45 protein-coding genes, 1 tRNA gene and 1 pseudogene (1 of these 47 cut by a window edge) are annotated in these 52,143 nt (G+C 64.9%); 27 read left to right on the top strand and 20 right to left on the bottom strand.

Features of this window, described 5'->3' with window-relative positions; translation table 11 throughout:
• The 15 genes and pseudogenes from Q0877_RS10200 to Q0877_RS10270 all read left to right on the top strand — a co-directional run.
• Positions 1-878: the 3' portion of an ABC transporter permease gene (locus Q0877_RS10200; protein WP_299167410.1), read on the top strand. It extends 436 nt beyond the left edge of the window; the window shows 878 of its 1,314 coding nt (coding positions 437-1,314); the start codon falls outside the window, past its left edge; the stop codon is at positions 876-878.
• On the top strand, positions 875-2,152 hold the full coding sequence (locus Q0877_RS10205; RefSeq protein WP_299167411.1) for an ABC transporter permease: 1,278 nt from the start codon (positions 875-877) through the stop codon (positions 2,150-2,152). The genes Q0877_RS10200 and Q0877_RS10205 overlap by 4 nt, the downstream gene beginning before the upstream one ends.
• A gap of 4 nt (positions 2,153-2,156) precedes the next feature.
• Positions 2,157-2,696 (top strand): cytidine deaminase, encoded by a 540-nt coding sequence (locus tag Q0877_RS10210; RefSeq protein WP_299167412.1) that lies wholly within the window; start codon positions 2,157-2,159, stop codon positions 2,694-2,696.
• Entirely contained in the window at positions 2,693-3,979 is a 1,287-nt protein-coding gene (locus Q0877_RS10215; RefSeq protein WP_299167414.1) for a thymidine phosphorylase, read from the top strand. Before Q0877_RS10210 ends, Q0877_RS10215 begins: the two co-directional genes overlap by 4 nt.
• Positions 3,980-4,222: 243 nt before the next feature.
• A pseudogene (locus Q0877_RS10220) lies at positions 4,223-4,831 on the top strand (DedA family protein); the annotation flags it as partial.
• 177 nt (positions 4,832-5,008) lie between these two features.
• Positions 5,009-6,139, top strand: coding sequence for an adenosine deaminase (locus Q0877_RS10225; protein ID WP_299167415.1), 1,131 nt, complete (start codon positions 5,009-5,011; stop codon positions 6,137-6,139).
• Positions 6,136-6,834 carry a MazG nucleotide pyrophosphohydrolase domain-containing protein gene (locus Q0877_RS10230; RefSeq protein ID WP_299167416.1) on the top strand — a complete coding sequence of 233 codons (699 nt, stop codon included), beginning with the start codon at positions 6,136-6,138 and terminating at the stop codon, positions 6,832-6,834. Before Q0877_RS10225 ends, Q0877_RS10230 begins: the two co-directional genes overlap by 4 nt.
• A gap of 249 nt (positions 6,835-7,083) precedes the next feature.
• Entirely contained in the window at positions 7,084-8,364 is a 1,281-nt protein-coding gene (gene eno, locus Q0877_RS10235; protein ID WP_299167417.1) for a phosphopyruvate hydratase, read from the top strand.
• A gap of 98 nt (positions 8,365-8,462) precedes the next feature.
• Entirely contained in the window at positions 8,463-9,176 is a 714-nt protein-coding gene (locus Q0877_RS10240; RefSeq protein ID WP_299167418.1) for a septum formation initiator family protein, read from the top strand.
• A gap of 71 nt (positions 9,177-9,247) precedes the next feature.
• Entirely contained in the window at positions 9,248-9,898 is a 651-nt protein-coding gene (locus Q0877_RS10245; protein WP_299167420.1) for a DUF501 domain-containing protein, read from the top strand.
• Position 9,899: 1 nt separating this feature from the next.
• Positions 9,900-10,844 carry a Ppx/GppA phosphatase family protein gene (locus Q0877_RS10250; protein ID WP_299167421.1) on the top strand — a complete coding sequence of 315 codons (945 nt, stop codon included), beginning with the start codon at positions 9,900-9,902 and terminating at the stop codon, positions 10,842-10,844.
• A gap of 98 nt (positions 10,845-10,942) precedes the next feature.
• The gene (locus tag Q0877_RS10255; protein ID WP_299167474.1) at positions 10,943-12,337 is read left to right on the top strand and encodes a S8 family serine peptidase; all 1,395 of its coding nucleotides are present in this window, start codon (positions 10,943-10,945) and stop codon (positions 12,335-12,337) included.
• A 34-nt stretch (positions 12,338-12,371) separates the two neighbouring features.
• The gene (locus tag Q0877_RS10260; RefSeq protein WP_299167423.1) at positions 12,372-13,808 is read left to right on the top strand and encodes an NAD(P)/FAD-dependent oxidoreductase; all 1,437 of its coding nucleotides are present in this window, start codon (positions 12,372-12,374) and stop codon (positions 13,806-13,808) included.
• A gap of 117 nt (positions 13,809-13,925) precedes the next feature.
• Positions 13,926-14,441 carry a GNAT family N-acetyltransferase gene (locus tag Q0877_RS10265; RefSeq protein WP_299167424.1) on the top strand — a complete coding sequence of 172 codons (516 nt, stop codon included), beginning with the start codon at positions 13,926-13,928 and terminating at the stop codon, positions 14,439-14,441.
• A 38-nt stretch (positions 14,442-14,479) separates the two neighbouring features.
• Entirely contained in the window at positions 14,480-14,758 is a 279-nt protein-coding gene (locus Q0877_RS10270) for a CHY zinc finger protein (RefSeq protein ID WP_299167425.1), read from the top strand.
• Positions 14,759-14,775: 17 nt separating this feature from the next.
• On the opposite strand, the gene Q0877_RS10275 is transcribed toward Q0877_RS10270, so the two are convergent.
• A tRNA-Leu gene (locus tag Q0877_RS10275) sits at positions 14,776-14,851 on the bottom strand.
• 245 nt (positions 14,852-15,096) lie between these two features.
• On the opposite strand from Q0877_RS10275, the gene Q0877_RS10280 reads away from it, so the two are divergent.
• Complete coding sequence (locus Q0877_RS10280; RefSeq protein WP_299167426.1) at positions 15,097-16,479, top strand: ABC transporter substrate-binding protein; 1,383 nt, start codon at positions 15,097-15,099, stop codon at positions 16,477-16,479.
• 458 nt (positions 16,480-16,937) lie between these two features.
• On the opposite strand, the gene Q0877_RS10285 is transcribed toward Q0877_RS10280, so the two are convergent.
• The 5 genes from Q0877_RS10285 to Q0877_RS10305 all read right to left on the bottom strand — a co-directional run bounded on the left by Q0877_RS10285 (position 16,938) and on the right by Q0877_RS10305 (position 21,670).
• The gene (locus Q0877_RS10285; protein ID WP_299167428.1) at positions 16,938-17,723 is read right to left on the bottom strand and encodes an ABC transporter ATP-binding protein; all 786 of its coding nucleotides are present in this window, start codon (positions 17,721-17,723) and stop codon (positions 16,938-16,940) included.
• A complete protein-coding gene (locus tag Q0877_RS10290) occupies positions 17,720-18,718 on the bottom strand; it encodes an ABC transporter ATP-binding protein (RefSeq protein WP_299167476.1) in 999 nt (332 codons plus the stop codon). The genes Q0877_RS10285 and Q0877_RS10290 overlap by 4 nt, the downstream gene beginning before the upstream one ends.
• Positions 18,719-18,816: 98 nt before the next feature.
• The gene (locus Q0877_RS10295) at positions 18,817-19,800 is read right to left on the bottom strand and encodes a branched-chain amino acid ABC transporter permease (protein WP_299167430.1); all 984 of its coding nucleotides are present in this window, start codon (positions 19,798-19,800) and stop codon (positions 18,817-18,819) included.
• 12 nt (positions 19,801-19,812) lie between these two features.
• A complete protein-coding gene (locus Q0877_RS10300) occupies positions 19,813-21,090 on the bottom strand; it encodes a branched-chain amino acid ABC transporter permease (protein ID WP_299167478.1) in 1,278 nt (425 codons plus the stop codon).
• Between the two features lie 283 nt (positions 21,091-21,373).
• Entirely contained in the window at positions 21,374-21,670 is a 297-nt protein-coding gene (locus Q0877_RS10305; RefSeq protein WP_299167480.1) for a co-chaperone GroES, read from the bottom strand.
• A 189-nt stretch (positions 21,671-21,859) separates the two neighbouring features.
• Here Q0877_RS10305 and Q0877_RS10310 point away from each other — a divergent pair, with 189 nt between their 5' ends.
• Positions 21,860-22,711, top strand: a complete 852-nt coding sequence (locus Q0877_RS10310; RefSeq protein WP_299167481.1) for a Bax inhibitor-1/YccA family protein — start codon at positions 21,860-21,862, stop codon at positions 22,709-22,711.
• A gap of 80 nt (positions 22,712-22,791) precedes the next feature.
• Here Q0877_RS10310 and galK read toward each other — a convergent pair whose 3' ends face one another.
• The 3 genes from galK to Q0877_RS10325 are packed head-to-tail and all read right to left on the bottom strand — an operon-like array spanning position 22,792 to position 25,858.
• On the bottom strand, positions 22,792-23,934 hold the full coding sequence (gene galK / locus Q0877_RS10315; protein ID WP_299167431.1) for a galactokinase: 1,143 nt from the start codon (positions 23,932-23,934) through the stop codon (positions 22,792-22,794).
• Positions 23,931-25,067: a galactose-1-phosphate uridylyltransferase gene (gene galT, locus Q0877_RS10320; protein ID WP_299167433.1), complete on the bottom strand. Its 1,137-nt coding sequence runs from the start codon at positions 25,065-25,067 to the stop codon at positions 23,931-23,933. The genes galK and galT overlap by 4 nt, the downstream gene beginning before the upstream one ends.
• Positions 25,064-25,858 (bottom strand): DeoR/GlpR family DNA-binding transcription regulator, encoded by a 795-nt coding sequence (locus Q0877_RS10325; RefSeq protein ID WP_299167435.1) that lies wholly within the window; start codon positions 25,856-25,858, stop codon positions 25,064-25,066. Before Q0877_RS10325 ends, galT begins: the two co-directional genes overlap by 4 nt.
• A 139-nt stretch (positions 25,859-25,997) precedes the next feature.
• Here Q0877_RS10325 and Q0877_RS10330 point away from each other — a divergent pair, with 139 nt between their 5' ends.
• From Q0877_RS10330 to Q0877_RS10340, 3 genes are read left to right on the top strand one after another with little or no spacing between them, the layout of a single operon-like run.
• Positions 25,998-27,287, top strand: coding sequence for an AI-2E family transporter (locus tag Q0877_RS10330; protein WP_299167437.1), 1,290 nt, complete (start codon positions 25,998-26,000; stop codon positions 27,285-27,287).
• A 56-nt stretch (positions 27,288-27,343) separates the two neighbouring features.
• Entirely contained in the window at positions 27,344-28,540 is a 1,197-nt protein-coding gene (ilvA, locus tag Q0877_RS10335) for a threonine ammonia-lyase (RefSeq protein WP_299167483.1), read from the top strand.
• 1 nt (position 28,541) lies between these two features.
• A complete protein-coding gene (locus Q0877_RS10340; RefSeq protein ID WP_299167439.1) occupies positions 28,542-29,132 on the top strand; it encodes a rhomboid family intramembrane serine protease in 591 nt (196 codons plus the stop codon).
• Between the two features lie 47 nt (positions 29,133-29,179).
• Here the strand turns inward: Q0877_RS10340 and greA are convergent, their stop codons facing one another.
• Positions 29,180-29,674, bottom strand: coding sequence for a transcription elongation factor GreA (greA, locus tag Q0877_RS10345; protein ID WP_299167485.1), 495 nt, complete (start codon positions 29,672-29,674; stop codon positions 29,180-29,182).
• Positions 29,675-29,876: 202 nt separating this feature from the next.
• Positions 29,877-30,326, bottom strand: a complete 450-nt coding sequence (locus Q0877_RS10350; RefSeq protein ID WP_299167440.1) for a DUF4307 domain-containing protein — start codon at positions 30,324-30,326, stop codon at positions 29,877-29,879.
• A 128-nt stretch (positions 30,327-30,454) separates the two neighbouring features.
• Between Q0877_RS10350 and mca the strand changes: the two genes are divergently transcribed.
• The gene (gene mca, locus Q0877_RS10355) at positions 30,455-31,372 is read left to right on the top strand and encodes a mycothiol conjugate amidase Mca (RefSeq protein WP_299167487.1); all 918 of its coding nucleotides are present in this window, start codon (positions 30,455-30,457) and stop codon (positions 31,370-31,372) included.
• Positions 31,373-31,448: 76 nt separating this feature from the next.
• Positions 31,449-31,838: a hypothetical protein gene (locus Q0877_RS10360; RefSeq protein ID WP_299167489.1), complete on the top strand. Its 390-nt coding sequence runs from the start codon at positions 31,449-31,451 to the stop codon at positions 31,836-31,838.
• A 75-nt stretch (positions 31,839-31,913) separates the two neighbouring features.
• Here Q0877_RS10360 and Q0877_RS10365 read toward each other — a convergent pair whose 3' ends face one another.
• The 6 genes from Q0877_RS10365 to Q0877_RS10390 form a co-directional block, all read right to left on the bottom strand.
• Complete coding sequence (locus tag Q0877_RS10365) at positions 31,914-32,729, bottom strand: GSU2403 family nucleotidyltransferase fold protein (RefSeq protein ID WP_299167442.1); 816 nt, start codon at positions 32,727-32,729, stop codon at positions 31,914-31,916.
• Complete coding sequence (locus Q0877_RS10370) at positions 32,701-33,843, bottom strand: hypothetical protein (protein WP_299167444.1); 1,143 nt, start codon at positions 33,841-33,843, stop codon at positions 32,701-32,703. Before Q0877_RS10370 ends, Q0877_RS10365 begins: the two co-directional genes overlap by 29 nt.
• 76 nt (positions 33,844-33,919) lie before the next feature.
• On the bottom strand, positions 33,920-37,078 hold the full coding sequence (locus Q0877_RS10375) for a hypothetical protein (protein ID WP_299167446.1): 3,159 nt from the start codon (positions 37,076-37,078) through the stop codon (positions 33,920-33,922).
• Positions 37,045-37,941 carry a hypothetical protein gene (locus Q0877_RS10380; protein ID WP_299167448.1) on the bottom strand — a complete coding sequence of 299 codons (897 nt, stop codon included), beginning with the start codon at positions 37,939-37,941 and terminating at the stop codon, positions 37,045-37,047. The genes Q0877_RS10375 and Q0877_RS10380 overlap by 34 nt, the downstream gene beginning before the upstream one ends.
• A gap of 6 nt (positions 37,942-37,947) precedes the next feature.
• Positions 37,948-38,475: a sacsin N-terminal ATP-binding-like domain-containing protein gene (locus Q0877_RS10385; RefSeq protein WP_299167450.1), complete on the bottom strand. Its 528-nt coding sequence runs from the start codon at positions 38,473-38,475 to the stop codon at positions 37,948-37,950.
• A 296-nt stretch (positions 38,476-38,771) separates the two neighbouring features.
• Entirely contained in the window at positions 38,772-39,524 is a 753-nt protein-coding gene (locus Q0877_RS10390; RefSeq protein ID WP_299167451.1) for a hemolysin III family protein, read from the bottom strand.
• Between the two features lie 132 nt (positions 39,525-39,656).
• Here Q0877_RS10390 and Q0877_RS10395 point away from each other — a divergent pair, with 132 nt between their 5' ends.
• Both Q0877_RS10395 and Q0877_RS10400 read left to right on the top strand, forming a co-directional pair.
• Entirely contained in the window at positions 39,657-40,418 is a 762-nt protein-coding gene (locus tag Q0877_RS10395) for an isoprenyl transferase (protein ID WP_299167491.1), read from the top strand.
• 297 nt (positions 40,419-40,715) lie between these two features.
• Positions 40,716-42,086, top strand: coding sequence for a PhoH family protein (locus Q0877_RS10400; protein WP_299167493.1), 1,371 nt, complete (start codon positions 40,716-40,718; stop codon positions 42,084-42,086).
• Positions 42,087-42,105: 19 nt separating this feature from the next.
• Here Q0877_RS10400 and Q0877_RS10405 read toward each other — a convergent pair whose 3' ends face one another.
• Positions 42,106-42,849: a hypothetical protein gene (locus tag Q0877_RS10405; RefSeq protein WP_299167453.1), complete on the bottom strand. Its 744-nt coding sequence runs from the start codon at positions 42,847-42,849 to the stop codon at positions 42,106-42,108.
• 59 nt (positions 42,850-42,908) lie between these two features.
• Between Q0877_RS10405 and Q0877_RS10410 the strand changes: the two genes are divergently transcribed.
• Positions 42,909-43,412 (top strand): A24 family peptidase, encoded by a 504-nt coding sequence (locus Q0877_RS10410; protein ID WP_299167454.1) that lies wholly within the window; start codon positions 42,909-42,911, stop codon positions 43,410-43,412.
• A gap of 5 nt (positions 43,413-43,417) precedes the next feature.
• Positions 43,418-43,888: an NUDIX domain-containing protein gene (locus Q0877_RS10415; RefSeq protein ID WP_299167456.1), complete on the top strand. Its 471-nt coding sequence runs from the start codon at positions 43,418-43,420 to the stop codon at positions 43,886-43,888.
• 65 nt (positions 43,889-43,953) lie between these two features.
• Here the strand turns inward: Q0877_RS10415 and Q0877_RS10420 are convergent, their stop codons facing one another.
• Positions 43,954-45,603 (bottom strand): MDR family MFS transporter, encoded by a 1,650-nt coding sequence (locus Q0877_RS10420; protein ID WP_299167458.1) that lies wholly within the window; start codon positions 45,601-45,603, stop codon positions 43,954-43,956.
• An 85-nt stretch (positions 45,604-45,688) separates the two neighbouring features.
• Positions 45,689-46,300: a TetR/AcrR family transcriptional regulator gene (locus tag Q0877_RS10425; protein WP_299167460.1), complete on the bottom strand. Its 612-nt coding sequence runs from the start codon at positions 46,298-46,300 to the stop codon at positions 45,689-45,691.
• Between the two features lie 249 nt (positions 46,301-46,549).
• Here Q0877_RS10425 and Q0877_RS10430 point away from each other — a divergent pair, with 249 nt between their 5' ends.
• Entirely contained in the window at positions 46,550-52,027 is a 5,478-nt protein-coding gene (locus Q0877_RS10430; RefSeq protein ID WP_299167462.1) for a fibronectin type III domain-containing protein, read from the top strand.
• Positions 52,028-52,143 lie beyond the last annotated feature (116 nt).

Below are 52,143 nucleotides of genomic sequence, written 5' to 3' on the forward strand. Positions count from 1 at the left end.
CCTTCCGGGCCGGGCTGTTCAACATCGGCGCGCAGGGGCAGATCATCCTCGGAGCCATGTTCGCCGGCTGGATCGGATTCTCCTGGCACCTGCCCTTCGGCCTGCACCTGATCTTCGTGGTGCTTGCAGGGTTCGTGGGCGGTGCGCTGTGGGGCTTCATCCCCGGCATCCTGAAGGCACGCACCGGCGCCCATGAGGTGATCGTGACCATCATGCTCAACTACATCGCCATCTACCTGGTGGGATACCTGCTGACCACCCCGTCCTTCCAGAACCCGGGATCGGCCAATCCGATCAGCCCGCGGCTGGACGACACAGCGCTGTTCCCGCAGATTCTCGGCCCGCAGTTCCGCCTGCACCTCGGCTTCCTGGTTGCGATCGCCGCAACCTACGGCGTCTGGTGGCTGCTCAACCGGTCAACGGTCGGCTTCGAGCTCCGCGCCGTCGGCGCCAACCCCTTCGCGGCACGCACTGCCGGCATCAGCGTGACCAAGGGCTACGTCGTCGTCATGATGCTGGCGGGCGGTCTCGCCGGTCTCGCCGGTGTTGCCCAGGTGGCAGGAACGGAGCAGGTCCTGACCAGCGGTATCGCCGCGAGCTTCGGGTTCGATGCGATCACCGTTGCTCTGCTGGGCCGCTCGCACCCGTGGGGAGTGTTCTTCGCCGGGGTGCTGTTCGGTGCCTTCCGCGCGGGCGGGGTGCAGATGCAGACCCTCACCGGGACACCGATCGACATTGTCCTCGTGGTGCAGTCCCTCATTGTCCTCTTCATCGCTGCGCCGCCACTGGTGCGGGCGATCTTCCGGATTGACCGGAAAAAGAAGTCAAACGGGCAGAAGGGCAGCAAGAACCAGATGGCTTCCGGAGGGGCAGCATGAGCATCGCAGGATCGGTGACTGAGCCGGCGACAAGCACCGGCAAGAGCTGGAAGGCGCCCATCGGCTTCGGCTTCGGAGCCCTCGTGGCGCTGCTGGTCTTCGCCTTCGGCGGTCCGGCAACCACTGCCGTTTTCCGGGTCTCTGATGATTCCGACCGCTTCCGGCTGGCGGACATTGCGCTGCCCGCAAACGTGGTGGGTTGGATCGTGGCGCTGGCCCTGATCGCTATCACCGTCTATGTGTATCTGCGGGTCCGCCGCGGCGAAAAGATCAACCGCTGGGCAGGGATTGCCTACGCGGTCCTCTTCGTCATCGGCTTCCTCACCTGGGTGGTGGGGATTGCCGATCGGCCGTCCATCTCGCTCGCAGGGCTGGTAGCGGGATCCGTCACGCTGGCCATTCCGCTGATCTTCGGCTCCCTGTCCGGCGTCCTGTGCGAGCGTGTCGGTGTCGTGAACATCGCGATCGAGGGCCAGCTTCTCTCCGGGGCGTTCGCGGCCGCGGTCGCCGCGTCGGTATCGGGCAACGTGTACGTCGGCCTCTTCGCGGCCGCCTTCGCGGGCGTGCTGGTCTCGCTGATTCTCGCAATCTTCAGCATCAAGTATCTGGTGAACCAGATCATTGTCGGTGTGGTGTTGAACGTGCTGGTCTCCGGGCTGACCGGGTTCCTCGCCTCAACGCTCCTGAGCCGCGACTCGGCGACGTTCAACTCGCCCCCGAGCCTGCCGGACATCCGCATCCCCCTGCTTGCGGATATCCCGGTCATCGGGCCCATCCTGTTCCAGCAGACCATCGTCGGCTACCTCATGTACGTCGCAGTCATCGTCATCTGGCTCGGGCTGTACCGGACCAAGTGGGGGCTGCGCGTGCGGGCCGTCGGCGAGCACCCGCAGGCCGCAGACACCATGGGCATCAAGGTCAACGCCACCCGGTTCTGGAACGTCCTCCTGGGCGGTGCTGTCGCAGGATTCGGCGGCGCATTCTTCACGCTGGTGTCGGTGAGCACGTTCACCCGCGACATGACGGCGGGCCAGGGCTATATAGCCCTCGCCGCGCTCATCTTTGGGCGCTGGAACCCGATCGGCGCGTTCTTCGCGGCGCTGCTGTTCGGCTTCGCCACGAATCTGCGCTTTGTCCTGTCGATCATCGGCACGGATGTCCCAAGCCAGTTCCTCGCCATGCTGCCGTACATCGTGACTATCCTCGCGGTCGCCGGCCTGGTTGGGCGTTCCCGTCCGCCGGCAGCCGGCGGCATCCCGTACGTCAAGGAGTAGCCGCATGAGTGCTATGGATGAATTTCCCCCGGCAACAACGACGACGGCGGCAGGTACTGCGCCTGCCGGTACTGCGCCTGCCGGTAGTACGCCTGCCGGCGCAGCTGCCCGGGATCTTCCGTGGGCAGCGCTTGCGGAAGCCGCAACGGCGGCAATGCGAAAGGCCTACGTCCCGTACTCCAACTTCCCTGTGGGAGCAGCGGCGCTCACGGATGACGGGCGGATAGTTTCGGGCTGCAACGTGGAAAACGCGTCCTACGGACTCACCCTCTGCGCGGAGTGTTCGCTGGTCAGCCAGCTGCAGATGATCGGTGGCGGCCGGCTCGTCGCCTTCAGCTGTGTGGACGGGGACGGCAACGCGCTGATGCCGTGCGGCCGCTGCCGGCAGTTGCTCTACGAGTTCCGGGCGCCGGACATGCTGTTGATGACGGTGAGCGGTATCAAGACCATGGACGAAGTTCTGCCCGATGCTTTCGGGCCGCAGCACCTCGCAGACGCGGGCAGGGCAGGCGCCGGCACCACAGAGATAGGAAGCAGCACATGAGCGAACAGTTCGACGCCGTTGACATCATCCGGATCAAGCGGGACCGGGGAACCCTGAGCCCGGCGCAGATCGACTGGACCATTGACGCCTACACCCGAGGTGCTATTGCGGACGAGCAGATGGCCGCCCTGAACATGGCGATCCTGCTCAACGGCATGGACCGCCCCGAAATTTCGCGCTGGACGGCCGCCATGATCGCCAGCGGCGAGCGCATGGACTTCTCCGCCCTGGGCAAGCCGACCAGCGACAAGCATTCCACCGGGGGAGTGGGGGACAAGATCACCCTCCCGCTCGCGCCGCTCGTCGCCGTTTTCGGCGTCGCAGTGCCGCAGCTGTCCGGCCGCGGACTCGGCCACACCGGAGGCACGCTGGACAAGCTCGAATCTATTTCCGGCTGGCGCGCGCAACTCTCGAATGACGAGATGATGGCCCAACTGGCCGACGTCGGCGCCGTCATCTGCGCAGCCGGTGCTGGGCTGGCTCCCGCTGACAAGAAGCTTTACGCCCTGCGTGATGTCACCGGAACGGTCGAAGCGATCCCGTTGATCGCCTCCTCGATCATGAGCAAGAAGATCGCTGAAGGCACGGGCTCGCTCGTCCTCGACGTGAAGGTGGGCAGCGGCGCCTTCATGAAGGACGAGGCGCAGGCCCGCGAACTCGCCGAAACCATGGTGGCGCTCGGCACCGACGCCGGCGTAAAAACCGCTGCGCTGCTGACCAACATGTCCACGCCGCTCGGATTGACGGCGGGCAACGCCATCGAGGTCGAGGAATCCGTCGAGGTGCTTGCCGGCGGCGGACCGCAGGACGTCGTTGAGCTGACCGTCCGGCTTGCTGAGGAGATGCTTGAGGCAGCCGGTGTTCGCGACGCCGATCCCGCCCGGGCGCTGCAGGACGGCCGGGCCATGGACGTCTGGAACCGCATGATCGAAGCGCAGGGCGGAGACCCGCGTGCAGAGCTTCCCGTGGCGAAGGAATCAGAGACGGTCTTCGCACCGGCCGATGGCGTCCTCGTGGAACTGGATGCGCTGTCCGTGGGTGTCGCCGCCTGGCGTCTCGGTGCCGGACGCGCGCGGAAGGAGGACGCAGTCCAGGCCGGAGCCGGCGTTCGGCTGCACGCCAAGCCCGGCGCGGTAGTGCGCGCAGGTGAGCCGCTGATGACCCTGCTCACCGACACCCCCGAGAAGTTCGACCGTGCGCGCGAGGCGCTGGAAACCGCCGTCGTCATCGCGCCGGAGGGCGCGCGCCCCGCGCAGCAGCTCATCATCGACCGCATCGCCTGACCCTGTCAGGGTTTTCACCTACTACCTGGGGACGAGTGGCCCACGCGGAACATCAGCCCATTGGGCGACGCGGCGGGAGCACTCACAACCCTAACCTTGGAAAAAGGCTGGATCAGGGGTTCAGCAGGGACATACCCCATGGACCCCCTTGATCCGCTGCTGGCATGGTGTTATCAGAGGTCTTCGACCCAGCTGATGCGGCGGCAAACGGAGCTGATCCGCACAATCCAAGGAGCGCAGGTAGTGGACGCGATTTATGCTGTCACGAATGGACTGAGTGATTTCATCCTCAGCACCGCCGAACAGCCGTGGGTCTACCTGCTGGTGTTCATCTGCTGCACGGTTGACGGATTCTTCCCGCCGTTCCCCAGCGAGTCGGTGGTGGTGGGGCTCGCGTCGCTGATCATCACCGAGGGCGTGCCGAACGCGTGGCTGCTGATCCTCGTCTCAGCGCTCGGCGCCTTCGTCGGTGACAACCTGGCCTACCTGATGGGCAGGGGAGTGGGCACTCAGCGCTTCCGGTGGATGCGCCGTCCCCGCTCGCAGAAAGCCTTCGAATGGGCAGGGTACGAGCTCGAAAAGCGCGCTGCCTCCCTGATCCTGGTGGCGCGCTTCATCCCCTTCGGACGGGTGGCAGTCAACCTCACTGCCGGCGCAACCGGGTATTCACGACGCCGGTTCCTCGCCCTGACCGGTATCTCCGCCATTGCCTGGGGTAGTTACTCGGTGGGTATCGGTGCCCTTGCCGGCGCCTGGTTCGAGGACAACCACCTGCTCGGCGTCACCGTGGCGATAGCCATTGCCGTGGTTCTCGGCTTCATTGTGGACCGCGTCATCAGCGCAGTCCGGGGATCGACCCCCGTCCGGCCTCGGCCTGAGCCGCTGCACCCGCGTGCCGCCCAGGACGGGGAGTCGCCGGAACACGAGGACGCAGGGGACGCTGCTGAGCCGGCTGGGCCGGCTGCCGCTGTGGTTACCACCCATGATCGAGCCGGTAGCCTCGCGTAGTCTTGGCCTGTGACTGAACCAATGACTTCCCTTGCTACCGATCTCACCTTCGACATCCGCGCCCTGCCGAAAGTCTCGCTGCACGACCACCTTGACGGCGGACTGCGGCCCGCGACGATCATCGAGCTCGCCGCAGCGGTCGGCCACCAGCTTCCCTCAACCGACCCGGTTGCGCTCGGCGAGTGGTTCCGCGACTCAGCGAACTCCGGTTCCCTCGAGCGATACCTCGAGACCTTCGACCACACCATAGCGGTCATGCAGACCCGTGAAGGCCTCGCCCGCGTGGCCCGGGAATTCGTGGAAGACCTGGCGGACGACGGCGTGGTGTACGGCGAAGTGCGCTGGGCCCCCGAGCAGCACCTGACCAAGGGGCTGTCCCTCGATGAGGTGGTCGAGGCTGTGCAGGAAGGCCTCGACGCCGGTGTGGACACCGTCGCCGAACGCGGCCGCACAATCCAGGTGGGCCAGCTCATCACTGCCATGCGGCATGCTGACCGCGGCCAGGAAATCGCCGAACTGGCCGTCCGGCACCGGAACCGCGGCGCCGTCGGCTTCGACATCGCCGGTGCTGAGAACGGCTTCCTGCCTGCCCGGTTCGCCGACGCCTTCACCTACCTCGCGCAGCACCAGTTCCCTGCTACGGTCCACGCCGGGGAGGCTGCCGGCGTCGAAAGCATCGTTGACGCCCTGGTGAGCGGCCGCGCGCAGCGGCTCGGTCACGGCGTGCGGATCGCCGAAGACATCACCGTGGAGTTCGACGACGACGGCAGCTCCGATTCGCCGGTCGGGATGGCCACACTCGGCCAGGTGGCTGCCTGGGTCCGGGACCGCGGGGTCCCCCTGGAGGTCTGCCCGTCGTCGAACCTGCAAACCGGAGCTATCGAAGCGTTCGGCAAGGACATCGCCAGCCACCCGATCGACCTGCTCTACCAGCTGGGCTTCAACATCACCGTCAACACGGATAACCGCCTGATGAGTGGAGTGAGCCTCACGGACGAATTCGAGCTGCTGGTCGAAACCTTTGACTACGATCTCGATGACCTTCTCGAGCTCACCCTCAACGCCGTCGAAGCCGCCTTCCTGCCCCTCGACAGCCGCACGGCGCTCGCCGAGCTCATTGCGCAGGGGTACGACAGCGCCGGCGGGGCATGACCGCAGGCGCACAACAGGCAGGCGCTTCCCTCGAGCGCCTGCTCGACGTCATTCGACAGCTGCGCGAGCACTGTCCCTGGATGGGTACCCTGACGCATGAGTCGCTCGCCGAATACCTGGTGGAGGAGTGCTACGAGCTCCTGGAGGCGCTCGAGGGGCCGGCAGACACCGATGAACTACGTTCCGAGCTGGGCGACGTCCTGCTGCAGGTGGTGCTTCACGCACGGCTGCAGGAGGAACGCGGATCGTTTGCCATGGCCGAGGTCATTGACGGGCTCACCCACAAGATGATCCGGCGGAACGCCCACATCTTCACTCCCGACGGCGGTCTCCGCGACGTGTCGATCTCCTCTATCGAGGAGATCGAGGCGTCGTGGCTCGCCATCAAGCGGCAGGAGCAACCCGCGGACACCACGCCGTTCGCCAGCATCCCGCCCGGCCTTCCGGCTCTCGCCTCCGCCGCCAAGACGCTCAAGCGAGCCCGGCGCGACCGCGGGGCCCAGCGCGACGGCGGGCCGGCGCGCGGGGCGGGTACCGCCGTCGTGCCCGGAGAAAAGGTGGGCACAGCGTCCGAGGAGGAGCTGGGCGAGGGGCTGCTCGCCGTCGTCGGGCGCGCGGTCGACGCCGGGCTGGATCCGGAACGCGCGCTGCGACTGGCGGTGCGCCGGTACCAGCAAGAGCACCTGGCGCAATGAACCGCCCCTCCTCCCGTTGATTTGGCAGGACACGCCCCTTTTGCCGTCTGAAACGGGGTGTGTCCTGCCAAATCAACGGGTAGTTGCCGTCACGGTCAGTCATTGACCGCCGCTTTCAATTAGGCTGAGTACGAATCCCCGCGTAGACGCATCAGCTCGTCAGGGCTGAGCCCGTTTTCCGCTGTCCGTCCGAAGAAACGCTGTCCGTCCGGCGAAAATCCCCGGACCCCTATGAACAGGAGCAAATCCATGGCCATCATTGATGCCATCCACGCACGTGAAATTCTTGACTCCCGCGGCAACCCGACGGTTGAGGTCGAGGTACTGCTCGACGACGACACTTTCGGCCGCGCTGCTGTCCCCTCCGGCGCCTCCACCGGCGCGTTCGAGGCAAACGAGCGCCGCGACGGCGACAAGGACCGCTACCTCGGCAAGGGTGTTCTTCAGGCTGTCGAGGCCGTCATCGAGCAGATCCAGCCGGCGCTGCTCGGCTTCGACGCCGGGGACCAGCGCGCCATCGACCAGGCCATGATCGACCTGGACGGCACCGAGAACAAGTCGAACCTGGGCGCCAACGCCATGCTCGGTGTTTCCCTGGCAATCGCCCGCGCAGCCGCTGAATCATCCGCGCTCCCGCTCTACCGCTACCTGGGCGGCCCCAACGCGCACGTGCTGCCCGTTCCCCTGATGAACATCCTCAACGGTGGATCCCACGCCGATTCCGACGTCGACATCCAGGAATTCATGATCGTTCCCCTGGGTGCCGAGTCCTACTCCGAGGGTCTGCGCTGGGGCGTCGAGGTCTACCACGAGCTCAAGAAGGTGCTCAACGAGAAGGGCCTCGCAACCGGCCTCGGCGATGAAGGCGGCTTCGCTCCCAACCTTCCGTCCAACCGCGACGCCCTCGACCTGATCACCACCGCGATCGAGCGTGCCGGCTACACCCCGGGTACCGACATCGCGTTCGCCCTGGACGTCGCCGCCTCCGAGTTCTACAAGGACGGCGCCTACAACTTCGAGGGCAAGAGCCTCGATTCCGCAGCCATGCGCGCCTACTACGAAGAGCTGGTGCGTGACTACCCGCTGGTCTCCATCGAGGATCCGCTGGACGAGGAAGACTGGGAAGGCTGGAAGGCCCTGACCGACTCCATCGGCAACAAGGTCCAGCTCGTTGGCGACGATCTCTTCGTGACCAACCCGGTCCGCCTGGAGCGCGGCATCAAGGCCGACACAGCCAACTCGCTGCTCGTGAAGGTGAACCAGATCGGCACGCTGACCGAAACCCTCGACGCTATCTCGCTGGCCCAGCGCTCCGGCTACACCACCATCACCTCGCACCGCTCCGGTGAGACTGAGGACACCACGATCGCCGACATCTGCGTGGCGACCAACGCCGGGCAGATTAAGACGGGCGCGCCCGCCCGTTCCGAGCGCGTTGCCAAGTACAACCAGCTGCTGCGCATCGAGGAGGAACTGGACGACGCCGCACGTTACGCCGGCCGTTCGGCCTTCCCGCGTTTCACTGCCTGATACGCCCTTCATCGGGCGTTACCCTCGTTAAGCAGGTAACCGTCGTCGCCGGAGTCCTTCCCGCTGCACGGCATAACACAGCTTGAGCGAGGAGTCCGATGTCCACCCGACGCCCCAGCGTTCCGCGCACAACGCGAGCGCGTACGGATGGGCAGAGGCAGCAGACACCGCCGCAGAAGCGCCCTGGCACCCAGGGCGCTTCTGTGCGTTCAACTCCGGCAGCCACAACCCACACGACCGCACAGAAGCCGGGCTCCACGGAAGCAGGGCGCACGGACGCAGCCCGAACACCCGCTGCACCCCGAAAGAAGGCGTCGCCATCCGAGGCCCGGGCCGCGGAACGCTCCCAGCTGGCCGGAGCCATCCGGACCGCCGGCGCATCGTTCCGCCGGCCATCGGAGCGCGTCATCGTTCCGGCGGAAGACGCTGAGCCGATCCCCGCCAAGGCCTTCTCGGGGCGCCTGCTCGCGCTCGCCGTCGTACTGGTCACCATCATCGTGCTGCTGGCGCCGTCCGTTCGCACGTACCTGCAGCAGCAGGCGGAAACCGATGCACTGCAGGCCCGCATTGCTGCGCTGCAGCAGGAGCAGGGCGTCCTCGAAACGCAGATTGCCCGCTGGGAAGATCCCGCGTACATCAAGCAGCAGGCCCGCGACCGGCTCTTCCTCGTGATGCCCGGTGAAACCCGTTATCTGGTCAAGGGCGGAACATCCGTCGAGGCCTCGGAGGAACAGCAGTCCGCCGCGTCACCGGAGGATCTGCCGTGGGCGGATGCGCTCTGGGAATCAGTGGAGCGGGCTGCCACCGACTAACCTTGGTTCCCGACAGGTAAGAACCGACAGGTAAAAACCGACTGGTAGAACCAGGTTCAGGAAGGACTGCAGTGACGGAAGGCAACCCGCTTGCGCCCACACCGGCTGATCTGGAGACACTCAGCCGGCAGCTGGGGCGCCCCGTCCGCGACGTCGTCGAGATCGGCGCCCGATGCGTGTGCGGCAATCCGCTGGTGGCAACCACCGCTCCGCGGCTCAGCAACGGCATCCCCTTTCCCACCACCTACTACCTGACGCACCCGGTCATCACCGCTGCGGTGTCCCGTCTCGAAGCCGGCGGGACGATGACCGAGATGTCCGAGCGGCTCGAGCACGACGCCGGTCTCGCCGCCCACTACCGCGAGGCGCACGAGGCGTACCTGCGTGCACGGTCGGAAATCGGCGAACGCAGCGGAATCGGCCCCGTGCCGGAGATTGACGGCGTGTCAGCCGGCGGCATGCCCACCCGGGTGAAGTGCCTGCACGTGCTGGTGGGCCACTCGCTGGCAGCCGGTCCCGGTGTCAACCCGCTGGGGGATGAGGCGCTCGCTGCCATTTCGGAGTGGTGGACCGTCGAGGAGTGCCGCTGCGAAGGAGCCTGGGACGTGAGCGGTGACGCGCCGAGCCGTGATCTCAGCCGCCACGTGAAGACCCAGGGCCTCAGCCCCGAGGAACTGGACGCCAAACGCGCCGAACGCCGAACGAGCGAAGGGAAGGCCTGACATGCGTACTGCAGCCATCGATTGCGGAACCAACTCCATCCGTCTGCTGATTGCGGACGTCGACGGCGGCGCAGGCCTCACCGACGTCGTGCGCCTGATGCGCGTCGTCCGCCTGGGAGAAGGCGTGGACGCCACTGGGAAGCTTTCAGACGCGGCACTGGAGCGGACGTTCAAGGCCGTGGATGAGTACGCGGCGCTCATTCGAGAGCACGGCGCCGAGCGCACTCGGTTCGTGGCGACGTCGGCTACCCGGGACGCAGCCAACCGGGACGTCTTCGTCTCCGGAGTAAGGGAGCGCCTCGGCGTCGAGCCGGAGGTCGTCAGCGGCGGCGAGGAAGCGGAGCTGTCGTTCTCGGGAGCGGCGAGCGTGTTGCCAAGCGACAGCGATGCCCCGGTACTGGTGGTTGACCTCGGGGGCGGAAGCACCGAGTTTGTCGTGGGCACCGGAAACCAGGTGATTGCGGCGCGCAGCATGGACATGGGCTGCGTACGTTTTACCGAGCGCTTCCTGCAATCGGATCCGCCAACGGCACAGGAGATCGCGGGCGCCGAGGAAGAGATCGGGAGGATGATCGACGAGGCGGATGCCGACGTAAACCTGGCCTCGGTGCACGGGGTCATCGGCGTAGCCGGCAGCATCACCACGGTCACGGCGCACGCGCTGAAGCTCCCCGAATACCAGCCCGAGCGGATCCACGGTGCGGCACTGACTGTCGAAGAGATCGACGACGCCGCCACCTCGTTGCTTCACCTGCCCCGTTCGGACCGCAAGGCGCTGCCTTACATGCACCCTGGACGTGTGGATGTGATCGGGGCGGGCGCCCTGATCTGGCGCACCATCGTCCGGCGCGTAGCCGTTGCCACCGAGGGCCGCGTGCAGAGTGCGGTGGCCAGCGAACACGACATTCTCGACGGCATAGCCCTCAGCGCCGCCGCACGAAAGTGAAGCATCCGGTGATTTTCTCTGCACCGACAACCTCTTCTACGGGCTACCGCGCTTCTCCGCCGCGGGCGGTCGCCGCCGTTGTTGCGTTAGCACTCAGCCTGGCGGCCGCCGTCGTCGGTCCTGTTGACACCGCCAGCGCACACGGCGGCGAGATCCGCGACCGTGAGTACTGGCTCGAGGACTACGGCATCACCGAGGCGTGGGAAGACACCAAGGGCGCCGGAGTGACGGTCGCGGTCATAGACAGCGGTGTCGACGGAAGCCACCCGGATCTGGAAGGCGTGGTTACCGGCGGCACGGATGTCTCCGGTGCCGGAGCGCCCGACGGGCAGCGCGGTATCGGCGAGGTTCCCGAGCACGGCACCCTGGTCGCCAGCCTGATTGCGGGCCGGGGGCATGAGGCGGAGGAACCGGAAGCAAGCCCTTCAGCCTCTCCGTCCGCCACCGCTTCTCCTTCTGCCACCGGATCGCCGTCCGCCACAGCGTCGCCGTCGGCGGAAGCTGAGGAATCTGCGGTCCAGGCAGCCGGCCGCGGGCCGGACGGCGTCGTCGGCGTGGCGCCGGAGTCCGAGCTGCTGGCTGTCTCCCTCTGGATTGGCGGTGAGTCCTCCGGCGCCAATCCCGCCGGGGTCAGCATCGATGACCAGATTCCCAATGCAGTTCGCTGGGCCGTGGACAACGGTGCCTCAGTGATCAACATGTCGTTGGGCAGCACGTCGCCCACCTGGCCGGAGAGCTGGGACGAGGCGTTCCTCTATGCGGAACAGAACGACGTCGTCATTGTTGCCGCAGCCGGTAACCGCGCCGGAGGCTCGGTGCAGGTGGGTGCACCGGCCACCATGCCGGGCGTTCTTGCTGTCGGCGGCCTGGACGCCGAGGGCGTGGCCAGCCGTGAATCCTCCTCCGAGGGCATCAGCATCGGGATCGCGGCGCCTGCCGAGAACCTGGTCGGGGCGCTGCCGGGTGATCTCTACGCCAGCAAATGGTCCGGCACCTCGGGGGCTGCGCCATTGGTGTCCGGCGTCGCGGCGCTCATCCGTGCCAAGTACCCGGACCTGACGGCCCCGCAGGTCATCAACCGGATCATTATGACCGCACGCGATGCCGGCATCCCCGGCAAGGACACCATTTACGGCCACGGAATTCTCGACGCCGCCGCCGCGGTGAACGCGGACCTCGCAGTTCCCGAGGAGCGGCTGCTCGGCGCCGGGGGAGTGGTGAGCATGGCGCAGTACATCGAGACGTACCGGCGGGGTGACGTCCCTCCACCGCCGCCGCCGGAACCGACGCCGTCCGAGGAACCGCTCCCGGATATCCCCGAACCCACCGTCCCTGCAGCAGCGGAACCCGCCTCGACCACCACGTCGGTGCCTGCCTTCATTGTGTTCGGATTCGGGGGGTTGATCCTCTTCATCCTGCTCGGCGGGACCTACCAGGTGATTCGGGTCTACCGGGGTGGCAGGGATGCAGAAACGGACAGCAACGGCAGCTAGTGAAGATTTTCACAAAGTCCGGTACGCTGTTTCCATGGCTCAAACCTCCACGTTTTCTGATCGTCCCCGGATCCTCGTTGTCGGCGGCGGCTACGTTGGCCTCTACGTAGCCCACAAGCTGCAAAAGAAGGTGAAGGACCACGGCGGCATCGTCACGCTCGTTGATCCCTTGCCGTACATGACCTACCAGCCGTTCCTCCCCGAGGTGGCGGGTGGAAACATCGAGGCGCGTCACGCCGTCGTCTCGCACCGCATGCACCTGTCGGACACCGAGCTCATCACGGGCAAGGTCACCGGCGTCAACCACTCCTCGCGCACGGCCACCGTTGAACCGGCGGACGGCAGTGAGCCCTTCAAGCTGACCTACCGCGACATCGTCATCGCGGCCGGCGCCATCACCCGCACTTTCCCCATCGAGGGGCTTGCGGAAGAGGGCATCGGCCTCAAGACCATCGAGGAAGCCGTCGCCCTGCGCAACCAGCTGCTGGAGCGCATCGAGACCGGCTCCCTGATGGAACCGGGCCCGGAGCGTGACCGCGCACTGACCTTCGTCGTCGTCGGCGGTGGCTTCGCCGGCATTGAAGCGCTTGCGGAGATGGAAGACCTTGCCCGCGCTGCGGTCAAGAGGAACCAGCGTCTTGAGCGTTCCGACGTGCGGTTCGTGCTCGTCGAGGCCATGGGTCGCATCATGCCCGAGGTCACCGAAGAGCAGGCTGAGTGGGTTGTGGAGCACCTTCGTGCCCGCGGCGTCCAGGTCATGCTGAACACCTCGCTCGCCAGCGCCAAGGACGGCAAGCTGAAGCTCATCAACATGCCGGACAAGTCCGCTGCCGATGAATTCGAGACCGATACCCTCGTCTGGACCGCAGGCGTGCAGGCCAACCCCGTGGTCCGCAATACCGACTTCCCCATCGACGAGCGCGGCCGCGTCCGTGCCAGCGCTGAACTGCGTATCACCGGCGACGACGGCCCGCTGGACGGCGCCTGGGCAGCCGGCGACGTCTCTGCCGTGCCTGATCTCTCCGGTGGCGGCGTAGGCGGCTTCTGCGTCCCCAACGCACAGCACGCGGTCCGCCAGGCCAAGCTCCTTGCCGACAACATCTACGCCGAGCGGTACGGCGTTGGCCGCGTCCGCGAGTACCGGCACAAGAACCTCGGCGCGGTTGCCGGGTTCGGCCAGTACAAGGGCGTCGCCAACATCATGGGCTTCGGCATGCGCGGACTGCCCGCATGGCTCGCCCACCGCGGCTACCACGGCATGGCAATGCCGATGTTCGAGCGCAAGGCGCGGGTTGTGGGCAACTGGGTGCTCGGTTTTGTCTTCGGACGCGACACCACCCAGCTGATGGACCTGGACACCCCGCGCCGCCAGTTCCGCGAGGCTGCTACCCCGCCGCCGAAGAAGCAGGAAACGCCGTCCCTGGACAAGAACCGTACCGAGGACACGGAGAAGACCGCAGCCAAGGCCTAGCAGCCAAGGCCTAGCAGCCAAGGCCTAGCAGCCAAGGCCTGGCAACTTCTCAAGGCGACGGTGGCACCTTTCCGGGTGCCGCCGTCGTCGTCGTTTAAGCGGCTATAGTTCTCGATCGTGAGGATCCGCACCGAGACACCCGCAGACCGTCCCGCGGCACTCGCCGTCACTGAGGCCGCTTTCGCGCCCCGCGCGAGCGGCGACAGGCCTGTCGAAGCGGTCCTGCTTGAACAGCTCTGGGTGAGCCCTGCCTACCTTCCTGCGCTGTCCCTCGTAGCAGAGGACGACGGCGGCACCCTCTGCGGCTACGTCCTCACCACCCGCGCGCACATTGGGCACGTTCCCTCCCTGGGTCTCGGCCCGATCGGCGTGCTTCCGGCGCGTCAGGGCCAGGGCGTCGGCAGGCTGCTTCTGGAGGAATCCATTGCGCGTGCGGCAGGTCTGGGGGAGTCCTCTCTGGTGTTGCTGGGCAGCCCCGCGTTCTATGGCCGCTTCGGCTTCGTCCGCGCAGACGCGCTGGGCGTCAATCCGCCGGAACCGGCATGGGGAGCGGACTTCATGATCCGGTCGCTGAATGATGCCGGCTTGCCGACCGGCAACTTCCGGTACGCGCCGCCGTTCGAGGCGCTGTGAGGGTTCTGGGGCGTGCGGTCGATGACCAGACACGGTGCGTGCATTACCGGACGGAGCTGGACATCGTCGCGATCCGGTTCAAGTGCTGCGGCGAGTTCTATCCGTGCCATCTGTGCCATGCGGAGACAGCGGGCCACGACGCCGTTGTGTGGCCGCTCGGTGAGCGCAGCGCGCAGGCGATCCTCTGCGGTGTCTGCAGCCGCACCATGTCCATTCGGGACTACCTGGAGGCTGACGGGTGTTCGTCGTGCAAGTCGCCGTTCAATCCGGGCTGCCGACTGCACAGGCACCTGTACTTCGAGACTGAAAAGCGCTGACTCCGCGGCGGCGGAGATGGTGCCCCAGGTGGGACTCGAACCCACACTGTGAAGATTTTAAGTCTCCTGCCTCTGCCATTGGGCTACTGGGGCGTAACTTCCGACGGACCTCCCGGGGGAGATTCCACCGGAGCATCCCATCAAGAATACGCGAACCAGGCGCGCGCTTAGCCGATCGAGCCCGAGGGCTAGTCAAGACCCCTGTGACGAGCGTTACAAGGATGTAACCAGATTTGCTTATCTTGGACACGTTTTTGCACTAGCTTTTTCACATACCAGGAACACCTGGTGATCGCATCAAAGACTGATCGAGTCTTTCGATCGAGGAGATAAATTTCATGACAGCAACACGTAACTCCGCGCGGTTCAGCATCGGGGAGAATGCTCCGCGCGCAGCGAAGATTGCGGCCCTCAGTCTGGGAGTCGCGCTTTTCGCATCTGCCTGCGGTGGAAATCCCACCCCCGAAGGAGAAGGCGACGCATCTTCGGCACCGGCAGCGTCGGGACTGACCTGTCCCGAGAGTCAGGGCGGCGCAGCCCCCGAGCCCGGCGAGAAGGGCGATCCGAGTGCAGTACCCGAGGCGGAAACAACTTCCGAATCTCCCCTGGTGCTCGGATCTCTCCTGCCTACCACAGGTGCCCTCGCATTCCTCGGTCCCCCCGAAATCGCAGGCGTGAATCTTGCGGTGCAGGAAATCAACGAGGCCGGCGGTGTGCTCGGCCAGGATGTTGAGATCATCCACCGCGATTCCGGTGACACAACCACCGACATCGCAACGCAGTCCGTCACTGACCTTCTGTCCCAGGATGTCAGCGCGATTGTCGGTGCGGCGTCGTCGGGCGTATCGCAGACCGTGATCAACCAGATCACCGGTGCAGGCGTCGTTCAGATGTCTCCTGCCAACACGTCTCCGGACTTCACAGACTGGGATGACAACGGGCTCTACTGGCGTACCGCGCCCTCCGATGTACTGCAGGGCCGCGTGCTCGGCAACTACATCATGGCCTGTGGCGCTCAGACCGTTGGCATGATCGTACTCAACGATGCGTACGGCACCGGCCTGCAGGCCAGCATCACGGAAGCCGTCGAGAGTGCCGGCGGCCAGATTGTCGCAGAGGAACTCTTCAACGAGGGTGACTCGCAGTTCAGCAGCCAGGTGGACGCGCTTGTCGCGGCCGAGCCTGACGCCTACGTGGTTATCAGCTTCGACCAGGCCAATAGCATCATCCCGCTGATGACCGGTCAGGGCGTTGACCCAGGTTCGATGTTTTTCGTGGATGGCAACACCGCCGACTACAGCGAGGATCTTGATCCCGGAACCCTCGAAGGCGCACAGGGCACCCAGCCCGGTTCCTTCGCAGGCGACCAGTTCAAGGAAGCGCTGGCCGGCATTGACGACAGCCTGAACGTCTGGAACTACGCAGGTGAAAGCTACGACGCCGTGAACCTCATTGCGCTCGCCTCTGACGCAGCGGGATCCACTGACGGAGCAGCAATTGCGGCCGAGCTCGAGGCAGTCTCCAAGGAAGGCACGGAGTGCTTCGACTACGCAGGCTGCATCACCCTGCAGCGCGACGGTGAGGATATTGACTACCAAGGCATCTCCGGCCCGATCACGTTCGACGAGAACGGTGATCCGACCGAAGCCTTCATCGGTATCTACGAGTTCGACGCAGAGAACGTCCCGCAGCCTTACCGTTCTGAGGCCGGACAGCTCTAAGCTCCATCGCACCATCTGATTCACTCGCACAGTACAGAGGAGCCCTTCCCGGCCGGGAGGGGCTCCTCTGCGTCCGGCGCGTGCCGATTGGGTGAACGATCGCCGCCGACGTAGGAGACAATCCTGCAGTTTGTGGGCGGATGCGACGACGCCGGTTCTTCGGAAGGGCGTGAATCCGCGGTTTGTCGGTCGCGTCCACGCCAGAACCTGCAGGATTGTGCGTAGCCCGTGCCAGTCTGCTCAGCTTTTTCCGACGCTGCGGGATGTTGCCCGCCAATTGGAAGGCTGCTGCGGCACAACGGCCACCACAATGACGCAAGAACTGAGCAGACCGGGACGTACGCTCGCACGCGGCTCGCACGCCGATGGGGTCGGCTGCTCGCCCCTGCGTCCCGGGAGTGCCCTGAACGCAGCTGAGGCCCCCTCCTGGATGGAGAGGGCCTCAGCGGGTCTTACTGCTACGCCGTGTCTGCGAGGGTTCCGAGATAGAGCTGAATGACCTTGGGGTCCTTCATGAGCTCGCGTCCGGTGCCGGTGTAGGCGTCCTTGCCCTGGTCGAGGACATAGGCCCGGTCACAGATCTGCAGGCACCGCCGCGCGTTCTGCTCCACCATGATCACCGAGACGCCGGCCCGGTTGATCTCGTGGACGCGCAGGAACGTCTCATCCTGTTTCACGGGGGAGAGGCCAGCCGAGGGCTCATCAAGGAGGAGCACGGCCGGTTCCATCATGAGCGCCCTGCCCATTGCAACCATCTGACGCTCACCGCCGGAGAGCGACCCTGCACGCTGGGCCCGGCGCTTGCCCAGCTCAGGGAAGAGTCCGGTAACGAAGTCGAAGCGTTCCTTGAAGTCCTTCGGACGCTGGAACATGCCCATCTGCATGTTCTCTTCGATGGTGAGGGTGGCGAAGACGTTGTTGTTCTGCGGTACGAAGCCCACGCCCTTGCTCACCAGCTTGTTGGCTTTGAGTCCGGTGATGTCCTGGTCGCGCACCACTACCGTGCCGGAGTGCACTTTCACGAGTCCGAACATCGCCTTGAGCAGGGTCGACTTGCCGGCACCGTTGGGCCCGATAATTCCGATCAACTCACCTGACCGCGCCTCGATCGAGCAGCCATTGAGGATGTTCACGCCGGGAAGGTAGCCGGCCACCAGGTCGGTGACCTTCACGACGGACTTCCCCGGTGCCGCCTCTGCGCTCGTGGCGCGCTGGGAACCTGCGGTTCCTGCTGCTTCGCTCATCGCCGATCCTCTGTTCCTGTGTCTCGTGCCGTTCCTTCGAGTTCGGTGATCCTGGTGTGGTCCAGAAGCCCCGCGTCCTCGGTTCCCACCACAGATTCCTCGTCCTGGGAGAGCTCGGCTTCGAGCTTCTCGACGCCGTGCGAGTCGCCCAGGTCCACATCATGGTGCGCACCCAGATAGGCGTCAATGACCGCCGGATCCTTCATGACGACGTCGGGAGTACCCTCCGCGACCACGCGGCCTTCCGCCATGACCACCACCCAGTCAGCCACGTGGCGGACCATATGCATGTCGTGTTCGACGAACAGGACGCTCATGCCCTCTGCCTTGAGGTTCTTGATGTGGTCGAGCAGCGACTGGGTCAGCGCAGGGTTCACGCCGGCCATCGGCTCGTCGAGCATCACCAGACGGGGCTTGACCATCAGCGCCCGTGCCATCTCGAGCAGCTTGCGCTGGCCGCCGGAGAGCGAGGCAGCGTAGTCGTCGGTCTTCGTGTCGAGCTTGAACTTCTGCAGCAGAACCTCGGCCTGTGCGGTGATTTCCTTCTCGCGTCCACCCCACAGGCCCTTGAACAGGGCGCGGGCGAGGCTTTCACCGGGTTGGTCCGTCGCTCCGAGGCGCATGTTCTCCATGACGGTGAGCTTGCCCATGACCTTGGTCAACTGGAACGTACGGACCATGCCGAGACGCGCCACCTTGTAAGGCGCGACGCCGGCGAGGGAGTGGCCGTCGAAGTTCCACTCACCGCTCTGGGGGGTATCGAAGCCGGTGAGCAGGTTGAACAGGGTGGTCTTGCCCGCGCCGTTCGGTCCGATGAGCGCGGTGATCTTGTTCCGCGGAATTTCGAGGTAGTCGACATCCACTGCGTTGATGCCGCCGAAGCTCCGGGTGACTTTCTTCGCCGTGACGATGGGATCACGCTTGCGGCAGCCCGGACCGGGGGTGTCCTCGGTGATGGGTCGCGAGTCAGTCATGTAATCGATGCCCTCAGCCATGGACGCATCCGATGGTTCGGACGGGCGGACGGCGTGAGCTGCACGCCGTCCGGCCGGCTTTGCTGGAGAGCCCGCTGTGGGTTCCGCTGTGGGTTCACTCATGCGAACGCCAACTCCTTCTTGTTACCGAGTACGCCCTGCGGCCTGAAGATCATGAGCAGCATGAGCGCAACACCCACCAGGATGTACCGGAGCTGGCCGGCCTGGACGTTGGTGAGGAATGTGATGGCACCGATTTCGATGGCGCCGAAGAGCAGGCTCTGGGTCAATGACAGAACCACCCAGAAGATCATTGCCCCGATAACCGGGCCAAGGACAGTGGCCATGCCGCCGAGCAGCACCACCGTGTAGAGGAAGAACGTGAGCTCAGTTGCGTAGTTTGCCGGCTGGACGGCTCCGCGGGGGATCGTGAAGATCATTCCCGCGAACGTGCCCATGAGCCCGCCGATGATCAGGGCCTGCATCTTGTAGGCGTAGACGTTCTTGCCGAGGGAACGGACCGCGTTCTCGTCTTCGCGGATGCCCTTGAGCACACGTCCCCAGGGGCTGCGCATGAGAAGCCAGACGGTCACACACGCCAAAGCCACGATGGTCCAGGCCACGAGCCGGACAAACAGGCTGTCTTCGCTCATGGTCAGCGGACCGACGTTGTACGTACCCTCCGGGATGGGGTTGAGCGCGAAGAACCCGTTCTCGAACCCGCCGGCGAGTCCGTTGGCCGAACCGGTGATGTTGGTCAGGCTGTTGGTGGTCACGATGTACCGCACGATTTCCGCGGCGGCGATGGTGACGATCGCGAGGTAATCAGCCCGCAGTCGCAGGGTCGGAATACCCAGTATGACGGCGAAGATCACCGAGGCGAGCAGCGCCACCAGTACTGCCACGGGCAGGGGTGCGTTGAAGCTCAGCGTTGAGATGGCGTAACCGTAGGCACCCATCGCCATGAAGCCGGCCTGGCCGAAGTTGAGCAGGCCGGAGTAGCCGAAGTGAACAGCGAGGCCGAGGGCAGCAAGTGCGTAGGCCGCCGTCGTCGGGCTGATGATCTCGCCGAAGGCGAGGGCAAGAATGTTTCCGAAGTCCATATCAGTTGGCCCCTAACCTACGCGCTCTCGACGGCCGAGGATGCCCTCTGGCCTGAAGAGAAGAACAATGATCATGATGAGCAGAGCGCCGACGTACTTGAGGTCGGCCTCCAGCCAGATCGTGGACACCTCGACGAAGAGGCCCACGATGAGTGACCCGACGAGGGCGCCGAAGACTGTCCCCAGGCCGCCGAGAACCACACCCGCGAAGATCAGCAGCAGGATCTGCTGGCCCATGTTGAAGGAGACACCCGGGCGGTAGTAGGCCCAAAGGATGCCGCCGAGGGCCGCGAGTGCTCCGCCGACTACCCAGACGAGCCGGATAACCCGGTCGACGTCGATACCGGAAGCTGCTGCCAGCGCCGGGTTGTCAGCCACTGCGCGCGTTGCCTTGCCGATGCGGGTTCGCAGGAGCAGGAATGCGATGAGCAGGATGACAACGAGGCTGGTGATGAGGGAGTTCAGGTTGTTCTGCGAGATGGATACCGGACCGAAGTCGAGGATCCGGCCCTGCGCCCCGGGCAGTTGCTGGGTGGCGCCGCCGAAGAAGAACTGGATGATGTAGCGCAGCGCCAGGGCCAGGCCGATGCTGACGATCATCATTGGGATGAGGCCCGAACCGCGCTTGCGCAGCGGCTTCCAGAGCCCGGCGTCCTGCACATAGCCGAGCGCAGCGCCACCGATGACGGCCAGGATGATTGCCACGAATGCCGGCAATCCCAGAGCCGCGAAGGCAAAGGTCATCACAGCACCGGCGGTGACCATCTCGCCGTGGGCGAAGTTGGTGAGCCCTGTGGTTCCGAAGATCAGGGAGAGTCCGACGGCGCTCAGCGCGAGGAGGAGTCCGAAGCTGAGGCCGGCCACCGCGCGGTCCGCAAAGACGTTCCAGAAACTTGTGGTTTCCAGGACGATTCCCTCACCGAACAGGAACAAGGTGGTGATATTCGTGGTTCCGGCGAACGTGACGGTGCGGGGGTTCTCCTGGCCTTCAGCCAGGGCAGCGCCCTCGGGAAGCGTGGACTCATCGAGTTCCACCTCGTAGGCGCCCTGTTCCGGAACCTCGATGGTCCAGGATCCGTTGTCGTCGGAGGTGGTTTCGCCTTCGAAACCCTCGCCCGTGACCGAAATTCGGACGTCCGCGAGCGGACCCTCGGCGTTGCGCAGGACGCCGCTGATTCGATTCTGGAATTCCCCGGCCTGGACGGAGGCGGGGGTCTGCACGTTCATGTCGGTTGCCGCAGCGTGTGTTGACGCTCCTGCGGCGGGTGCGCTCATGAACAGTGCGGCCATGAGGCCGGCAATCAGGAGCAATAGCCTCCTGCGCCATGCCGGCGTCGGCTTGGTTATCAAGTTATGAACCTCCACGATGGTGGCTTGTCCGTCGAGGTACGACGGCCCTACAGCCTGTGATCGAAGTCACGCAGTGTGGAGATTATGTTACCTGCGCTGAGTTACCACTATTCGCCATATGGGGGCTTCCAGATAGCGATTGAATAACAACTGTCCGGTTCGGGTTACCGGCGGGTAGCGCAGACGCCGTCGGACGAGGAAACTGGCCCGGCACTGAGGGAGGCTAGAGGTAGAGACCGGTGCCGACGTCGTCGGTCTCGGGCTGCGCTACTGCGTGGACATCCCGCTCGCGCAGGAGGATGTAGTCGGTGCCGCCGACGTCGACCTCGGACTTGTCTTCCGGGTCGAAGAGCACACGGTCACCGCGTGAGACCTGCCGGACGCTGGGCCCTGCGGCTGCGACGTCGGCCCATGCCAGCCGCTTGCCCATGACCGCGGTGGCGGGAATGACAATGCCCGACGACGACCGCCGTTCGCTGCTGTCCTTGTCCAGGATCACCAGGAGGCGGTCATGCAGCATTTTCAGCGGCAGTGCATCGGGAATCGGGGCATGGGTAGCTGGTGGGTTCGGCACGCCGACAGTCTACCGTTGGAGCTCTCGCGTAATCGTTCGCTCAATCTGCGCGGCGACAGGAACAAATCGGCTCCGGATCCGTTGATATTGGTAGGGTTGAAACATCTCAGCCCCCAGATGGAGGACTACATCACAATGGCAATCGGCGGTAACCCGGTTTTCAACGGTAAGAACTTCCGTACCGCTGCCCGCGGCAACAGTCCGGCAGCGTACGGTTCCACAGCATTGGCCGGTCAAACGGCCATGAACCAGCAGCAGCTGGAGCACCTCTACAACCAGCCTTCGGCAGGTCCCGCGGAGACGGGCCGCATGACGTTCGACGACGTCATCGTCAAGACGGTCGCCACCATCGGCATGGTGCTGATCGGCGCGGCGGTTCCGGCGTTCCTGTTCCCCTCGCTGGCGCCCCTGCTGATGATCGTCGGCCTGATCGGCGGTTTCGTACTCGGGCTGGTCAACTCCTTCAAGCGTGAGCCTGTTCCCGCGCTGATTCTTGGCTACGGCTTCCTTGAGGGCCTGTTCCTCGGTGGGCTGACCATGTTCCTGGAAGCCCAGTTCCCGAACATCGCCATGCAGGCGCTTCTCGGCACGCTGTCGGTCTTCGCGGTAACCCTGCTGCTGTTCAAGAGCGGCAAGGTGCGCGCTACGCCCAAGGCCATGAAGATCTTCATGATCGCGATGATCGGCTACGCGCTGTTCAGCCTCGTGAACCTTGGCCTGATGGTCTTCGGCGTCAGCAATGATCCCTGGGGCCTGCGCACGGGCGTAGAGATCTTCGGGATCCCGCTTGGTGTTCTGGTCGGCGTGCTTGCGATCGGCCTTGCTGCCTTCGCCCTGGTCATCGACTTCACCATGATCAGCGAGGGCGTCCGCAACGGCGCACCGCGCAAGTACTCCTGGACGGCAGCGTTCGGCCTGACTGTCACCCTCGTGTGGCTGTACGTCGAGTTCCTCCGCCTCATCGCAATCCTGCGCGGCAGCGAGTAAACAACGCTCTGACAGATACATTAAGGACGGCCCCCGACAATGTCGGGGGCCGTCCTGCTGTTAAGGGTAGGGCAGTGGGGTCAGGAAACCCGGCCGGCTCCCTCAGCGGGGGAGACCGCGAAGATGGCCGGCTCGGTGAATCCTGCTTCGGCGAAGGCTGCTGTGACCGCGGAGCTGACGCGGTCGATGTCCTCCACCTGAACCAGCGCGATGGCTGAGCCGCCAAAGCCACCCCCGGTCATGCGGGAGCCCAATGCACCGGCTTTCCGGGAGGATTCAACGGCGAGGTCGAGTTCGGCACAGGAGATCTCGAAGTCGTCCCGCATGGATACATGGCTGGCGTCGAGCAGCGGTGCAATTGCCTGCGGTCCTTCCGCGTGGAGGAGTTCGACGGCGGCCTGCACCCGGGCATTCTCGGTCACAACGTGCCGCACCCGACGGAAGGTCTCGTCGTCGAGCAGCCCGGACGCTTCTTCGAGGTCGTCCTCACTCAGGTCGCGCAGCGCACGGACGCCCATCACGTCGGCACCGATCTCGCAGGCGCGCCGACGGGCTGCATACCCGCCGGTTGCGTGGGAATGGCTGACCCGCGTGTCGATCACCAGCAGCGCCAGGCCGTTTTCCTGCAAGGGCAGCGGAACAAGCTCCGCATGCTGGCTTCGGCAGTCGAGGAACACCGCGTGTCCGACCTTGCCGAGCAGTGACGCGGACTGGTCCATGACCCCGGTGGGTGCGCCGACCATCTCGTTCTCGGCGCGCTGGCCGATCAGCGCGAGCTCCGAACCGGACAGGCCAAGTTCGTACAGCTCGTTGGCGGCGACAGCGACTGCGCATTCGATGGCAGCGGAGGAGGAAAGACCGGCTCCCACCGGAACCTGGGAGTCGATCAGCAGGTCCATGCCCTTGAGCTGGTGGCCTGCCTGACGCAGTGCCCAGAGAACTCCCACCGGATAGGCGGCCCAACCGTCGACGTCGCCGGCAGACAGTTCGTCCAGGTCGCTGACAATTACCTCACCGGAGTCGGAGAAAGTCGAGCTGACCCGGACGGTGGAGTCCTCGCGAACGGATGCGGCCACTGAAGTGGCCCGGTCAATGGCGAACGGCAGTACGAACCCGTCGTTGTAGTCAGTGTGCTCACCGATCACGTTCACGCGGCCGGGTGCTGCCCACACTCCGATGGGCGCGTGCCCGAAGCGATCCTCAAATTCCTGGACGAGGGTCATGCTGTTTCCTTCCCTGCGGAGGTCGCTGCGCGCAGGGTGGCGGCAACCTGCTCCGGAGTGGTGTCGTTGATGAAAGCGCCCATTGCTGCTTCCGAGCCGGCAAGGAACTTCAGCTTATCCTCGGCCCTACGGGGAGAGGTCAGCTGCAGGTGGAGATAGCCGGCTTCACGCAGTTCAGGAACCAGGGGCGCCTGGTGCCACGCGGCAATGTATGGCGTCGGCGTGCTGTAGATGCCGTCCACGCGGGCCAGCAGGTCAAGGTAGAGCGTGGTCAGCTCGTCCTTTTCCTCGCCGGTAAGCGCAGCGATGTCGGGTACGTGGCGGTGCGGCACCAGGTGCACCTCGAGGGGCCACCGTGCAGCAAACGGCACGAAGGCGCTGAAGTGTTCGCCTTCGAGCACCATGCGCTCGCCGGATTCCCGCTCGGACTTCAGCACCGAGCCCATGAGGGTTTCGCGCCCGTCGACGGCATCGAAGTAGCGGCGTGCTTCCCGGCCCATCAGCGCAGCGCGCGGTGGAACGAACGGGTAGGCGTAGATCTGCCCGTGCGGGTGCAGGAGGGTGACGCCGATGTCCGCGCCGCGGTTCTCGAACGGAAAGACCTGGCGGATGCCCTTCATCGCCGAGAGTGCTTCGGTCCGGTGTGCCCAGGCTTCGATGACGGTTCGCGCCCGCTCCGGCGGCAGGGACCCGAACGAGCCCTCGTGTGAGGAATCGAAGGCGACCACTTCGCACCGTCCGAAGGCCGGCGTCGTCGTACCCCAGCCTGTGGTAGCGGGCTGAAGGCCGGGTAGTTCCCCAAGGTCGGGGCCAAACGAGGAGAAGCGGTTCTCGAACACCACCACCTCGTAGTCGGAAGCGGGAACCTCGGAAAGATTGCTGGCTGTGGAGGGGCACAGCGGGCACTGGTCGGCCGGGGGAAGGTGGGTACGCGTCTGCCGGTGGGCGGCCACGGCCGTCCATTCGCCGGTCAGCGGGTCGTAGCGTACGTCTCCCGTGCCGCCGCGGGGCGGCAGCCCACGATGGTCGACGACGGCGGCAGCGTCGCGGTGCAGCGCCGCCGCTTCCTCGGTGGCGTCGAAGTAGATCAGTTCGCGCCCGTCCGAGAGACGGGTAGGAATTACCTGGGTCATGGTGTGTCCTGGGGATTGGAGGTTGGACTGGTTGGGGGAGCGGAGGCAGCAAGAATGCTGGTGGCGCGGGCATAGCGCGGGTCATCGGGCTCGGAGTCGGTCACAATGCAGTGCACCTGGTCGATCCCGGCAATACGCGCGAGGCTGACCGTGCCGAACTTCGTGGAGTCGGCGAGGATCACCAGGCGCCCGCACTGTTCGGCGAACGCCCGGTTGGTGTCTGCCTCGGCCAGGTTGGGAGTGGTGATTCCGGCCTGGGCGTCGACGCCGTGGGCGCCCATGAAGCACAGGTCCACGTTGAAGGATCGGACAGTTGACGTGGCGATGGGTCCCACCAGTGCCTCGGAGGGGGAGCGCTCACCGCCGGTCAGCAGGACGGTGACGCCGGGCGGAGCGTTTCGGCGCAGCTTTTCTGCGGCGGGCAGGGAGTTGGTGAGCACCGTGAGCGGCCCGGACAGGTGCTCGATCAGGCGGTACGTCGTGGTGCCGCCGGTAAGCGCCAGCGTCATGCCGGGCTGAATGAGCGCTGCTGCCGCCGCGGCGATCGACTCCTTGGCACCTGTGCGCTGGTCTGCGTTGGCCCCGAATCCCGGTTCCAGCGCGCTGAGAGCCGTGTGTGACGCCGCGCCGCCGTGGACCTTACGCAGTGCGCCGGCTGCATGGAGGCCGTCGATGTCGCGTCGGATGGTCATCTCGGAGACGCCCAGGTTCTCGGCAAGTTCGGCGACGCGGACGGTTCGCTGGACGCCGAGCCTGGCGAGAATGGCAGCGTGCCGATCGGCAGCGAGCATGGTGGGCTCCGGAGGATGGGTACGTGGTCAGGGCTGATCAATACGGAACAACAGGCGCTTAACAAAATACAACGATTCCGAACATATTCAAACACTTCGCAAAGACGGCTTTGTGGGTCGGCTATGAAAAGATTGATCCATGACGCGTCCACCGCGGCCAAAAGCGCAGCCAGCCTTGCATCAGGGTGGCTCCGCCGTGCCCGCCGTGCCCGCTGTGCCTGCCGGGCCTGCCGTGCCCGCCGTGCCTGCCGTGCCCGCTGTGCGCACAGCAGGCGAGGACGTCCCGTACGCATTGCGGATCAGCGCGGCTTGGGCGTGGCGCGTCGGTCTCGTCCTTGTGGTGTCCGCAGCGCTGCTGTGGCTCCTGAGTCAGATCTCGCTGCTCGTGATCCCGCTGATGATCGCCGGTCTCCTCTCCAGTCTGCTGACGCCGGCGGTCAGCTTCCTGCGCCGCCGGAAAGTACCGGGCGGGATTGCGGTCTCCGTCATCGTCCTAGGGTTCCTGCTTGCCGTTGCCGCCACGCTGTCGCTGGTCGGACAGCAGCTCGCCGTCGGCTTCGCCTCCCTGTGGGGGGAAGCGCTCGCGGGTATCCAGCAGGTGCAGGACTGGCTGTCGGACGGTCCGCTGGATCTCACCTCGTCCCAGATCGACGGGTTCATTGACGAGGTCGCCAACGCGGTAGACAACAACAGCGGCGTGATTGTCAGCGGCGCCCTCTCCTTCGGCTCCAGCGCAGGCTACTTCCTGGCCGGGCTGTTGCTGACAGTTTTCGCGCTTATCTTCTTCCTGCACGACGGCGACAGCATCTGGCGCTTTCTCGCCGGCCTTGCGCCGCGGCGGGCACGGGCGGCGATCACCGGTGCGGGCCGTCAGGGCTGGACCTCGATGGCGAACTACGTCCGGGTGCAGATTCTTGTCGCTTTCATCGACGCTGTCGGCATTGGCCTGGGAGCGGCCATCATCAACGTTCCGCTGGTGCTCCCGCTGACGGTCCTGGTCTTTCTGGGATCATTCATCCCCATCCTCGGCGCCCTGTTCACGGGTATGGTGGCGGTCCTGCTGGCGCTCGTGGCCAACGGGTGGGTCAATGCGCTGGTGATGCTTGCGATCGTATTGTTCGTGCAGCAGGTCGAAGGGCACATCCTGCAGCCCTTCGTCATGGGCAGGGCGGTGTCCCTGCACCCGCTGGCAGTGGTGCTGGCAGTAGCCGGCGGCTCGCTGGTAGCCGGTGTTGCCGGTGCACTCTTTTCCGTACCGCTGTTGGCCATCCTGAACACAGTGGTGCGTTACATAGCGGCCCGCGCCTGGGAGACGGATCCTGCCGTTGGCGCGCAGCCCCGATCTTCTGAACCCGGCGCGAGTCCTGCGTCCCATCCTTCCGGTGAATCAATTGCGCCGGAAACCTCTCCGAAAGAAGCCTCAACGTGACCACCGATCTCGCCCAGCTGGCAGTGACCCTCGAGGATGTCCTCGAAGCACAGAAAATGCTCGACGGCGTCATTGCGTACACCCCTATCGAAGACTCCCGCGCGCTCGGCAGGCTGACGGGTGCGAAGGTGTCGCTCAAGTGCGAGAACCTGCAGCGTGCGGGGTCATTCAAGGTCCGCGGTGCGTACGTCCGGATGGCCCGGCTCTCGGCGGAGGAGCGGGCTCGCGGCGTCGTGGCCGCCTCGGCAGGAAACCACGCGCAGGGCGTTGCAGTGGCGGCCGCCCGGCTGGGTATCCAGGCGCGCATCTACATGCCCCTCGGGGTGGCTCTGCCAAAGCTCGCGGCAACCCGCGGCCACGGCGCCGAAGTGGTGCTGCACGGGCACAACGTCGATGAAGCGCTGACCGAGGCCAAGCGGTACGCCGATGAGCACGGTGCAGTCTTCGTCCACCCGTTCGACAATGTGGACGTCGTGGCCGGGCAGGGCACCATCGGTTTGGAAATCCTCGAGCAGGTTCCCGACGTCGACACCATCCTGATGGGAGTGGGCGGCGGTGGGCTGCTGGCCGGCGTCGCCGTGGCCGTCAAGGCCCGGGCCCGTGAGCTGGGCCGGGAGATCCGCGTCATTGGAGTGCAGGCCGAGAATGCGGCAGCCTACCCGCCGTCGCTGGCTGCGGACGCACTGGTTCCGCTGCAGAAGGTCTCCACGATCGCCGACGGTATTGCGGTGGGTCGGCCGGGGCAGCTTCCGTTCTCCATCATCCGGGAACTGGTGGATGACGTCGTCACGGTCAGCGAGGATTCGCTCGCCCGCGCACTGATCTTCCTGCTCGAGCGCTCCAAGATGGTGGTCGAACCCGCCGGTGCGGTGGGCATCGCGGCACTGCTGGACGGGAAACTGACCGAGAACGGCGCCAACCCGGGGAACACCGCCGTCGTGCTGTCGGGTGGCAACATCGATCCAATGCTGATGCTGAAGGTGATCCAGCGCGGTCTGGCCGCCGCAGGAAGGTACCTGGTAGTGCGGATGCTGCTTGATGACCGTCCGGGTTCGCTCGCCACCATCTCGCGGATCATCGCCGAGTCCGATGCCAACGTGACCGGAGTGGACCACACCCGCGTGGGCGGCTCAATCAGCATGGGGGATGTAGCGATCACCATCAACATGGAAACGAAGGGCGAGGAGCACTGCGAGCAGGTCCTGAACAACCTGCGCGCAGAGGGCTTTCAGCCAGTCGTCATCCAGGGCTGACATGCTGGCGAAGAGGGCAAAGAGCGGGCTGACGGCAGTCGTCGTCTTCGTTGCGCTGCTCTGGGCTGTACACCTGGTCAACACGGCCACCGGCTTTTTCCTGATCCGGCTGCTCGGCATCGTGCCGCGGGAAGTGGAGGGGCTCGACGGCGTGTTGTTCGCACCGCTGCTGCATGCCGACTTCGGTCACCTGTTCAGCAACACTCTGCCGCTGCTGGTGCTGGGATTCCTTGCGTTCCTCGAGGGCGCCCGCCGCTTTGCCGTAGCTGTGGGAGCGAGTTGGCTGGCCTCGGGTGTTGGCGTGTGGATCTTCGGCGGCGGAGTGACAATCGGCGCGTCCGGGCTTGTCTTCGGGCTGTTTGCGTACCTGCTGGTGCGCGGCTTCTATAACCGCGACTGGAAGCAGATCGCCCTGGCTGTGCTGCTCTTTCTGATGTACGGCTCGCTGCTGTGGGGTGTGCTGCCCCAGTTCGGGTCCAACGTCTCCTGGCAGGCACACCTCTTCGGTGCACTCGGCGGAGTGCTGGCTGCCCTGATACTGAAACGGCGACCGGCCCCCTCCGGGACCGGCCGCCTGCCGCGTCAGCGTTAGTGGAGGGTCAGGGTTAACCGAGCGTCAGCGCTAGCTGAGAACTACAGTTAGCCCGCGTAGGGCTTCGCCGACAGGATCTCGACGGTGATTTCCTTGCCGTTGGGCGCGGTGTACTTTACGGTGTCTCCGGCCTTGTGGCCCTGGATGGCTGCGCCGAGCGGGGACTTCTCGCTGTAGACGTCGAGATCGGTGTCACCGGCTACCTCGCGGCTGCCGAGCAGGAAGCTTTCCTTGTCTCCGGCGATGTTCGCCTCGACCAGCATGCCTGGCTCGACAATGCCGTCATCAGCCGGCGATTCGCCGACGTGCGCGTTGTTCAGCAGTTCGGTGAGCTGACGGATGCGGGCCTCGGCCTTGCCCTGCTCTTCTTTGGCTGCGTGGTAACCGCCGTTCTCCTTGAGGTCACCCTCCGAACGGGCCTGCTCGATGCGGGCGACGATCTCGGTGCGGCCGGGGCCGGACAGGTGGTCCAGCTCAGCCTTGAGGCGCTCGTAGGACTCCTTGGTGAGCCAGGCGACGGATGCGCTGTTGGTGGACACGATATCTCCTTAGGTACGTCGAACCCCTGAGCGGGATTCGGCTGCGGTCTTTGCAGTGATGCGGGCATCTACAAGCAAAGACCCCGCCTGCGTGGTGGACTCTTTCGAGCGGTTCACCGGCTGGGGCGGGGCGGAACGTATCAGTCCATTATAGACAGCAAGGTTCAAATACCCAATAACGGCGCGGAATACTGGCTGTTGCGGGTCAGGCTTCGTCGAGAATCCAGCAGGCGTTGACCCCGCCGGTCACACCGAGGGACTCGGTTCGGACGATGGCGCTGTGGGAGGTGGTGCGGCCTCCGTCCGGAGTGTCGTTGCCTTCTGTAGGAGGGATATCCACCACCGTCCAGCCGACAACAGCGTACGACTCATTTAGGACTTGGACGGCACACTGTGCTGAGGCCGCTGGGTCTTTGATCACTTGGAAGTCAACCCTAGCTCCACCCGACGGTCCGATGTTGAAGCCCACATCTTTTGCGGAGACCGGCGAAGATCCTGCATAGATACTGAAAATCCCGGTGCCTACGACGGCCATGGCTAGAACTACCCAGATGGGCCAACGCTTGAGGCGACCATGGACGGAGGCCGACCGCTGTGGCTTGGGCGCACCGTAGCGATTGGCTACTCTTGGTACTGGCGCGTGGTGGGTGCTCATCCCTTCCAGTTTACCAACTGCTACCTTGGTTCGTTCATTTGGTTTGTCGGCCTGCGTCCCACCCCGGGGCTATCAGCCTCGCCAAGCCAGGAAAGATTTAGGAGCATTCAGTGCCCAGCCCGGAGCAAATTCCCGCTACTCCTTCAGGAAGCGCAGCGAACGACGGCGGTTACCGCCTCCTCGCGGTGCACGCGCACCCCGACGACGAGTCGAGCAAGGGCGCGGCCACCATGGCCAGCTACGTGGCAGCGGGAGTGTCCGTGATGGTGGCAACCTGCACGGGAGGCGAGCGCGGAGACATCCTGAACTCCGAGATGGCGGGGGTGCCGCACGCGGCCCGTGACCTCGCCGGCCTGCGCCGCCTGGAAATGGCCGAGGCCGCTGCGGCCCTCGGTATTGAACACCGCTGGCTCGGCTTTGCTGATTCGGGGCTGCCCGAGGGCGATCCGCTGCCGCCGTTGCCGCCCGGATGCTTTGCGCTGCAGCCTCTCGAACGCGCCGCAGCGCCGCTGGTGAAGCTGGTCCGCGAATACCGGCCGCACGTGATCCTCAGCTATGACGAAAACGGCGGTTACCCGCACCCGGACCACATCAAGGCCCACCGGGTGGCGGTGGAGGCCTATGAAGCCGCCGGCGACCCGTCCCGCTACACCGGTCTCGGCGAACCATGGACTCCGCTGAAGCTCTACTATGACCGCGCGTTCAATCCGGAGCGGTTCCGTGCCCTGCATTTCGCGCTGGAGGAAGCGGGACTGCAGTCGCCGTATGCCGAACGGATTGCCGCCTGGCTGGAAGCCGACGCCGAAGGCCACCAACCTGCACGCCCAACTCACCCCACCACTACCCAGATCGACTGCGGCGACTTCTTCGAACACCGGGAACGCGCCCTGCTGGCCCACCGCACCCAAGTGGAGCCTAAAGGCTTCTTCTTCGCCGTCTCCTCCGATCTGCAGCGCAAGGTCTGGCCCTGGGAGGATTACTCGCTGATCCACTCCCGCGTGCAACAGGAACTGCCCGAAACGGATTTCTTCGCGGGCATAGAATAAACTCAGTGGTCCTCAGTGGCCCATGGCGTTATTCCGCCATGAATCCTCGTGAAAGTGGTGCTCTGGAGTGTTCTCCCTGCTGACCCTGGCCGCAACTGTGACGCCTACGCCGACGCCGGGTGATGGCGCCTCACTGCGCCCCGGGCTGGATCCGGCCGATGTCACCCCGGGGCTCCTCGGATTCCTGGCAACCCTGTTCCTGGTGATTGCAGTGATCTTCCTGATCCGTGACATGACCCGCAGGATCCGCCGGGTGCGCTACCGGGAGATGGCGCTGGAGGCGGAGCAGGCTGAACAGGCCGGCGGCGCCCGGGCAGGCGATGCTGGGCAGCAGTCAGCGACTCAGCCGTCGGGGACGCACCCGTCGGAGACGCACCCGTCGGGGACGCACCCGTCGGATACGCGGAACAGCGAACCGGCCGAACGCCGCGGTCCCGGCGGCAAGCACGGGCCAGACGCGCCCTAAGCCATGGCTGAACGGCTCCGTCCGCGCAGATAAGCCGAAGCCTCGCGTGGATCACCTCGGAGTGCGATCCCGCGCCTATTTCATGGCAGCCAAGAGGTCCTGAGCAAGGAAGGCGACAGCCGCAGACACGTTGCCCGGATCACCCACGCCTTCCTCCGCACGCCCGGCCATCATTGACCCAAGCGCTTCAGGCCCGTCTGCGAAGAGTCCGCGGAAGTAGTCAAGCGCTTGTCGGGTGGTCTCGCCCGCAACCTCCTCATTGAGAAGGAGTCGCATGGTCGCAGCCATGTCTGCGGTGGACGTCGCGACCAGGAGTCGGTAGCAGTCGTGGGCGTCCTTGTCGATCAAGCGATCGGGCGTGCTGACCCGCTCGCCCAACTTGTGCATCTTCGCGACGAGGAGCGCCGCCGGCCCCGCGACATCGATGACGACGCTTCGCCCGTCGCCATTGAGAGAGTCGACCGCAATCGGCGAGTGATCCACGACGGATGCCTCCAGCCCAGCGGCTCGTCGTGCCGAGTTCTTGTCGTGTGGCGGGATGAGCACGCTTCGCCGGCCAGTTCCTCCGGCCAGTTGCTCCGGAATCATGAGGTCGACCGGAATGCCTCGCGGGGACATCCAGGCACCCGGCTGTCGGTTGGTCGGGTTGATGATGAAGCCAGCATTTTTCATCGCCTCCTCGAGCCGCGGGTCCTCGCCGAGGTTGCGAGCGTCGATCGCGAAGTCGGAGTCCTTGGTTGCCTCCGCGAGTGCGAACGATGCCGCGCCGGTACGAAGGTGGACCGCTTGTGCACCGATCAGGATGATGGAGTCGCTGTGGGCCCGGAGCGCGATTGCGGCGTCCAGTAGTGCAGCGCGGGCTTCAACGATCAAGTTCTCGTCGCCAGGCATCCGGGTTCTCCTCCATCCATTCGAGCAGGAACGCGCCTTCTGAGGGGTTTCGTCCCGGCCCGCCCAACAGGTCCGCCGCAGCCTGGCTCGGTGCAACGATTTTGATTCCTTGCCAGGTGGTCGTGCGGTCGAAGACGACGGGAGATCTCGGGGAAGCGACGATGACGTTCGCTCCGCTCTCTACCGGGCGGAGTCCGAGCCTTTCCGCCAATACCTCCGGGTCCGTTGAATAAAGCAACGCCAGCCGAGGCTCGGCGTACGGCGCGTAAGGCTGCGCTGCTAAAGAGCCACTGACCGCGTAGGACTGCGCATCGGACAGTTCCCGCAGCTTCGTTGTGAGAGCGCTGATGCCTCGGGGTTCGAGGTAGCCATGGGTCCTGTTTGTATCGAGGAATCGAGCATCCTGGCTCCAACGACGCAGGAGTTCCGGCCAGTCCGCCGTCGTGATCGGTCCGCGGTCCTCCCTCGTGATCAGGCTTTCGTTCGTCAGGTACTCGACCAGACGGTAGGCGGCGCCCATTGATGTCCCAGCAACCTTGGCTAGCTCGGGGACCGTGAGCGGTGGTGCGTAGTCAGCCAGGGCCCGAACCATCAGTGCGGCCGGCAGGCCCTTGAGGCTGGTAGTTGGTCGACCGGCGCTCCGCCAGGGATCGGCGTTCGCACCTCGCTCGGAGATAAAGACCAGCGGGTCCTGCGAGTTCAGGAAAATGTTTCCCGTCGCGTCGATATAGGAGACCCCGCGCTCCCGGAGCAGATCCTGGATCGGCGGGCTGAGGTAGCGAGTCGCGAGCATCCCCTGGGCCCGATCCTCGGACTCCTGGCGGGCCAAGCGTTCGAAAATGTAGCGCTGCTTGCCCAATAGGAAGAGTGCGCTGGCGCGCGTGATCGTTCGCTTGATCTCGACTCGGAACGTGAGGACTGGCGAGTCGAAGCGCTTGAGTTCGAGACGAGCATTCTCTTCATCACCGGTGATGGTTACGACCTTGACGGACCAGTCCGCTGGCAGAGTCGCCTGCAGCCGCCTGCTTGCTTGCAGCATGACATCCCGCTCGGAGGCGGGCTCAGGTCCGTATCCGTCGGGTGGCATGGTCAGCGCACGCCGTGTGGTTGGCATTTCTCGATATTAGCTGAGTTCCGTCAAAGGTGGAGGTTGGCAGTTTCCGGGAATTACCATTGCCGCATGCTGTGCGTTACTCCGTGTCCGGCTCCCGGACGTCATCTTCAGCGACCTGCTCAAATAACCATGACCGCGCTACCTTTGCAGATAGAACCCCTGTGAGATGGACGGCGCCTTGAGGTTGCACCTCAAGGTGGTGGAGCGGATCGTGGATAATTCGGACTTCTGGCTTCCCTTGCCCTTCCTCCACGTTGCCTATGAGGACTAAATAGAAGTCGTCTGTGGTCATGGCTCTTTGGATCTGACTGTCCTCGAGCTTTACGGTGTCGGGAATCGCTCCCTGGTGCACCTTTAACTCGTAGTACCGGCCAAGGTTGTCGACGGCGTCAGCACCCACGTTGTGTTGATGACGCACGTCTGTGAGGATGCAGTCGTCGCCAGCGACAACAGTGCGCAGAAGTGCCATTCCGGCGGTCTCGCGCTCCTCTGCGGTGTAGTTTTGAGGCCCTCTGCCGCCGCTGTTTGCCTGCTTGGGGTGGTCGAGTTTCGGTTCCTTCAGTTTCACATTTCCGGAAGGGGAAGAAGTGCCCGGCCCTGGGAATTCCGTTGATTCCTCGCCTGGAGGTACCCCGACGATGAGCTCGCCAGCCGTCTCCTGGAGGACCAAGGCACCTGGATCGACGAGTGTGCGGGCCCTCGGGAGCGGCTGGTGATTCCCCGGCGCCCCTTGATTGAGACTGGCGCCCTTCTTCGGCCTTCGCGCCGGTCGCGTCTGCTGGTCCCCGGCCGATGTGGGCAGCGAGACCAACGCAGCCTGGCTCCTCTCCCGGCGGAGCTTCTCTTCGGCCGCACGCGCGGCAGCGGACACCACGAGCTCCGCCTGTGCGCCTGCCTCCGCATCGGCCCAAGCGGCCAGCCATGCGTGCGCAAGCTCGCGTGGGCTGGTCCGGAAGCTGGACGCGATCGCGTAGCCGCCGCTCCGCGCCCGGCTGGCCTCCTCGGGAGAGCGGATGAACAGGGTCTTTCGGTGTACGTCCAACCAGGCAGGTAGCGACACTGGGTGGCCAGCGCTGTCCGGTAGGTTGACCTGCACTCGAAGATCGGGCAGCAAGGCGACTTGAAACTCGCCGAGTTCTTCCCAGGTGACGCTGATCGTTTCCGCAGTTCGCGGTGCGCTCAGTGTCAGGTCGGTCTGAAGATTGCGCACGGCGCGGCCGAATGTCTCGGTGAGATCTACGTCATGGATGGCCGCGTTTTCGTGCAGGACATGCGCGTGGTCACCGTGAACCGGAGTGAGTGCGAGCGGCTCGATCAGGGATTTGAGTTGGGTGAGCTGCCCGCCGGGTTGCCAAATCGGCACCGTCGTCAGAAGCGCTTTGGCGAGAAGCGGGTTTTCTACGGCGTAAACCGGACGCTTGCTCAACCAGCCGCTCCCAACGTAAACGGGTTGACGCCGCAACAGCCCGAGGCGATCGGGTGGGGTTCGGGCGAGGACTCGAAGCGCTTCAAGCATGATTTGCCGCTCATCTGTACTCATCGGCCGAGTTCCGGCGAGTTTCTTGATGACGACCTTCGCGTCGTCCGCAGTCGGGCCTCGAACTCCCAGCGCAGTCCATAGCGGCTCGGTGCCGCTCACTGCGGGGACGAACGCTGCCAAATCACCGAATATTGGAGCGCCGGACCGCGTCAGGGCCGTGCGTCTCCACCCGAGGTTGGTGATGATCAACCCGTCTCCGCGGTCGAAGTAGTTGCGGAGTACGCTGGCTTGCATGTTGCCCACACGCTGGATCCCGCCGCTATGAACCTCGGCAGCGAGCGCTTGGTAGAAGGGTGCGGCGAGGTCGGTAGCCTCTGGTGCCGTCATCGGATGGGCGTCTCGTTGATCGAAGTGCAAGGACTGCCCGGCAAGATGCGCTGCCCGGATTTCTGAGAGCTTGCCTAACAGTGCTGCGACAGCCGGGTTGCCTTCTACTCCGAGAGCAGTGAGCACGTTGCGATGCGATGGAAGGTCGTGGCTGCCGGCCAGATAAAGGGCGGGGTCAGCACCGTGCATGGCCTCATTCGTGAGCGTTTTGAAGCGCAGTTGACCTGGGGCCGCAGGGCGACCGCGCCCGTTCGTCAACCATGCGACCGAGGCAGCCTGGCTTACCCACCAGGCGTCCACCTCACCCTGGGGCCTCCAGCCGTTGTCCGGATTTGCGGCCGCAACCCTTGCGTGTGGCTCGAGTCGATCCCAGTTGCGAGCAAGGGAGCCGACGAGCGCGTTCCCCCTCTCCCGGCGGCGAGAGGCATTCCTTTCACCAGCGATGTCGGCGAGGACCGCTTCAAGGTCGGGGGAGGCACGGTCATCCAATGTGCACTGAGCTCCGACCTCGTCCAGTTGCTTCCTGCGTCGCGCTGGCGAGCCGGGCGCTGTCTTCCACAGGCCCGAGTCGTGATACGCGTACTTTTTGTAAAAGGCATCGTTGTTGGGGAGTACCTCCAGCCTCGGCACGCTTTCGGCGCCGAGCAGACGGAAGAGTTTTTGAGCGCCTATGCCCGCTCGACCCGCTGGGGTGCGAAGTGACTCTGAGTAGCGGCGGTGAAGCCACACCAGCCGGGGAGTCTTCTTCGCGGCGTTCGACCAACTGTTCTTGTCCTTCTCAATGAAGTACGAGTCTGCTGGCCGGGCGAATATTTGTGACCGTTTACCGTCGGCTTGGTACACCGTCGCCTCAAACCGGATGGCGCGGCCGATCCCCGCCCCCAGCTCAGGACGCTTCGACTCGTCAACGGACTCAAGTGCCGCACGAAGCGCATGGGCGTGACTATCGGTGAGCGGCTCGGGCAGTTCCACATCCATCCGCCCCGCGCGAGCCAGGACTCGTAGTGCGTCGTCATCGGTCGCCGTCCGTCGCAACGCGTCGATGCCGTGCAGCCAATCTGCGACCTCGCTCCACACTGGACGTTCGATGTAGGTATGGTGTAGTTGGACGCCGATTCCGAGCGTGGACCAAAGCACCGAGGCGTCATCGGGAAGGAGTACTCCCAGATCGCTTGCGTCTTTTGGGCATATCCTGCGGCCGTCGTCGAGGATGAGGCAGGTTGAGGAGATGAGTTCCTTCGTCAAGTCCTCGTCCTCCGCATCCTCGAGGTTACTCACCGCGACCACAGCCGCCGTTAGATCTGCAGTGAACTCAATCGTTCGGTCCTCGGCGTTCAGGAGTTGAACTGCGGTCGTGACGTCGACCAAGGCCGGAGTCGTTGCCCCGAGGTTGGCGAGGCTAGAGATGACGTCCCGCCACCGGCCGTCGCCAGACCGGTTAGCAGCGGTAAAGACGTCGGGGTGCCAGCGAGAGCGCGGATGTCCTCGTCGGTTAGGATGCCGGTCAAATCGGGTGTCTCGAAAGCGAGATCCCGTAAAGGGTGCTCGGTACTGTCGCGGCCCATGAGCAAAAGTCGCTCCGCCAGTTCGAGGAGCGACTCAGTCATCAGCGTACCGCTGAGGGCGTCGTTGAGTTGACCAGCCGAAAGGGCGTCTGCCTTGTACTCCTCGATGAGCGGAACCGCTGCCCAGGCGCTGCTGGCATCGATGCGAAACAGGTCGAGCACCGCGTCCAGCCACAGGTCAACCACGAGCCCGACGAGGTCGAGATTCCACTCGCTATCGGCTAGGCCGCGGCGGTTGGCGAGCGGATCGAACTGGCCTGCGAAGCGGAAGGGCAGGCCTACCGATCGGACCGGCAGGCCAACATGGACGTGTTCCTCGTCGCCGACGAACCTCGGGAACGCCACAGCCACAGGTGTCGTTTCGTGGTGGGACTTGCCCGCGCGGTGCCCGACAGGACTCTTTGCGCTGCGCGAATAGAGCAGCCAAGACCGGTCGTCGTCAGCTGTAACTGTCACCCTGTTGGCCTCGCCGCCTGCAAGGTTTAGCGTTGCCGCGTCTCGGCGGCCCACGGCCAGACGGGTCAGGGCTTGCCCATGAGGATCGAGCAGGGTGACCGTTTGCAGGGTGCGCAAGAAGAGCAGGCCGGCGTCTCCCCACGATTGAAGCCACCGTGTTGAAAGGGCACGACGACGACGGTCGTAGCAGATGTAGGCTTGTTCGGCCAACGTGGATCATCGTTCAGCGGCTGCATGGCGCTTCGCCCGAGCCGAAATGTGGAAAGGACCATTGTGTCCTTCCAAGGTTTCCGAGAGCGACTGTAGCGTCTTGAGGCCGATGCCGAATCGCCCAAGCTTCTCGGCCTTGCCGGTCTTCTCGCTGAGCCACGGGATCGTTAGGCCCCAGACATCCGGCAACGTGAAGTCGCTGCCGTTGTGTCCGAAGAGCAGCCGGTCCTCGTCGACCACGAAAAAAGCACTGTCCGCGCCTTCGTCGTCGGCGTTCTGCAGCAGCTCGGCGAGCCCTTGTAGACGGTCATCCGACAGCTGAGCCGCGTTGCCCGTTGCTCGTCCCAGGGCACCACGGATGCTTGGCGGGAGCTTCAGGAACTCCGCAGCGAGCGCGGTGACGCTTGCTGAAGCGGCCTCCGCATCGGCCGGAATGGGGATGCGCTCCCATGGTGCGTCTGGATCGTGGTGAACAACTTGCCGCGCAGCCTCGGCTGCCTCGATGGCGCCGAACCTCCAGATCTCTTCACCCATGCTGGTAATCATCTCAGGCGGACCGACGTCGCCGCTTCGCTTTCGAACGAATCTTGGTCAGTGAGGTGGCTCACGGTCTGGCTGAGCGAGAGCTTCCAGTATCTCCTTGGCCGAACGCCATGCATTCCCACGGGCCATCGGCGTCGTCCCATTGCTGACCGGCCGGAAAGCTGCCGACGACGGCGCTCCTCTGGCTCATGTGTGCCAGGCGATAATGTGCAGGCGGCCGGTCGCGACCGTCGGGGAGCTGGTAGAGCTGCTGGGCACCTAAGACTGTGAGCAGACCGGTGAGCGTGCTAGCGGATCGGGTTCAGGACCGCGATCATGATGGCGATGAAGTGCGCGGCAAACGCTGCGACGGTGAACGCGTGGAACAGCTCGTGGAAACCGAACCACTGCGGACTCGGGTTGGGCCGCTTCAGGCCATAAATCACAGCACCGGCGATGTAGAACACTCCGCCCACGAGAATGAGGATGGTGGCCGGGACGCTGGCGACGAGGAAGTCGGGCAGGAACAGTAGCGCCGCGAGCCCCAGTGCAATGTAGATGGGGACGTAGAGCCAGCGCGGAGCGTTGACCCACAGCACGCGGAAGAGCACTCCAGCGATGGCCCCGCACCAGATCAGCCAGAGCAGGAAGGTGGCTTTGTCCTGCGGAAGCAGCGCCCAGGAAAGCGGCGTGTAGCTGCCGGCAATGACCAGCATGATGTTGGTGTGGTCCAGCCGTTTGAGGACCACCTTGGTGCGCGGCTGCCAGTTACCGCGGTGGTAGATGGCGCTGACGCCGAAGAGCAGGACGCCGGTGAACGCGTAGACCGCAGAGGTGATTTTTCCGGCCGTGGTGGGTGCAAGGACGATGAGGACAATCCCGGCCGCAACCGCGAGCGGAGTGGCGCCGAGGTGAATCCAGCCCCGCCACTTGGGTTTGATGCTCAGCGCGTCTGCAGCGCGTTCGACGGCCGATTCCACCGGGCCGTCGACGGGGGCCGATTCGTCCCGATTCTGCGGGGAATCGTGCCCGCCGGGCAGGGGGGAAACGCGTCGGCTCATGACGGAATTCTAGCCGACAGGCCGCTAAGTTACTAACGAGTAACAAGGCGTTCCGTACCGCCGTGCAGCGGGTGCCGGTACGGTAGGAACAGACTCCTCGCCAGCTCAACGGAAGGACAGGTGGGCGCTGCCGTGATGTTCCCCTCGTTTGCCTACAACTTCTACGAACGCAAACTCCAGCGGTCCCTGGCAGCAGACCGTATCCCGCACCACATCGGCGTCATGGTTGACGGCAACCGCCGCTGGGCAAAGCTCGCGGGCGCTCCGACGCAGCATGGCCACCAGGCCGGCGCGGACAAGATCCTCGAATTCCTCGGCTGGTGCCGTGAGCTCGGCGTCGAGATGGTCACGCTCTACATGCTCTCCACGGACAACATGAACCGATCGGCGGAGGAGATCGAGCAGCTCCTCGACATCATCGGAAACACCCTGGACCGGCTTGGCGAAACGCGGACCGTGCGTGTCCAGCCGGTCGGCGCCCTCGACCTCCTGCCGGAGCACCTGGCCGCCAAGGTCACCGAGCTCGCACAGCGAACGGCAAGCATCGAAGGGCTCCATGTCAACGTCGCCGTGGGCTACGGCGGGCGGCGGGAAATTGTCGACGCCGTCAAGGAACTGCTGCTGCACGCGGACTCCGAAGGCTCTTCACTGGCCAATGTCGCCGAGAATCTGTCGGTCGGGCAGATTTCCGAGTACCTCTATACGCGCGGCCAGCCGGACCCGGACCTCGTGATCCGGACCTCGGGCGAGCTGCGGCTTTCAGGGTTCCTCATGTGGCAGAGCGCGTACAGCGAGTTCTATTTCTGCGAAGCGCTCTGGCCGGATTTCCGGCGGGTCGATTTCCTTCGCGCCCTGCGCGATTACGGACGCCGGCAGCGCCGCTTCGGCTGCTAGCACTGCGTTCCTTTCCTTCACCGGACGTTCACGCGACACGCGCGCGTAAGCGGCGCAGCCGTCGTCGTTCGCGGGCGTAATGTCTGTTGCAACAGACGGCACCCGTCGGCTGTTCGGAAAGGCCACCGATGCAGGCAACGTGCCCATCCGCACACGCTCTGAGAAGGGAAGGCCGTGCTCGGCTTTCTGGCCGGCCCGCCTCACCCAAGCCCTAGATATTCCCGGGCGCCCGCCGCCCGGGGAAGTGGAGTTGAAGTGGCCACATCTCGCCCAACCCAGCGACCAGCAAGCGACACGATCAGCAACAACAAGGCCCGCCCGGCAGCGCAGGACGAACAAGTTCTCGCAGCGGCGGGCCTTTCTGTTGTCGAGAGCCTCGGCAGCCGCAGCTACGTGCTGGACACCTCGGTGCTCCTGTCAGACCCGCTGGCGATCACCCGCTTTGCTGAACACGAGGTGATCCTGCCGATCGTGGTCATCACCGAACTCGAAGGCAAACGCCATGACCCCGAGCTGGGCTACTTCGCCCGCAAGGCGCTGCGGCTCCTCGATGACCTGAGGGTGCAGCACAACGGGCTGAACCAGGCCATTCCGTTGGGCTCCGAGGGCGGGACCCTCCGCGTTGAGCTCAACCACGTCTCCACCGAGGTGCTGCCCGTCGGCTTCCGCAGCGGCGACAATGACTCCCGGATTCTCGCCGTGGCCAAGAACCTGTCCGACGAGGGCCGCAACGTCACCGTGGTGTCCAAGGACCTGCCGATGCGCGTGAAGGCCTCCGCCATGGGTCTGCAGGCTGATGAGTACCGCAACGAGCTCGTGAAGGATTCCGGCTGGACCGGAGTGGCGGAGCTGGGCACCCTGGACGACGACGTCGACACCCTCTATGCGCATGAGCCCGTCTTCCTGCCGGCCGCCGCTGAGCTGCCCGCGAATACCGGGGTGATCCTGCACTCCGGGAAGGGCTCAGCACTGGGCCGGGTGGGGGCGGACAAGCAGGTGCGGCTGGTGCGCGGTGATCGCGACGTGTTCGGGCTGCACGGACGGTCGGCGGAACAGCGGCTCGCGATTGACCTGCTCATGGACCCGGAGGTGGGCATCGTGTCCCTCGGCGGACGGGCGGGCACCGGAAAGTCGGCGTTGGCGCTGTGCGCCGGTCTTGAGGCGGTGCTGGAGCGGCGTGAACACCGCAAGGTTGTGGTGTTCCGCCCGCTGTACGCGGTGGGCGGGCAAGAGTTGGGCTACCTGCCGGGCAGCGAGAGCGAGAAGATGAACCCCTGGGCGCAGGCCGTCTTCGACACGCTCGGTGCGCTGGTCTCGCAGGAGGTTGTGGAGGAGGTGATGGACCGCGGGATGCTGGAGGTCCTGCCGCTGACCCATATCCGCGGGCGGTCGCTGCACGATTCCTTTGTGATCGTGGACGAAGCGCAGTCGCTCGAGAAGAACGTGCTCCTGACCGTGATGAGCCGGATCGGGCAGAACTCCAAGATTGTCCTCACTCACGACGTCGCGCAGCGGGACAACCTGCGGGTGGGCCGGCATGACGGCATTGCCGCGGTCGTCGAAACCCTCAAGGGGCATCCGCTCTTCGGCCACATCACCCTCACGCGCTCGGAGCGCTCGCCGATCGCAGCATTGGTGACGGACCTGCTGGAGGGTGCGGAAATCTAGGGCTGTATCCCGTGGCGGGTCAGCCGACCTGCCACGGGATATGGTCACGGACATCAGTGAGCGTGGGCGGGGCGTCGGTGAACAGATCATCGGTCATGTACTCGTCGACTCCGCTGATGGCCAGCCGGTGGCCGCAGCCTTCAAGGGGTCCGTCGAGCGCCGTCGTCGACACGCAGATGGCGGTGGCGACGTCGACCAGCACGCGGGTGCGGCCTGACCCGATCAGCGGCCGTCCCGGCGTGAACGGCTGGTAGGAGACATTCGGGCTTGCGGTGGCGGCGAGGACGCGCCGGCCCTCATGGACGTCCTCGGTGATGTCTTCGAGTTCGACACGGTTTGCGAACGGTGTTTCGTAGGGGACTGGAGCGTCGCCGGCCAGCTCCACCGGGTCCAGCATGGCGGCCCAGCGCGGATCGCCGAAGGCCGGCTCACCGTAGGCGGCCTTGGGGCGGCGGTGGACGTAACCTGCCTCGTTGTACACGGGACTGACCAGATTCGGCGCCACGAGCCAGGAGGCCTTGCTCGCGCTGACGTAGAAGGAATCGCGGGAGTGCTCATTGCCGGTACTGCTGTGGAGGAGGGTTCCGTCCAGAGTCTCCACCCGCAATGCCTGCGGTCGGCGCACCCACGCTCGCAGCGGGTCCGACTCTCCGTCAGTGCTGATCCAGGCCACAGAGAACCGGACCGTTTCCCAGCGCCACGGCGAGGAACGGCAGAGGGATCGGAAGAGGCTCGCCGGGTTCGAACCGCTTGAGGCGGACATATCCACAGTGTAAGCCCGGCGTTTGAGTTCGCCGCCCGTGATTCGGCTACGGTAGGCACATGCTGGCGCTGATGGGGGAGTACTGGGACACCGCGCCCGTGGCGTTCTGGTTGTGTGCGCTCGCGCTGGCGCTGCTCGCGGTGATCGGGATCTGGCTGAGCGTGATCGACATCCTGACGCACCGGCTCCCCAACCGCATCATCTTTCCGTCCTACCCGGCTGCCGCTGTGCTGCTGATCGCGGCGGCCCTCGCAGCCCAGGACTGGGGGAGGCTGGTTTCCCTGGCCGGCGGGGCGGCGGTGCTCTGGGTCTTCTACTTCGTCCTGAGACTGATTTACCCGGCAGGTATGGGCTTCGGCGACGTGAAGCTCGCCGGAGTGCTGGGGCTGTACCTCGGTTTTGTGGGCTGGTCGTTCCTGCTGTGGGGCACGTTCGCAGCCTTCCTCCTCGGCGGGCTGTGGGGCGTTCTCCTCATTGTCAGCCGCCGGGGTAACGCCAAGACGGCCATTCCGTTCGGGCCGTTCATGATCGTCGGGGCGGGGCTGGTCCTCGCACTAGGCTGAGTAATATGCCTATTCCCGACTTCGTCCAGGACCTTCGTTCCAAGATCGGCCATGATCCGCTGTGGCTTCCCGGAGCAGCGGCGGTGGTGTACGACGACGACGGTCGCGTCCTGCTCGGACGCCGCGCCGACACTGGCCAGTGGACCCTCATCACCGGAATGATCGAGCCGGGCGAAGAGCCCGCCCCGGCGATTGTCCGTGAGGTGGAGGAGGAGACCGGAGTGTCGGTCGAGGTGGAGCATCTGGTGAGTATCGACGTCGTCGGCCCTGTGATCTTCCCCAACCAGGACGTGTGCAGGTTTCTGAGCCTGGTGTTCCGGTGCCGCTACGTTTCAGGGGAGGCGCGGGTGAACGACGACGAGTCCATGGACGTCCAGTGGTTCTCCCTGGACGACCTGCCGCCGCTCAACCCGCTGCATCGCAAGCACGCCGAGAACGCGCGCTATTCGACCGGCATACCCGACTTCGTGCGCTGACCCCTCCCGTTGATTTGGCAGGACACGCCCCTTTTGGGTCGCCATTCGGGGCGTGTCCTGCCAAATCAACGGGGACTCTTGGCCTCGCTCGTCGCCTCGGCCTTGGCTCCGCTCCGGGCTGCGGCGAGTTCGCGTTCCATCCGCTCGGCTTCCTCCCCGCCGACGGCTTCGCCGCGGGCGACCATGCCGGACGTTTCCGACAGCGGGATCTCCTTCAGCGTGATCGCGAGGATCAGTGCGATCACCAGGAACGGCACGAGGTACCAGAACACGGGTGCGAGTGACTGGGCATAGGCCTCGACGACGGCATCCTGCAACGGTTCGGGCAGCTGGGCCAGCGCCGCAGGGCTAAGGGTTGCAGCCGACTGGTCGGCCTGCTCCGCGGAGGCACCGGAGCCGGCAAACGCCGTCGTCAGTGATTCAGTGAGCCGGCTCGTGAAGATCGCACCGAAAACCGCAACCCCGAGGGAGGCACCTACTTCACGGAAGTAGTTGTTGGTGCTCGTGGCGGTACCGATCATGGTGGCGGGGACCGCGTTCTGGACGACGAGGACAATCACCTGCATGATCAGGCCCAGCCCCGCGCCGAAGAAGAACAGCTGCACGCAGATGACCCAGACGGGAGTGGCCGCGGTGAGGGTGGTCATCCAGACCAGGGCGGCGATGGTGAGCGAGGTGCCCAGAATTGGGTACAGCTTGTACTTCCCGGTACGGGAGATGGCAATACCGGAGTAGATGGACGTGCCCATCAGGCCCACCATCATGGGCAGCATCAGCAGGCCCGATGCCGCGGCGGAGGTTCCGGAGGACATCTGCAGGAACGTCGGCACAAAGGCCAGTGCGGCGAACATGCCGAGGCCAAGGGTCAGGCCGATGGCGGTGCTGTTGACGAAGACCCGGTTGCGGAAGAGTCCGAGCGGGATGATCGGATCCTCGGCGCGGCGCTCGGCCATGATGAAGCCGGCCGCCGCGAGCACCATGCCGATCCCGAAGGCCCAGGTGAGGGAGGAGCCCCAGCCGTGCTCTGAATCGGCTCCGAAGTCGGTGAAGAAGATGAGGCAGGTGGTGGCGATGGAGAGCAGTAGGACGCCGGGCAGGTCGATCTTCCGGGTGGACTTCTTGCTGGGCAGAGTGAGGGCGAACCACGCGACGAGGAACGCGGCGATACCGATCGGGATGTTGATGTAGAACGCCCACTGCCAGGTCAGGTGGTCAACGAAGTAGCCGCCGAGGAGTGGTCCGGCCACAGCGGAGAGGCCGAAAATGCCGCCGAGCGGGCCCATGTACTTTCCGCGCTCGTTGGCGGGAACGATGTCCGCGATGATTGCCTGCGAGAGGATCATGAGGCCGCCGCCGCCCAGGCCCTGGATGGCGCGGAAGATGACGAAGCCCCAGAAGTCGGTGGCGAAGGCGCAGCCGATGGAGGCGATCGTGAACAGTGCGATCGCGAAGAGGAAGAGGTTCCTGCGCCCGAGCACGTCGCCGAACTTGCCGTAGATGGGCATGACGATGGTGGTGGCGAGCAGGTACGCCGTGGTGATCCAGGTCTGGTGCTCAACGCCGCCGAGCTCGCCGACGATGGTCGGCATGGCGGTGGAGACGATCGTCTGGTCGAGGCTGGAGAGCAGCATCCCCGCAATCAGGGCGGAGAAGATGATCCAGATCCGACGCTGCGTCAGCAGCAGCGGGCCGGTGGTGGCGGTAGCCGAACTCATGGTTGTCCTTCGGAGGCTTGGGTGGTGCGGGTGCTGGTGCTGGGGTGCTGGTGCTGGTGCCTGGTGCTGTGCTGAAGGGTTGCGGCTACCGGAACAGGTAGCCGGCGGCGTCGATGTTGGTGTCGAGGATGTCCCGGTAGTTTGGGGGCGATTCGGCGGAGAGGAACTCGTGCATCGAGACCCACGCGATGTGGCGCATCACATGGGCTGAGAGAACTGCCCGGGGGTCGGTTGGCTCCATCCCTTCGCGGCGGGCGATCAGTGCGGCGAACTCACGCTCGCGTTCGATGGATTCGCCGAAGAACCGGGCCAGGATTTCAGGTTCGCGCTGCATAACCGCGTGCAGTTGGGTGAACTCCTCACGGGTGAGGGCGAGGCTCTCGCCGGAGCGCCGTGCATACGTCCGCAGTGCCTCGAGCAGCGGTTCCTTCTTGGCGCCGGCGAGGAACTCGGCGACGAGATCCTCGGGGAAGTGCGCGTCCTCGTCATGGCCGAGCACCGCATCCTCTTTCGAGGGGAAGTAGTTGAAGAAGGTCCGGCGGGAGATTCCCACGCGCTCGCACAGTTCCTCAACGGTGAAGCCGGAGAGACCCGACGAAGCCGTCAGCTCGCGGGCGACGTTGCAGATGGACGCACGGGTGGCGCGCCGTTTGCGCTCGCGGAGGCCGCCGTCGTCGTTTTCTGCACTATTGCTCACGAAGTGTATTTTTGCACTATCGATATCGAAGTGCAACTAGGTTCCGCAGGTCACAGTGGGGAAACGCTTTCCTGAATATTGTCTGGACTCTTGAATGTGACCGCTCTCACGGTTAGGCTGATTTTCGTTGGTCTCCGTGAATCGTTTCATTGCCCGTCCTTATCTTGCGCGTTGCCTGCGCGCCGGGCACCTCTCGGGCGGCCCGAGAACCACCGATATTTCACTGTCGAAACTAGAAGGTGTGATGCCATGACCCTCGAAAATTCGCGCCCGCATTCTGCGCGCGCTCTGATAGCAGGGGCCGCCATTGTCGGTCTCTGTACGGCGACGACGCCGGCCCTGGCGGCAGAGGAGCCGCTGACCCGCTCATTCGACTTCGGTACCAGCGAAAGCCCTGTCGGGGAGGGCTGGATCGGAGTGCCGAATAGCAACCGCTACTCTGCTGAAACCGGCTACGGCATCGTGCCTGTTGGCGACTCAGGACCGGACTCACGCCACCGCACCCCCGAAGCTGTTGACCCTGTGAACAACGACTTTGTGCTGGGCGCCGCGTGGGGTTTCGTCGTCGATGTGCCAAACGGTGCCTACAGCGTGCGGGTTCTGTCGGGCGATCAGCTTCCCGGTACCAGCACCACCAAGACAAGGGTTGCGTTGGAAGGCGTGGCAGCCGGAACCGTCCAGGCACGCCAGTCCGTTTCTGAGCAGACCTGGCAGACCACGGTGGAGGATGGCCAGCTCACCATCGATTTCTCTGCCGACGCGGGCAGCGCGTACGTGAACGGCGTCGTCGTCACTGAAGTTGAACCAGCACCCGAGCCTGAACCCGAGCCTGAGCCGGAAGAACCGGTCTCAACGCTTGGTGCGCCGCAGTCCGTGCGCATGTCCCACGTAACCTCCGAGGCCGTTACCCTGCGCTGGAACGAAGTCAGCGGAGCCACGGGCTACGTCGTCTCCCGGGCTGACGCAGTGGACGGGCCCTACGCCAAGGTCGCGGAAACCGGAGACCGGACTGTCTACCTGACCGACCCCGTCGATACGACGAAGGTGCATTACTACGAGGTGCAGGCGCGTGGCGCTGACGGTCTTTCGCCGTCGTCGGCTGCTGCTGCCTCCAGCCTTGGTACCGACGCGCCCTTGCTTCCCGAGAATGGCGTGCTGTCGCTGGATCTGGGCAACGGAGAAACCGCTCCCGGCGCCGTCCGGATCGATGAAACGACTGCGTACACAGCAGAAAACCGCGTAGGCTTCGTCGACGTGTCGCAGGTGTCCGCCACCGACCGCGGTACGGAGGACGCCACGCGCTCGGACTTCGTCACAGTCGGCGACACCGAACTTGTGGTTGACCTGCCGAACGGCAACTACACAGCCAACCTGATTGCCGGTGACGCCGAAGGCGCAACCGACGTCGCCATTACGGCCGAGCAGATGGCCAAGGTACAGCCAACCGCGAAGGTGGCCGGCGATTACCTGGAAATGGCCTTCGACATCGCCGTGGTGGATGGCCAGCTGAACCTCGAGTTCGCAGGGACCGCAGCGAACCTGAACTCGCTTGTGCTGACCCAGCAGACTCCGCTTGAGGCCGGCCCGCAGCCGACCGCCTGGATCACCGGCGACTCCACCGTCCAGACCTACACGTCCGGTTACGCGCCGCAGGCCGGCTGGGGCCAGATGATCGACCGCTTCCTCTCGGATGATGTGACGGTCGAGAACAAGGCCATCGGCGGACGCAGCTCCAAAAACTTCATCAGCCAGGGCCGCCTCGACGAGGTGTTGCTCAATATCAAGCCGGGCGACTACCTCTTTGTGCAGTTCGGCCATAACGACAACAGCTACGGTGTCGACGACCGCTGGGCCGCCCCGGGCGACTACTACGAGTACCTGCGTACCTTCGTCGACGGAGCCACCCAGCGCGGAGCAACTCCGGTCATCGTGACGCCGGTATCCCGCCGCTCCTACAACACCGAGACGGGCGAGGCGAACGTTTCCTTCCCCGAGTACGTGGACGCAGCAACGCGTATCGCGGCGGACACCGGAACCCCGCTGGTTGACCTCTCCGCCTCCAGCCGGGCCTACCTGACCGAGATCGGTCCGGAAGCCGCGAAGTCGGTATTCCTCCACGTTCCGGCGGGTGTCTACCCGGGCCGGCCGAATGGAACCACCGACGACACGCACTTCCAGGAGTACGGCGCCATCCAGATGGCACGCCTGGTTGCGGCCGACGTCGCGAAGCTGGACATTCCGCTCGCGGCCGAGGTGGAAGCGGCAGAGCCGCCCGCCGAAGTGCCTGCAGCGCCGGCCGGACTCGTTGCCGGCAGTATCTCGAACGCCGGTGCACAACTCACCTGGGACGCAGTCGAGGGCGCTGACATCTATAAGGTCTTCGCGAAGAAGGCCGACGCGGGCGATGAAGCGTACGCCCTGGTCACCACCTCCACAGTCCCGCTTGCCAACGTAACGGGTCTTGAGGAAGGGGCGTCCTACGACCTCCGTGTTGCTGCCGTGAACGGGCGAGGTGACTCGGCGCCGTCGGACACTGTCCGCATCACCACCAAGGCACCGCTGTACAAGTTCGATCTGCAGCTTTCGGGCAATCCGGTGATGGACGGCTACACGGCTATTGACGAAACGAGCCTGTACACACCGGAAATCGGCTACGGCTTCCTGTCCACTGAGGGTCTCGGCGGTCGCGACCGCGGTACCGGGTTCGATCCCGTACCCACCGCGCTTCAGCAGGACTTCCTGCTGCCTGACGCCGCAAAGCACGAGCTCGTCATCGACGTTCCCAACGGCTCCTACGCGCTGAAGGCTTACTACGGCGATCCGCTGGGAAGCGGGCGGCTGGCACTGCAGTCGGAAGGCAAGGACTACGGCTCGTCGAACGCGGGCCGCGGCACCATCGCGGACAGGATCCTGCAGCCCGTACTGGTGACGGACGGCCAGATCAACATCAAGGCCGGAGGCTGGTTCAACGGCCTCGAGATCACCCCGCTGCTGCTGGCACCGAATGAACTGGCTGCCGACGATGTTGTGATCGAAGGCAGCGACGTTGCCGTCTCGCTGAGCTGGACGGGGAACGACGACGTGGCAGGCTACCGTGTGTACCGCCAGTCGGCGGGAGCTACTGAAGCGGAAGCGCTCGGTGATGTCGATGGAACGTCCTTCGTGGACACCACCGCCGATATCGGACTGGAGTACACCTACACCGTTGTCGCGCTGGATGCTGCGGGCGCGGAATCCGTTCCGTCGAACGCGCTTGAGCTCACCACGGTTGACCCCGATGCAGCGAAGGCGCCGGTTCCCACCGGCCTGGCTCTCGGCGAGGTGAACAAGAACGACGTCACGCTCAGCTGGGAACCTTCGGAAGGCGCGCTGTTCTACCAGGTGTTCCGTGCGGACCCGCTGGCTGACGGTTCTGTCGGCGAGCTTGAACTCATCGGCCGGGCCGACAAGCCCACTTACACGGACACAGACGTCCTGACCACTGTTGAGTACGTCTATGCAGTGGCAGCCGTCAATGCCGGCGGCGTTTCGGAGAAGTCCGGGACGGTCACTTCTCCGGCTGTCACCACGCTGGTACGGCAGGCAGAGCGCCTTGACCGTTCGCCGGTGGCTGTCGCTTCCGAAGAAGGGGTCTACGTTGGCTGGCGCATGCTCGGCCTGGATCCCGAGGAGATCGGATTCCACGTCTACCGCAACGGTGAGCGGATCACACCCTCGCCCGTGACCTCGAGCACCAACCTGCTCGACGCCGACGGCGCTGCCGACTCGACGTACCGCATCAGCACCGTGGTGAACGGCACCGAGCGCTGGGCAACGGAGGACTTCACGGTGTGGGATTCCCAGACCCTGGACATTCCGCTCGACAAGCCGGCCGACGCGTACACCAAGGACGGCCAGCCCTACAGCTACCGTGCAAATGACGCATCGATCGGTGACCTGGACGGTGACGGCCAGTACGAGATCGTGCTCAAGTGGGATCCGACCAACTCGCAGGACAACTCGAAGGCGGGTTACACCGGCAACGTCTATGTGGATGCCTACGAGCTGGACGGAACACGTCTCTGGCGCATTGACCTCGGACAGAACATCCGGGCCGGTGCTCACTACACGCAGTTCCAGGTGTTCGATCTGGACGGCGACGGCAAAGCCGAAGTCACCCTGAAGACGGCTGACGGAACCGTGGACGGAACGGGTGCAGTCATCGGCGATGCCCGTGCCGACTACCGGAACTCCAGCGGGTACGTCCTGACCGGTCCCGAGTTCCTCACGGTGTTCAACGGCGCGACCGGTGCGGCTATCGACACCGCCGACTACATACCGGCACGCGGCGATGTAGGTGCGTGGGGCGACGGCTACGGCAACCGCGTTGACCGGTTCCTGGCCGGCGTGGCCTACCTGGACGGTGAGAAGCCTAGCCTGGTCTTCAGCCGCGGCTACTACACCCGCACAGTGATTGCCGCCTACGACTTCGACGGCACATCGCTCACCTCGCGGTGGACCTTCGACTCGAACGAGTCCGGCGACGAGTACCGCAGCCAGGGCAACCATGAGCTGTCGGTGGCGGACGTCGACGGAGACCAGAAGGATGAGATCGTCTTCGGCTCCATGACGATCGACGACGACGGCACGCCGCTCTACAACACCAACCTCGGCCACGGAGATGCGCTGCACGTTTCGGACTTCGACCCGGCGCGTGCCGGGCTCGAAGTGTTCGCTGCTCATGAGGACCTCGGTATGTCCGGCGGTGCGGGTGCAACGTACCGCGACGCCGCGACCGGCGAGGTGCTCTGGTCCATTCCGGCCACGAAGGACACGGGCCGGGCAGCCATGGCGGACATCGATCCCCGGCACGCAGGTGCTGAGGGTTGGGCGATCGGCGGCGACGCTGCCTGGAACTCACCGGTGGGTCAGCTGCGCGCGAGCGACGGCGAGCTGATTGCCGAGCAGATTCCGGCGGCGAACTTCCTGACCTGGTGGGACGGGGACCTCCTGCGGGAAATCACCGACCATGACTGGACCGAGGAAACCCGGACCGGCGTGCCCACCATCTCGAAGTGGAACGTCGAAACCAGTTCCGAGGACGTGCTCTACCGTGCTGAGGGAACGCTGACGAACAACGACACCAAGGGAACACCGGCTCTGCAGGCGGATCTGTTCGGTGACTGGCGTGAAGAGATCGTCACCCGCACCGACGATTCGACCGCCCTGCGTATCGCCACCACGGTGAACGTCACGGATCACCGGCTGCGCACCCTGCAGTCGGACCCGGTCTACCGCCTCGGGGTTGCCTGGCAGAACACCGCCTACAACCAGCCTCCGCACACCTCGTACTTCCTCGGGGAAGGCATGGAGCAGCCGGAAGCGCCGAGCATCGCGTACACCGGTGAGGAGCCTGCGCCGGGCGAGCTGGTCAAGCCGTCCTTCACGCCGGAGGCTCCGGTTAGGGAAGACCTGACCGACGAGAACCAGCTGGACCTCGGGCTTGGGAAGCAGAAGTTCCCCCGTGGAGCGTCGGAGGTCACACTCGCCAACCTGCCGGCAGGTCAGTGGGTGCACGTCTACCTCGGTGACACCGCCCTTGGCTGGACCCTCGTGAACGACGGCGGCTCAGTCACGGTGACGACGCCGGAGGACACCCGTCCGGGAGACAACCGACTGGTGGTCCACACCGCCGGTGAGGAGCTGCTGGGCTGGGATCGCCTGAAAGTGGTGGGCCCGCCCCGCTAACCCTCACGTTGATTTGGCAGGACACGCCCCGAATAGCCCGGCGAAGTCAAGTAGTGGGGGCAACGCTGGGGTTCATGCCGCTGTGAGCAGCTGGTTCAGCCGGGTGGCTGGGGTCT

The organism is uncultured Arthrobacter sp. (assembly GCF_947495145.1).
Lineage (GTDB): Bacteria > Actinomycetota > Actinomycetes > Actinomycetales > Micrococcaceae > Arthrobacter_D.

What these genes read in the sequence shown, in the direction of transcription:
- Q0877_RS10205 (WP_299167411.1), top strand. Translation starts at nt 875, where the DNA reads ATGAGCATCGCAGGATCGGTGACTGAGCCGGCGACAAGCACCGGCAAG.
- Q0877_RS10210 (WP_299167412.1), top strand. Translation starts at nt 2,157, where the DNA reads ATGAGTGCTATGGATGAATTTCCCCCGGCAACAACGACGACGGCGGCA.
- Q0877_RS10215 (WP_299167414.1), top strand. Translation starts at nt 2,693, where the DNA reads ATGAGCGAACAGTTCGACGCCGTTGACATCATCCGGATCAAGCGGGAC.
- Q0877_RS10225 (WP_299167415.1), top strand. Translation starts at nt 5,009, where the DNA reads ATGACTTCCCTTGCTACCGATCTCACCTTCGACATCCGCGCCCTGCCG.
- Q0877_RS10230 (WP_299167416.1), top strand. Translation starts at nt 6,136, where the DNA reads ATGACCGCAGGCGCACAACAGGCAGGCGCTTCCCTCGAGCGCCTGCTC.
- eno (WP_299167417.1), top strand. Translation starts at nt 7,084, where the DNA reads ATGGCCATCATTGATGCCATCCACGCACGTGAAATTCTTGACTCCCGC.
- Q0877_RS10240 (WP_299167418.1), top strand. Translation starts at nt 8,463, where the DNA reads ATGTCCACCCGACGCCCCAGCGTTCCGCGCACAACGCGAGCGCGTACG.
- Q0877_RS10250 (WP_299167421.1), top strand. Translation starts at nt 9,900, where the DNA reads ATGCGTACTGCAGCCATCGATTGCGGAACCAACTCCATCCGTCTGCTG.
- Q0877_RS10260 (WP_299167423.1), top strand. Translation starts at nt 12,372, where the DNA reads ATGGCTCAAACCTCCACGTTTTCTGATCGTCCCCGGATCCTCGTTGTC.
- Q0877_RS10280 (WP_299167426.1), top strand. Translation starts at nt 15,097, where the DNA reads ATGACAGCAACACGTAACTCCGCGCGGTTCAGCATCGGGGAGAATGCT.
- Q0877_RS10285 (WP_299167428.1), bottom strand. Translation starts at nt 17,723, where the DNA reads ATGAGCGAAGCAGCAGGAACCGCAGGTTCCCAGCGCGCCACGAGCGCA.
- Q0877_RS10290 (WP_299167476.1), bottom strand. Translation starts at nt 18,718, where the DNA reads ATGGCTGAGGGCATCGATTACATGACTGACTCGCGACCCATCACCGAG.
- Q0877_RS10295 (WP_299167430.1), bottom strand. Translation starts at nt 19,800, where the DNA reads ATGGACTTCGGAAACATTCTTGCCCTCGCCTTCGGCGAGATCATCAGC.
- Q0877_RS10300 (WP_299167478.1), bottom strand. Translation starts at nt 21,090, where the DNA reads ATGGCCGCACTGTTCATGAGCGCACCCGCCGCAGGAGCGTCAACACAC.
- Q0877_RS10305 (WP_299167480.1), bottom strand. Translation starts at nt 21,670, where the DNA reads ATGCTGCATGACCGCCTCCTGGTGATCCTGGACAAGGACAGCAGCGAA.
- Q0877_RS10310 (WP_299167481.1), top strand. Translation starts at nt 21,860, where the DNA reads ATGGCAATCGGCGGTAACCCGGTTTTCAACGGTAAGAACTTCCGTACC.
- galK (WP_299167431.1), bottom strand. Translation starts at nt 23,934, where the DNA reads ATGACCCTCGTCCAGGAATTTGAGGATCGCTTCGGGCACGCGCCCATC.
- galT (WP_299167433.1), bottom strand. Translation starts at nt 25,067, where the DNA reads ATGACCCAGGTAATTCCTACCCGTCTCTCGGACGGGCGCGAACTGATC.
- Q0877_RS10325 (WP_299167435.1), bottom strand. Translation starts at nt 25,858, where the DNA reads ATGCTCGCTGCCGATCGGCACGCTGCCATTCTCGCCAGGCTCGGCGTC.
- Q0877_RS10330 (WP_299167437.1), top strand. Translation starts at nt 25,998, where the DNA reads ATGACGCGTCCACCGCGGCCAAAAGCGCAGCCAGCCTTGCATCAGGGT.
- ilvA (WP_299167483.1), top strand. Translation starts at nt 27,344, where the DNA reads ATGCTCGACGGCGTCATTGCGTACACCCCTATCGAAGACTCCCGCGCG.
- Q0877_RS10340 (WP_299167439.1), top strand. Translation starts at nt 28,542, where the DNA reads ATGCTGGCGAAGAGGGCAAAGAGCGGGCTGACGGCAGTCGTCGTCTTC.
- Q0877_RS10350 (WP_299167440.1), bottom strand. Translation starts at nt 30,326, where the DNA reads ATGAGCACCCACCACGCGCCAGTACCAAGAGTAGCCAATCGCTACGGT.
- Q0877_RS10365 (WP_299167442.1), bottom strand. Translation starts at nt 32,729, where the DNA reads ATGCCTGGCGACGAGAACTTGATCGTTGAAGCCCGCGCTGCACTACTG.
- Q0877_RS10370 (WP_299167444.1), bottom strand. Translation starts at nt 33,843, where the DNA reads ATGCCAACCACACGGCGTGCGCTGACCATGCCACCCGACGGATACGGA.
- Q0877_RS10385 (WP_299167450.1), bottom strand. Translation starts at nt 38,475, where the DNA reads ATGGGTGAAGAGATCTGGAGGTTCGGCGCCATCGAGGCAGCCGAGGCT.
- Q0877_RS10390 (WP_299167451.1), bottom strand. Translation starts at nt 39,524, where the DNA reads ATGAGCCGACGCGTTTCCCCCCTGCCCGGCGGGCACGATTCCCCGCAG.
- Q0877_RS10405 (WP_299167453.1), bottom strand. Translation starts at nt 42,849, where the DNA reads ATGTCCGCCTCAAGCGGTTCGAACCCGGCGAGCCTCTTCCGATCCCTC.
- Q0877_RS10410 (WP_299167454.1), top strand. Translation starts at nt 42,909, where the DNA reads ATGCTGGCGCTGATGGGGGAGTACTGGGACACCGCGCCCGTGGCGTTC.
- Q0877_RS10415 (WP_299167456.1), top strand. Translation starts at nt 43,418, where the DNA reads ATGCCTATTCCCGACTTCGTCCAGGACCTTCGTTCCAAGATCGGCCAT.
- Q0877_RS10420 (WP_299167458.1), bottom strand. Translation starts at nt 45,603, where the DNA reads ATGAGTTCGGCTACCGCCACCACCGGCCCGCTGCTGCTGACGCAGCGT.
- Q0877_RS10430 (WP_299167462.1), top strand. Translation starts at nt 46,550, where the DNA reads ATGACCCTCGAAAATTCGCGCCCGCATTCTGCGCGCGCTCTGATAGCA.